Source organism: Geomonas silvestris (genome assembly GCF_014193515.1).
In the GTDB taxonomy this organism is placed as follows: domain Bacteria; phylum Desulfobacterota; class Desulfuromonadia; order Geobacterales; family Geobacteraceae; genus Geomonas; species Geomonas silvestris.
In genome coordinates this window covers 57,672-115,342 of record NZ_BLXX01000008.1, presented here as the reverse complement: position 1 = coordinate 115,342, position 57,671 = coordinate 57,672, and the positions used below count along the sequence as shown (strand labels likewise).

Here is a 57,671-nt window from a genome sequence, read left to right as displayed (position 1 = left end):
CCCTGAACTCGAACGCCTTGGTTATGAACTTGTTGTGCTCCATCTGGTGCAGTTTCTCTTCCGGGTATTTGTGCTTTTTCAGAAGCTCCTCTTCCGCGGTGAAGTGAACTCTCGCGTAGTTGAAGAGGTTCGTGATGGTGTCTTCGATGAGGGCGGCATCTTTGCCGTCACGCACGGCATCCTCCAGCCCCTGAAGGAGTTCGATCAGCTTGAGGTGTTGCTCGTCGATCGGCTCGATGCCGACGCTCAGTTCGGGATTCCATTCGATTTGTGCCATGGTCTCGGTCTCCTTATGACGTGGCTCGCAATGCGGTGTCACGAAAGGTGCGTTAGGAACTGCTGGCCAGCCGCAAGTTTATCACGTGTCTGGAAATCTACCTGACGATGCTCGGCCCGGTGACCAAAAAAAAGACCGGCGCCGATCTCCCAGATCAGGTCACCAGTCTCTTCGGGGGAATCTCTCTTTTCTTGAGGGTTTTCCGCTGCCGATAGCTACCCCTGGCGCAGCAATTCCAGGAGCTCGTCGGCGCCTACCTTGCCGCTCAGGTCGCTCTCCTCTAAAAGGCTGTCGGCCAGACCGCGTTTGTGCTGGTGCAGGCCAACGATCTTCTCTTCGATGGTCCCCTTGACCACCAGGCGGTAGATGGTTACCGGGCGCTGCTGCCCGATCCGGTGCGCCCGGTCCGAGGCTTGGTCTTCGACAGCCGGGTTCCACCAGGGATCCATGTGGATCACGTAATCGGCCGCGGTGAGGTTGAGGCCGACCCCACCGGCCTTCAGGCTGATCAGGAAGAGTTCGCCTTCGCCGGCCTGGAAGGCGTCGACCCGCTCCTTGCGCTCGCGCGGCGGGGTGCTGCCGTCCAGGTACTGGTAGGGGATCCCGGCCCGGTCCAGGTGTTCACGGATGATGGCCAGGTGCCCGACGAACTGGCTGAAAACCAGCGCCTTGTGCCGGTTCTCCAAAAGCTCCTCGACGATCTCGGTAAAGGCCGCGAGCTTGCTGCTGGGGACCGGGCTCTCCGGCAGCACCAGCCGCGGATTGCAGCAGGCTCGCCGCAGCCGCATGATCTCCGCCAGTATCTTCATGTGGAGCTCTGCCTTCCCCTCCACCTTGCCGACCCCGGCCAGGTTCTCCAGCGCGCTGCGCCGCAGGGCCTCGTAGAAGGCGGCCTCCTCTTCGCTCTGCTCCACCTTGATGGTGATCTCGGTGCGCGAGGGGAGCTCCTCCAGCACCTGGTTCTTGGTGCGGCGCAGGATGAAGGGCTGGATCAGCTTCTTGAGCCGCCCACGGGCCTTCTTCTCCTCGCCCTTCTCGATGGGGGCGGCGTACTTCACGTTGAACTGTTTGAGCGAGCCGAGCAGCCCCGGGTTTATGAAGCGGAACACGTTCCACAGCTCGCCCAGGTGATTTTCGATGGGGGTGCCGGTGGCGACCATCTTGAAGGCGCCGCTAAGCCCCATGGCGGCCTGGCTCCGCTTGGTGGCGAGGTTCTTGATCGCCTGTGCCTCGTCGAGCACGATTCCCTGCCAGTTAACCGCCGCCATGAGTTCGGCTTCCTGCTGCAAGAGGCCGTAGCTTGCGATCACCAGGTCGAAGGGCTTCAAACTTTGCAAGGTCTTGGCGCGGTCGCCGGGGCCGAACATGATGACGTTGAGGGTGGGGGCGAACCGGGCGGTCTCGCTCTCCCAGTTCAGGCAGACCGAGGTGGGGGCGACCACCAGCGACGGCCCCCGGTTCGCCATGCTGAGGAGCTGCGCCAGGGTCTGCACCGTCTTGCCGAGCCCCATGTCGTCGGCCAGGCAGGCGCCGACCCCCCAGTGGGCCAGGCGGTTCAGCCAGCGGAAACCCTCCTCCTGGTAGCCGCGCAACTCAGCCCGCAGCGTGCTCGGAAGCACCGGCTCGAAGTTCTGCGCGGTGCGCAGCCGCTTCAGCTGCTCCGTCCAGTGCTGGTCGGTCTGGCACTCCCCGGCCTCTTGGGCCAAGTCCTCGAAGATACCCGCGGCCAGGGGATGGAAGCGGAACCCCTTACCGTGCGGCTCGGCGTAGCTGGAGAGCTCCTCCAGGCGCTTTTTGAGCTCCGTCGAGAGCGCCAGGTACTCGTTTTCCCCCACGGCGACGAAGCGGCCGCTGGAATCCTTCATGAGCTTCACGAGTTCCTGGAGATCGAGGGTGAGCCCCTCGTTCACCGTGAGCGTCCCTTCCAGCTCGAACCAGTCTTTCGCCTGCCTGATGTTCACCTTGGTCTGCCGGATCCCGACCTGCTGGCGCACCTTGAACCGTGCCCCCTCGGGCCAGGCGACCCGGATGCCGTCGCCCAGTTCCTGCAACTGGACCAGGAGCTCCAGGGCCGTTTCCGGGGCCGGCAGGAGCCACAGGCCGTCTTCCTCCTCGCGCTCGGCCAAGACCGGCAGCGCGGCGAGCGCCTCGGCGGATTTGCGCAACTCCAGGCGCAGGTCGCGGCGCGCCTGCACCCGTTTGCCCTCGAGGACCGCCATGATGGTCTCGCCGCCGATTCCCGGCTTGAGGTACGGCCCGGCGTCGCCGAAGGGGCGCACCAACTGTTCGAGCTTCACACCCTCCTGGTAGGGGAGCAGGTGGAAGCACGGTGTCGGATCCCCGCTTAAAAGTTCCGCCTCGCCGGCACCGATGTCCGAGTGCACCGTGAGGATGCCGGAGAGCGACTTGATCGCCTCGAGCGTCTTGTCGCGGGCGTGGGCCGGGATCTTGAGCCCGCTCCCCACGATAGTAGCGATCTTTCGGTGCTCGTCACGTATCTGGAACACCTTGATCCGAGTAGGACTCTCCTTTTGCAGGTAAGTGCGCTGGTCCGGCTCGAAAGGGGGGGAGAGGGACATCAGGAGGTGGTCGCCTTCGTTTAAAAGCTGCAACTCGGGCTCACCCGCGACGAATTCCACCCGCACGGTTGCGGCCGCGTCGAGATAGACCTGGGGGTGACCGGCCAGAAGGGGGAGGGCGCGGTCCAGGTCGAGACGGTACACCTCGCGGCCGTAGTACCCCGACTCGCGCTCCTTCTTGATGCAGCGGCAGATGCGCAGGTCCTGCTCGCTTAAGAAGTCGAGCTCGGGATTTTCTCCGGCGAGCCTGCGCAGTGAGACGTTTTTCCCGGCACTCCACTTGCCGGCGGCCGAGAGCTTCTGTTCGCGCGGCTGCAGCTCAACGTAGCGCCCCTGATCCAGGAAGTGCCAGATAAGACGCGAGGTGGAACGCTCCGCAACGCTCGCCTGCTCCTCGGGGCGGTTCAGGGAACTGAGCGCCTTGAGGGCGTTCTCCCAGAACTCGGTGCGCTTGATCAATTCAATGAGGGGAGTTCGACCCTCCGTGCGGTAGCGCTGCCGTAGCGCTTCGGCTTGGGCCGAGGCGTGGCCGCTGGCGCGGGCGGAGAACTCGAACTCGTCGGCAAGCCATTGGTACCCCGCCTCCCGCGCCGGCTGCGCCAGGTCGGCAACCAGTCTGGCCTGCACCTCGCTCACCGCGCAGCCGCTCCAGGAAAGCGTCAGTGCCGCGAAGAGCCCGACGAACGGGGAGTTGGAAAGCCGCGGAATCAGCGTTTGCAGGATCGCCCCGGCGCCGCGCGAACCGCTGCGCTCCTCGATGACCAGGCTGAGCATCCGGTAGATGTCCTGGTGGGGCCAGTCGCGCTTGGCGATCACCCACGAGCAGAACTCGTCGGCGCGGGTGAGCAGGGGCTGCTCTCCGGCGGCGATCAGGGCAACTACGTAGAACGGTCCCGAGAGGTCGCTGAAGAAGGTCTTGCGCTTGCCGGTCTCCTTGCGTAACAGGGAGAGCGCTTCCTCGAAGCCGGCCAGCGCCTGATCTACTGCGTTTCTGGTGAGCGCCTCCCAGGCCACGACGGCCACCTCGCGCGAGGTCGCCCAGGCCTGGGCCGCGTACCTTGCCTGCTCTGGTTGGCCGCGCAGCAAGAGTTCCTGGCAGTAGGTGTCGTGGAGGATCTGCGGGAGTTCCCCCTGGGCTACCCGCTGTTCCAGGACTTCGAACGCCTCGCGCACCGGGAGGAAGGTGGCCAGGGCATAGCTTAAGATCTCGGCGAGGGCGGGGTCGGAGAGCTGGCGGGGGAGGGTGGCGAACCACTCGGCATCGAAGGGGAAGCTGCAGACGAGAACGAAGGGGTGGCAGGTGAGGGTTTCGTAGGGGAACTGGCGCTCGAAACGGGCCAGCTTGTCGAAGACGAATTTGGCATCCTGGCGGTAAAACCCGATCCGGATGTCGCGCAGGGCGTGCTGGGGGACCCGGTAGTAGCTGCTCCCCCACTCGCTTACCATGGGGATCTCGATCTGCACTGCCAGGACCATCCCCTCGAAGCTCCCGCTGCGCACGGCGCTCAGGGTTGCCTGGTGGGCGATCTGCCGGTTGCAGCGCACCCCGTCGCGCGCGACCTCGACGAGCTGCGCCTGGCTCAGGCGCCCCAACAGCTCGGCGAGGTTTACGGCGTTCAGCTTCCCGTCGCCCGGCAGCCTCAGGCTGAAGCGCCGGGCGAGGTTCAACAGGACGTTCTTGGAGACCGGCGCGTAGGCGACCGAGAGGAGCTGCACCAGGGTGCGCTCGGCGGGCTCCAGGGCGGCAAGGCTCGCCAGCAGCTCTTTCGAAGGGGTGAAGGGGGAGGGCACGTGCGCTCTCCTTTAGTCGCGGTAGCGGCGCACCAGGTCCTGGTACGCGTCGATGCGGCGGTCGCGCAGGAAAGGCCAGATGCGGCGCACGTCCTCGCTGCGCCGGCGGTCCACCTCGACCACGAGGAGCTCCTCTTCCTGCCCGGCGTGTGCCAGGAACTCACCCTGCGGCCCGGCCACGAAGCTCGAGCCCCAGAACTGGATCCCGGCACCCACGCCGCTTGGGTCTGCCTCGAAGCCGACGCGGTTCACCGACAGGACGGGGATGCCGTTGGCGACCGCGTGGGCGCGCTGGATGGTGATCCAGGCGTCCTGCTGGCGCTTTTTCTCCGCGTCGCTGTCGCGCGGGTCCCAGCCGATGGCGGTCGGGTAGATGAGGAGCTCGGCACCGGCCAGGGCCATCAGGCGCGCGGCCTCCGGGTACCACTGGTCCCAGCAGACCAGCACGCCGAGTTTCCCCAGCGAGGTCTGCACCGGCTCGAAGCCCAAGTCCCCCGGGGTGAAGTAGAACTTCTCGTAGAAGGCGGGGTCGTCCGGGATGTGCATCTTGCGGTACGTGCCGGCGATGCTGCCGTCGCGGTCCAGGACCACCGCGGTGTTGTGGTACAGGCCGGGGGCGCGGCGCTCGAAGAGCGAGGTCACCAGCACGATGCCGAGTTCGCGGGCCAGCGCTCCGAAGAGTTCGGTAGAGGGGCCGGGGATACTCTCGGCCATCTCGAAACAGTCGGTGTCTTCGGTCTGGCAGAAGTAGCTGCCGGTGTGCAGCTCCTGGAGCGTCACCAGCTGCGCCCCCTGGGCCGCGGCCTCGCGGATCGCGGCGACGGTTGCCGCTATGGTCTCGTCGCGGTTTTGGCGCAGGCTCTGCTGTACCAGGGCGACCTTTAACTTGTTCATTAAATCCTCCGTGCTAACTGCCGGCTTTTGCGCTCGTTGCCGCACCTGGCCGGTGTAAGGGGCATGAGGCCCGTGCAGATGTTTCGAAGTGGACCCGCCTACCTGTCGGTTATCCGAAAAAATCGGGGAACCCGCCCAACCGGGTCCCCTCTCCCCCTGCGGGAGAGGGCCAGGGTGAGGGGGAAGGTGCCACGTTATTGCCGATGCCAGCTTAACCACCCCCCGGCCCCCTCCCGTCAAGGGAGGGGGGGATGTGGTCTCGGGAAAACCCGATAAGCCTACCGGTTCAGGGTCCCCTTGGGGAGCTGCATGGTGATGCAGTGCAGGGAGCCGTGCTGCAGGATGAGCGGCAGGCAGTCGATCCCCACGATCTCGCGCCCGGGAAAGGCTCGGCCGATGGCCTCAAGCGCCGCCTGGTCGTTCGGGTCCTGGTAGGTCGGCACCAGTACCGCGCCGTTTACCACCAGGAAGTTCGCGTAGGTGGCCGGGAGCCGGGTACCTTCCTCGTCGAAGCGCGCTCCGGGCCAGGGGAGGGGGATCATCCGGTACGGTTTGCCATCCCTGGTGCGGAAGGCCGCGATCTCGGCCTCCATCGCCTTGAGTGCATGGTAGTGCTCGTCGTCGGGATCGTCGCAGCCGACGTAGGCGATGGTGTCGTCCGGGCAGAGGCGCGCCAGGGTATCCACGTGGGAATCGGTGTCGTCGCCGGCCAGGTAGCCGTTGGCAAGCCAGAGGAACCGGTCGCTGCCGAACAGGCCGTGCAACTCCTGCTCCAGCTCCTCGCGGGTCAGGTGCGGGTTGCGGTTGTCGTTCAACAGGCACTCTTCGGTGGTCAGGATGGTCCCCGCGCCGTTGCTTTCGATGCTCCCCCCCTCGAGGATAAGCCCGACGGTCTCCAGCGGTGCCTTCCAGACCGAGTGGAACTGCAACTTCTTGTTGATCCGGTTGTCGAGGTCGGAGGGGAACTTGAGCCCCCAGCCGTTGAAGCCGAAGTTGAGCAGCCGAAGGGCGCTCCCCTCCTCGACGCTGATCGGGCCGAAGTCCCGGGCCCAGGTGTCGTTGGTCTCCACCTGGCAGACCCGCACCCGCTCCAGCCGGGCACCAGCTGCTTCCAAGAGTCCGCGTACCCGCTCGGGGTCCGGGGCGGCTATGACCGCCTGCTCGAAGCGGCTGATCTCTTTTACGATCTCGACAAATACCGGCTCCACCAGCTCCAGGTAGGGCTGCCAGTCGCTCTCCTCATGGGGCCAGGCCAAAAGCACCCCGTCCTGGGGTTCCCACTCCGCCGGCAATCGACGTTCACTAGTCACACTTCTCTCCTGCAGCTAAAGATTGGTCGAGCGGGCCGCGGGCGCGCACCTGCGGCTCCCGCATAGCGGCGCAAAATCAGGTGCTTTTTCGCTCTGGCGCGCTGGCCTGCTCAAAGGAGAAAGAGTTAGCATATCGAGCCTTGGCAATGCAAGCTAAAAGGGGGGCGCTAAGCGCTGTCGCGGGGGCAATTTCCCTGAAAAAACTCTAAAGTGCGGGCAGACGCTGCCGATAAAAAACAGCATGTGGTCTATTTCATGAGGTGGGTGTGTGCCGGGCGCGACGGTGCCGGCGCCGGGATATCCAGAAGGAGGGAGCGCGATGGACGAGGAACTTAAGGAAATCGAAGCGTTAACCAACGAACTGCTCAGAGTGCTGGAAGGTTTCTGGTCCGAATGCCAGGCGGGAGCGCTGAACAAGGCGAGATTCCTCTCGGAGCGCAAGGGATCGCTCGACTACTGAATACCGCGTGCCGTTACCACCTGGCAGGCTCCCCCCCGGCAGCGCCGAAATGGCATTGATTCCCTCGCCCGTTTCTGTATGATGGCCCACTACCCGAAACGTTATCGACAGGAGTGGCACATGGCATTTCCCGACGCTGTCCATCTCCCCTTCAACGGCGAGATCATCAAGAAGCGCTTCACCCAACGCAAACCCGGCGAGCTCGACGAGACTGCCGCCGGCTTTTGGGTCTTTTTGCAGGGGGATGCGCTGATCCTCGCCGATGGCGCCCTGTACCGGGGCGACCTCCCCGCCACCTTCACCATGCAGGGGACACCGCTGCTCTTCGGAGAGTGGGACGGCGAGCCGGTCCGCCTCATGACGGTGGCGCCCGACCAGCTGCTCACCCCTGAATTCCAGGCGGTCCCCTCCGCCGATCTTCCCTACGGCCTGATGACCCTCTACGGACTGGCGCGCCAGATCCTCTACTGGGAGCGCATGAGCCGGCACTGCTCCAAGTGCGGCGCCAGCATGAAGCGGATCCGGCTTACCTGGGGCAAGCGCTGCACCGGCTGCGGCCACGAGCACTTCCCCCACATCCACCCCTGCGTCATCGTGCTGATCCGGCGCGGCGAGAAGTTCCTCTTGGCGCGCAAGCCGGAATGGCCCCAGGGACGCTACAGCCTGGTGGCCGGGTTCCTGGACTTCGGTGAGTCGCTCGAGGAGTGCGTGGACCGCGAGGTGTTCGAGGAGACCGGGCTCAAGGTCGCCAACCTCCGCTACGTGGGGAGCCAGAACTGGCCCTTCCCGAGCCAGATGATGGCGGGGTTCGTCGCCGATTACGCCTCCGGGGAGATCACGGTGGACGGCGACGAACTGGAAGACGCCCAGTGGTTTAGCCCCGACCGGATGCCCGACTCCCTGCCGCCCGAGCGCAGCATCGCCCGCTGGATCATCGATCGCTTCGCGCTGGGGTGTGGCGAGCCCGCGGCGCCGCCGGCCCCGGCCAGCGCGCTCTGCGAGCCGGGTGGGCTCTGCGGATCGGCTCCCCTCTGAAGAAACTTACAAAATATCTCTAAAGTTCTCGTCGCCTCTACCGATAGCTTGATTAACACCCAGAGAAATCACCTCGAAATCTCCAGGGTCTCCTTTTTGGGGACGGTTCGCGCCGTCCCTCTTTTTATTTCCTTCATCCGGGTATGTTTTTACCTGTCAAGTAGCTTGGCACCTGAGCCGCCTCACGCACGTCCCTTCCCTTAGAAAGGTCCTTCCGGGAATGCCGGGGGCGCTCAGAGCTCCCTTCCACGAAGCGCTGCGGCTGACCTCACGTTCCCCACTTTGCAAAAGGGGGGGCAGGGGGGATTCGCCTTTTCTTCCACGTGTGAGATCGACCGGGGCGCTCCCGCAGATGCTGTACCGGAATTGCCGACAGGGGGTTGTTGTAATGGGGGCGGCTTTTTGGTAGCATAGGCGGTTCGTTGACGAGGTGACCCTTGGCAGACCTGACGCCTAATAGAAAGAGCAGCGCCCTTTTGCGGCATCTTTTGGAGATGCCCGCCTCGGCCGTGTATGCCCTGGCCGCCAAGGGGCAGCTCTTCAACGGGTTCGAACTCTGCAAGCAGCACCCCATCACCCGGCTCGCCTGGAGCGAGGACGGCGCCGTTCTCAACCTCTCCTTCACCGTCCAAAACGACTTCAACGTCACCTTCTCGCTTGAGCAGGGGGAGCTTTCCGGTTCCTGCGACTGCGGGGTCTGGAGCCCGGAAGGGCGCTGCCCCCACCTGGTCGCTTCTCTGGCCACCCTGAAAAAAGCGGTCTCCCCCGCCTCGTTTCCCATGCTGCAACTCCCCCCGAAGTACCTGGACGGCATCCGCCGCGAGCTGACCCAGGTGGCACCTGCCGCCGAGGCCACCGGCGTGAAGGCCGACCTGAGCGCCCCCTTCGCCCTGGTGCTGGAGAGGCATGACGGGGAGGTGCAGCAGCACCTGTTCCAGGAGGGGGAACCGGTAACCCTCGCGGAGAGCGGACTCCCCGCGTCGCTGAAAGACTTCCTGCGCCTGTTGAACTCTCCGGCCCTGGGGGGGCGCTCCCACGAGGAGTTCGTGAACCGCTTCCAGGGGCGTTACCCGATCTGCTTCTCGGACGACCGGGGGCTCGTCCCCATGCGCATGGACAGCTCCACCCTCCGTTCGGTGCTGGTGCACCTCGACCTGCGCCGCGGCGAACTGCGCGGCTCGCAGAGCCTCGACGACGGCACGCTCTTCGACGACGACTCCTTCGTATCCGAACACTACTACTTCGACCTGCGTCAGGCCCGGATCCAGAAACTGGCCGAGGCCGGGCACGAGCGCTACTACCAGAGGCTTGCCGGGGATCTCGCGGCCCTGCCGGAGAGTTCGCTCAACGAGGACCGCCAAGGGTTTCTCGCCCTGGCGGAGGACTTCAACCGGTTGCAGTTCACCCTGAAAGATGTGGAACTCGCGGCCTTTTTGAAACGGGCGGTCTTGAGCCGCGACGGGGCACGCTGCCAGTTGCGCACCATCCACCCCTCGTACCGCCTGAACATCGAGGAGTTGGGCGACACGGTGCACCTGGTTACCGAGGGGGTTGCCGAGGAGCTCAGGTTCCCGCTCTCCCGTGATCTCTTCTGGTTCTTCCCCGCCTCGGGAAGGCAGCACCACCCCCAGCCACTGCGCGCCAAGAAGCGCGTGGCTGCCATCCTCGACGCCTGCTTTAGCGCGCTTTCCGGCCACACCCGTACCGAGCGCGAGCGCATCGCGCGGCTTGCCCTGGACACCCCGGAATTCGCCAAGCGCGGGGTGCGCGCCGAGGCGCGCCAGATCGTGAACGGCTTCTGGGAGATGGCCGGCGAGCCGCGCACCCTCTTGCAGTTGGGCGAGGGGGGGTGGCTGGGCCTTGCCGTCGACGGGGTGCGCCAGGCCCAGCTGCTCGAGATCCCTTACCGGCTCTTCGGCGCCGAGATATTCACCCCCGCGACCGAACCCGGAGAGATGTACCTGGACCGCAAGACCTTCCTGAAGGGGCTCACCAGGCTGCGCGAGGCGTGCGTGGCGGGCGGCTTCGGCCTCGCCATCGGCGGCGAGGAGCTGGAGACGGTATCCTGGTCCTTCACCCTGGACGCGACCCGCAGCTCCATCGACTGGTTCGAGCTGCGCCCCGAGATCCGCTTCGAGGGGGAACTGGTCGACGAGCGGGAGTTCCAGGAGGCGGTCAAGGGGGGCGGCCTGTTCCGTAAGGGGAACCAGATGGTGCTGCTGGACGAGGAGAGCAGCCGCGCCCTCTCGCTCTTTGCCGGCCACGCCAAGCGCGAGGTGGTGCGGGTTCCCAGGCTGCAGATCCTGGACTGGATCGTGCTCAGGCGCAGCGGGGTGCGGGTCCTCTTGGCCCCCGAGGAAGAGCGGATCATCGACAGCCTGCTCAACTTCCAGAGCATCGAGCGGAGCCAGATCCCCGCGGGGCTCAAGGCGACCCTGCGCAACTACCAGGTGGAAGGGTACAGCTGGCTCGCCTTTCTCTACCGGCACCGCTTCGGCGCCTGCCTCGCCGACGACATGGGGCTCGGGAAGACCATCCAGGCGATCGCCCTTTTGGCCGGGCTCAAGGAGGGGATCATCCCGTCCGATCTCCCCCAAGAACAGCCGCACCTGGTGGTGGTTCCCCCCAGCCTCATCTTCAACTGGGAGAGCGAGATCGCCCGGTTCTATCCCGGTTTCAAGGTCGGGGTGTACCGGGGGCAGGGGAGGAAGGCCGAGTTCGCCGGGTTCGATCTGGTGCTGACCAGCTACGGGGTGATCCAGCGCGACATCGAGCAGCTCTCCCGGCTCAACTTCCACGTCATCGTCTTCGACGAGGCGCAGGCGGTCAAGAACATCCACGCCGACACCACCGGGGCGGTGCGCCGGCTCAAGGGGCGCTTCAAGGTGAGCCTCACCGGGACGCCGGTGGAGAACCACCTGGGCGAGTACTACTCGGTGATGGACCTGGCGCTCCCCGGGCTTTTGGGGAACTACGAGCTGTTCCGCCGCGGCATGGGGCGCGAGGGGAGCGCCTTTTTGGACCTCCTGGTGCGGCGCACCCGCCCCTTCATCCTCAGGCGGACCAAGGACATGATCGCCGCCGAGCTCCCCCCCAAGGTGGAGACCGACCTCTACCTCGAGATGAGTCCGCGCCAGAAAGCGCTCTACGCGCGCACCGTGGCCCAGGTGAAGGCGACCGTCGCCGAGGCCTACGCCTCCAAGGCGCCGGGGCAGGCCCGGATCATCGCCCTCACCGCCATCTTAAAGCTGCGCCAGATCTGCCTCTCCTCCCGGCTCATGCTGACCGAGGCGCACGACGCCTCCCCGAAGATCGAGTTTCTGGTCGAGCAGGTGCAGGAGCTCTTCGCCGAGGGGCACAGCGTCCTGGTCTTCTCGCAGTTCACCTCCTTCCTCGACCTGGTGCAGGAGGCGCTCAACGGCGAGCGGATCTTGAACTTCCGGCTGGACGGCTCCACCCCGGTGTCGCGCAGAAAGGCGCTGGTAGAGAGCTTCCAGGACTCCGCCGAGCCGGCGGTCTTCCTGCTCAGCCTGAAGGCAGGGGGGCGTGGGCTCAATCTGACCCGTGCCTCCTACGTCTTCCACCTGGACCCCTGGTGGAACCCGGCGGTCGAGAACCAGGCCTCGGACCGGGCCCACCGCATCGGCCAGCAGCGCCAGGTCACCATCACCCGGCTTTTGATGCGCCACAGCATCGAGGAGAAGATGATGGAGCTCAAAAAGCGCAAGCTGAAGTTGTACCGGGCCCTGCTGGAAGACGCCGAGAGCGACGCCGGCCAGTCGCTGGGAAGGGAAGACTTCGAGTTCCTGCTGGGGAATTAAAGACAATTTACGATTGACACTTGATAATGCGACACCATTGTCCGCCGAGGAGTCGCATCGGCGGTCTTTCTCTCCGCCTTCATCCCTTTTATGTCCTTTAAGTCCCTAAAGTCTCTAAAGTCCTTTACGTCCTGTACCTTTTTCGATTTTCTAAAAAGCTGGTGTGGTGTAGTCGGGTGGGAACTTTCAGGTAGGCTGGTTCAGGCGCTGGGCTGGGTGAAGTAGCGGCAGAAGGAGAGGGTGTTGCGCCCGTCTTCGGTGCGGTAGCTCACCTCGTCCATGATGGTCTCGATGATGAAGAGCCCCATGCCGTTCTCGGGGAGGGAACCGATGTCCTCTGGGTCGAATTCCAGGGTGCGCGGGGCGAAATCGATGATCGCGGTGCCGAAGTCGCTCACCTCGAAGCTGATCCGGTCCGGGTGCAGGGTGATGGCGGCTTCGACCTTGAACCCGTCCTGGCGCCGGTAGGCATGGGTGATCGCGTTGTTGACCGCTTCCACGACGCAGACTTCCATCTCGCCGTAGGCCTCTTCGGTCAAGGGGGAGCAGGCGCACACGCCGCGCACCGCGTGACCGATCAGGGCGACATCGCTCAATTTGCTGTCGATGCTCAGGTGGAGGGTCTTGCTTGAGGGGGCGGGGTGGCCGGATTTCGAGAGGGCGCGTGTCGCGCCGGAGGCCGTGCTTTTTGCTGCCGCTGCTGCCGTCACTGTCATCGTTCCGCCTGCTCTACCCAGGACTGGGCCACTGAAAGCTGCTTCAAGAACTCGGCCGCGAACAGGAACTCGCCCTGCGGCGCCGCCACGTTGATGCTCTCCTCGTTGCGCTGGATGGAAAAGGCGTACCCCTTCTTGCCGTTTCGCTCGTACCCCTCGACGAACAGTTTGGTCACCGTCTCACCCTCGCCGCCGTCGAACTTGTGGGTCAGCCCCTCTTTCCCCGGCGCGGCGTGCACCGCCAGGATCTTGCGCTGCAGCTCGAAGGCCTCCCACGGTTCCACCACGAAGCGGATCTGGTGACTGCCGCTCGCCAACCGGAAAAAACGGAGCGCGATGCGTCCCTCGTCGGCCTTTCCCGCCTGGCGCTTCTCGGTCGCCGAGATCTCGACTCCGCTCTCCTTGGCGTAGATGGTGAACCTGGGAATTCTCACGTGACCTCCCGGAAAAAATACGCTCAACTGTAGCGCCCAACTCCTCGCTTGTCAACGCGGCGCCGCGCCTAGAGCTCGACCGCGAGCCGGCGCTCCAGGCGGATCTCCGCGTGGCTCACCGCCGCCCGGTAGGCGAGGAGTTCCACCCCGGAACGTGCCGCCTCGCGCAGGAGCTTCCCGTAGGTCGGGTCGATGTGGTCGGCCGGTGACAGCGAGTCGCCGTCGGCGCGCTGCACCACGAAGAGGTTCACCGCGCGGTGCCCCTGGCGCACCATCCCCATCAGTTCTCTCAGGTGCTTCTGCCCCCGGGCGCTCACCGCATCGGGAAAAAGCGCGCGCCCCTTGTCCACCAGGGTCACGTTCTTCACCTCGACGTAGCAGTACCCCGTGGGGCCCGTGAGAAACAGGTCGATGCGGCTCCCCTCGCCGTAAGGGACCTCCCCCCGGATGGTCTGGTAGCCGGCGAGTTCCGAGATGGTCCCGTTTTCGATCGCCTCGCGGGCCAAAAGGTTGGGGAGCTGGGTGTTGATGCCGATCCAGATGCCGTCCGCCTCGACGAGCTCCCAGCTGTGCCGGTATTTCCGGGCGGTGTTGGGGCTCAAGGAGAGGGCGACCCGGCTTCCGGGAATCGCGCACCCCATCATGCTCCCGGTATTCGGGGTGTGGGCGGTGACGATGCTGCCGTCCTCCAGCTCGACGTCGGCCAGGAACCGATGGTAGCGGCGTATCAGGGTGCCGGAGACAAGCGGCTGCGGTAATTTCATGAATCCTCCAGGTGCTGTTTCGCACTGCCGCATCCCCAACCGGAACCGCCGCACGCGGGCGCCCATGAAATCACAGAGTTAAGGTCCTTGTCCAGACAAAACTGGCGGTCGGCACCGGGGCGGCGTTTCCCATGAAAATCATTGAAGTGCCTGTCAAATCTGCTAAAATGGGTGGCTGTTGCCGGCATGGCTGGTACGTGAGGGGGGAGATGCATGGCAAAGGGACAGTGGATGCACCAGGAACACCTCGAGGCGGTGCAGCGCTTCGGCAAGTCGATCGGCAAGCGCGCCGGCTTTCACTGCGAATGGTGCGCGGGAAACGACGGGCTGAAGCTCTGGGAGTACCGCCCCGATGACGAACCCGCCGAGGAGAATCTCGCCCTTTTGTGCGACGCCTGCCGCGCCCTGGCCGACTCCCGCGAGGCCGACACCCACCGGCTGAGGGCGATCCGCAACGCGCTTTGGAGCGACGTCCCCGCGGTGGCCGAAGGTGCCGCACTGGTGCTGGCGCGCTGCAAGGAACCCTGGGCCCGCGAGGCGATTGAGGAAAGCTTCATCGACGAGAAGCTCAAGGAGCGCCTGATCCCCTGACCCGACCCGGACCGCCCACACCTTCCCGGCCGCCACGGCGTTTCCCGTGCGGCTTTTGACCCCTTTTGCAGCAATCCGCAGCGAACCGGTACCTTTACTTGGTCCTTTCCCTGTTTACTGTTTGACTCCGGATGCGTCCCTATGGTAGAAAAAATAGTTTCTTAATGTGATTTTAGCGTCTGGAGCGGGGGTTATGGTACCAGGTATCAAAAAGGGCATTTTGCTCGCAGGTGGCGCCGGAAGCAGGCTCTACCCGCTGACCATGGTGGCGAGCAAGCAGTTGCAGCCGGTGTACGACAAGCCGATGATCTACTACCCGCTGGCGACCCTCATGATGGCCGGCATCGCCGACATCCTGATCATCTCCACCCCTCAGGACACGCCGCGCTTCCAGGCCCTTCTGGGCGACGGCTCCCGCTGGGGGATCAAGCTGAGCTACGCGGTGCAGCCCGAACCCAAGGGGATCGCCCAGGCCTTCGTGATCGGCGAACAGTTCCTGTCCGGTGAGCCGGTCTGCCTGATCCTCGGGGACAACATCTTCTACGGCAAGATGGAACTCGACCGCCTGATCGCCCAGTTCGAGCAGGGCGCCAAGATCTTCGGCTACTACGTCCAGGACCCCGAGCGCTACGGCGTGGTCGACTTCGACAACGACGGCAAGGTGCTGAGCATCGAGGAAAAACCCGCCCAACCGAAGTCGAACTACGCGGTTCCCGGGCTCTACCTCTACGACGGCAAGGTGGTGGAGATCTCCAAGGCGCTCAAACCTTCGCCGCGCGGCGAGCTGGAGATCACCGACGTGAACCTCGAGTACCTCAGGCGCGGCGAGCTGTCGGTCCAGAAACTCGGGCGCGGCATCGCCTGGCTCGACACCGGCACCCACCAAAGCCTTCTGGAGGCCTCCCACTTCATCGGGACCCTGGAAGCACGGCAGGGGCTCAAGATCGCCTGCCTCGAGGAGATCGCCCTGCGCATGGGATACCTGGATTGCGCGCGCATGGCCGCCGTTATCGCCGACACCCCGAAATCATCCTACCGTGACTACCTGCAGCGGGTCTACAACGAGACCCAGCTCTGCGGGGGAGGTATCCGTTCATGAGCAAGACCGTAAGCTACCAGAAAGGGCGCATCCACGATGTGGTGACCCGCCCCCTGACCAAGTTTCTCGACGAGCGCGGCTGGCTCTCCGAGCTGTTCCGCTCGGACGAACTCGACCCGGCGCTCATGCCGACCATGGCCTACGTCTCGATGACCCAGCCCGGCGTGGCGCGCGGCCCTCACGAGCACGTCGACCAGACCGACTACTTCTGCTTCATCGGGCCGGCGAACTTCAAGGTGTACCTCTGGGATGCCCGCAAGGACTCCCCGACCTACGGCGTGAAGCAGATCTTTTTCGCCGGTGTCGATGCGCCGACCATGCTCATCGTGCCGCCGGGGGTGGTGCACGCCTACAAGAACGTAAGCCACGAAAACGGCATCGTCTTCAACGGCCCCAACCGGCTCTACGCGGGGCCCGGCAAACGGGAGAAGGTCGACGAGATCCGGCACGAGGACGAGGCGGATTCGCCGTTTCAGTTGGAGTAGGGGCGCGCCCACGGACCGGAACCGGTAATGCAAGGATATTTTCATAGGGGGCTCGGCGGCCCCCTAAGCCATTTTTGAGACCGAATGAAAGAGCTGCTACTGCGCTACAAACGCTTCCTGATCACCGCCACCTTCCTGGTGACCGCCTTTTTGATCTACGCACTCAACCTGCGCTACAAGGAACACGCCAACCCGGTGGAGCGCTCGGTGATGGCACTGACCGCCCCGTTTGCCAATGCGCTGGCCGGCGCCGACAACTTCGTGGAAGGGATCTGGCGCGACTACATCGACCTGGTCGAGGTGCGCCAGGAAAACATCGCCCTGAGAAAGAGCGTGAAACGCCTCAACGAGCGGATCCTTGCGGGGAACGAGGCGGTGGTGGCCAACGCCCGGCTGCAGGCCCTTTTGAACCTGAAGGAGACCCAGGAGACGCCGTCGGTGGCGGTTTCGGTGATCGGCGAGGACTCCTCGGCCTGGTTCAAGACCCTGGTGGTCGATCGCGGCAGCGCCGACGGCCTTGCCGAGGGGATGCCGGTACTGGCGGCGGGTGGCGCCGTGGGGCGCCTGGTAAAGGTGGCGCCGCACAGCTCAAGGGTGCTCCTTCTGACCGACCACGCCTCGGCCATCGCCGCCATGGTGCAGCGCTCCCGGGCCCGCGGCGTGGTGCGCGGCATGGGGGGCGGCCGCTGCTCAATGGAGTTCACGGTCAAAGATGAAGATGTTAAAGTGGGGGATGCGGTCATCTGCTCCGGCATCGGCGGGGTGTTCCCGAAAGGGGTGCCGATCGGCGAGGTGACCATGGTGAAGAAGGGGGAGTACGGCGTGTTTCAGACCATCGAGGTGCGCCCCACGGTGAACATCGGCAGGCTCGAGGAGATGCTGGTGCTCCTTAAACAACCTCATGAATAGACCCCACGGACGGTAGAAACTGATGCGTTACCTAAAGATAGTCGGCCTGGTCCTGGCCGCAGTGTTGCTGCAGATGACCCTTTTGCCGCGCTACCTGCAGGACCCTTTCCAACCAAACCTGATCATCATCCTGGTGGTGTACCTGGGGCTTAAGCTGCAGCACCGTTTCGCGGCGCTGGCGGCCTTCTCCCTGGGACTGCTGCAGGACAGCTTCTCCGGCATCTACCTCGGGCTGCACGCCTTCAGCTACCTCTGCCTCTACACGCTCCTGTCGCAGGTCGCGGACCGGCTCTACACGGACAACCGGGCGCTTTTGGTCCTGGTGGTCTTCCTGGGGACCTTCTTCTGCGCGCTTTTGAACCTGGTGATGCTGATGATCTTCTCGGTCTCCAAGGGTGTCTACGCGACGCTCTTGCCGGTCCTGGTCCCGCAGGCACTGGTGAACGCGCTCGCCGCCTCGCTCTTCTTCATGTTCAAGCGCGGCGCGGTCGAGGAGGCGCGATGAAGGCACACAGCGGCATCATCCCCGACGGTGACGGCTCCCGGCGCATCATCTGGATCTCCTTTGGCGCCTTCGCCATGTTCTTCCTGCTGTTGTCCCGGCTCTGGTACCTGCAGGTAGTCGACACCGAGAACCTCTTGGACCAGTCCGAGAACAACCGGCTGCGCTTCGTCCCGGTGGCGGCCCCGCGCGGCGCCATCCTGGACCGAAACGGCAAGGTGCTGGTCTCCAATACCCCCTCCTTCTCGGTTGCCGTGATCCCCAAGGACGTCAAAGACCGCGAGCAGCTGGTCTCCAGCCTCGCCCGGCTTTTGAAGCTCGATCCCAAGGAGATCCAGGACAAGTGGAACAAGGGGCAGGGGAGGGCGAAGTACTACCCGCTGGTGGTGGCCTCCAACATAAGCCGCGACCAGATGGAGTTCCTCGAGGAGAACCGGCTCTCCCTGTCCGGCGTCAACATCGAGATGAAGCCGGTGCGCGCCTACCCCAACGGCGAGCTCGCTTCGCACCTTCTGGGGTACCTGGGTGAGGTCTCCGAGGAGGAGCTGGGGAACGAGCGCTACAAGGACTATAACGCCGGGGATTACACCGGTAAAAGCGGCATCGAGAAGAGCTGGGAGAACTTCCTGCACGGCACCGACGGCGGGCGCCAGATCGAGGTCGACGCGCGCGGCCGCTTCCTGCGCACCGTCGAGGAGACCGCCTCCACGGTCGGCAACTCGGTCATGCTCACCATCGACCTCGATATGCAGAAGGTCGCCGAGCAGGCCTTCGGGGACAAGGCGGGCGCCGCGGTCGCCATGGACGTCAACACCGGCGAGGTGCTCGCCTTTGCCAGCAATCCCGGTTTCGACCCGGCGCTCTTCACCGGGCGGCTCCCCGCCGACAAGTGGAAGGAGTACCTCGAGGACAAGCGCCACCCGCTGGAGAACAAGGCACTCAAGGGGATGTATCCGCCGGGCTCGACCTTCAAGATCATCACCGCCATCGCCGGGATCGAGGAGGGGCTCATCGACGCCCACAGCTCGGTCGACTGCCCTGGGTACTACAAGTTCGGCAACGCCACCTTCAAGTGCTGGGATAAAAAAGGACACGGCCACGTCGAGCTGAGAAAGGCGCTCCGGGAGTCTTGCGACGTCTACTTCTACAAGCTCGCCGAAAGGCTCGGGGTGAACCGGATCGCCGCCTACGCCAAGAAGTTCGGGCTGGGTGCCCCGATGGGGATCGGGCTGGACAACGAGAAGGGTGGGGTGATCCCGACCGAGGAGTGGAAGAAGAAGCGCTTCGGCACCAAGTGGTTCTCCGGGGAGACGCTCTCGGTGGGGATCGGCCAGGGGTACGTGCTGACCACCCCGGTGCAGCTCGCCTCGATGATCGCCACCGTCGCCAACGACGGGGTGATCTACCAGCCGCACCTGGTGAAGCGCATCGTCGACCTGGACGGCAAACCGATCAAGGAGTTCCCGCCGCAGCAGGTGGGGCGCGCCGCCATCAAGCCTTCCACCTTCAAGCTGATCAAGGAGGGGCTCTTCGCGGTGGTCAACGAGCCGCACGGGACCGGGGGGATGGCGCGGCTTTCCGAGGTGAAGGTGGCCGGCAAGACCGGTTCCTCCCAGGTCGTCAAGATGCGCGACAGCAAGGGGGAGGTCCCCTACCAGTTCCGCGATCACGCGCTCTTCGTGGCCTTCGCCCCGCTCGAGAAACCCGAGATCGCTGTTGCGGTCATCGTGGAGCACGGCGAGCACGGCGGTTCAGCCGCGGCCCCGATCGCAGGGAGGCTCCTGCGCGCCTACTTCGAGGGGAAGGGCGTCATCAAGAAGCCGGTGCCCAAGCAGGAGCCCAAGGACGAAAAGGGTGGCGCGCCGGGCTCAGGCACCCCGACCGCTCCCGCAGCGGCACCCGCTGCCGACACCGACACCGAATAACCGGCAAGGCCCGCGCCTCCTGGCCGGGTTCCCGATAACACCGCGGTACCGCTGAGTACCGGATTCCTGGGGATTTCATGTTTGACCGCAGGCTCTTTACCAACTTCGACTGGACCCTTCTGGCCCTGGTGCTGCTCATTACCGGGTTCGGGGTGATCAACATCTACAGCGCCTCCTCGTCCTACCGGGAGATCGGCACCCCCTATTTCCTGAAGCAGATCTACTGGACCGTGGCCGGCATCATGCTCTGTCTCACGGTCTGCAGCATCGACTACCACATGCTGGAGGACTTCGCCTACTGGCTCTACGGTGCCGTGCTCATTTTGCTGGTCCTGGTGCTGGTGATCGGCAAGACCTCCATGGGTGCCACCCGCTGGATCCACCTGGGCTTTTTCACCGTCCAGCCTTCCGAGCCGATGAAGATCGTCATCATCATGACCTTCGCCCGGTTCTTCAGCCGGTACCCGGTCTTCCAGGGGCTCACCCTGAAGGATCTCCTCTACCCGCTGGCACTGCTGGGTGCACCGGCGCTGCTCATCATGAAACAGCCCGACCTGGGGACCGCGATCCTGGTCTCGCTCATCGCCGGCACCATGCTCCTCTTCGTCGGGGTGCGCTGGTCCGCGCTCGCCACGCTCGCCGCTGCCGCGATCCCCACCATTTTCCTGGGGTGGCGCTTCGCCCTGCACGACTACCAGAAAAAGAGGATCTACAACTTCCTGAACCCGGACCTCGATCCGCAGGGGAGCGGCTACCACATCATCCAGAGCAAGATCGCGGTGGGGTCGGGGGGCACCTTCGGCAAGGGGTTCATGCACGGCACCCAGTCACAGCTGCGCTTTCTTCCCGAGCAGCATACCGACTTCGCCTTCTCGGTCTTCGCCGAGGAGTGGGGCTTTGTCGGCTGCCTGGTCATGCTCACCCTCTACCTCTTCCTGATCTTCTGGGGGCTGGGGATCGCCAAGCGCTGTAACGACCGTTTCGGCTCGCTGATGGCTGTCGGCGTCTCCGCCATGCTCTTCTGGCACATCGTCATCAACATGGGGATGGTGATCGGCCTCTTCCCGGTGGTCGGGGTACCGCTCCCCTTCTTCTCCTACGGCGGGACCTCCATGGTCACCTCCATGGTCGGCGTCGGGATCCTGCTCAACATCAGCATGCGGCGCTTCATGTTCTAGCCGTCCGGCGCAGGGGCAGGGTGCAGCTCTCCCTCGTCCCCGTACCACCCTTTCATCCCCAAAGGACCACCCGATGCGCATCGCCCTCGTCGAGCCCTACTGCACCGGTTCACACGCCGCCTGGCTCCACGAGTACGCCAGCCACAGCCGCCACCAGGTGGAGCTTTTCACGCTGCCGGGGCGCAACTGGAAGTGGCGCATGCACGGCGGCGCCGTGACCCTGGCGAACCGCTTCCTCGCGTCCGGTTCGCGTCCGGACCTCATCCTGGCGACGGACATGCTCGACCTGGGAACCTTTCTGGGGCTCACCCGCAGGGTTACGGGCAACTGCCCCAGCGCCATCTATTTCCACGAAAACCAGCTCACCTATCCCTGGTCCCCGGGGGACCCCGATCCCGGCAGCAAGCGCGACCTGCACTACGCCTTCCTCAACTACACGAGCGCCCTTGCGGCCGATGCCGTACTGTTCAACTCGCGCTACCACCGCGACAGTTTTCTGGGGGCGCTCCCCGGTTTCCTGCGCGCCTTTCCGGACCATAACGAGCCGCAGTCGGTGCAGGAACTGACCCTGAAAAGCCGGGTGCTGCCGCTGGGACTCGACCTCGGTAAGCTGGACCGACACCGCCCGGAACCATCCGGATCAGGAGTGCCGCTCATCTTGTGGAATCACCGTTGGGAGTACGACAAGAACCCCGAGGAGTTCTTTGCGGCGCTGTACCTGCTGGCCGAAGAGGGGCACGATTTCCAGGTGGCGGTCTTGGGAGAGTCGTTTGGCCGCGCCCCGGCGATCTTCGAGGAAGCTCGCAAGCGCCTGGGTCACCGGGTGGTCCAGTGGGGCTACCTGGAGAGCTTCGCGCAGTACGCGCACTGGCTGTGGCGCACGGATATCCTGCCGGTAACCTCCCGCCAGGAGTTCTTCGGAGCGAGCGTCGTGCAGGCGATGTACTGCGGCTGTCAGGCGCTGCTCCCTGAGCGATTGGCCTACCCTGAGCACGTTCCTCCTGCCGCGCGCTCCCAGGTGGTTTACGGGCTACAGGAGAACCTCGCGGATCGCTTGCGCGACCTGCTGGTTAACGGCACAGCGGCACCGGCTGGGCCCGCGGATTTCGTGTCACGCTACGACTGGAGCAGGCTGGCTCTTGTGTATGATTCCTTCCTCGAAGCACTCGCCACAAACCCTCGTCTGATCCCCGAAGTTCCCACCTGGTAGCCTCTTTTAGCTCTGCAGGCCTGCTTCGCTCCGTGCCGAGGGGCGAAAGGAGAGCGAGCAGCGTAGTGGTTCAATGATTTTTTTGGAGAATTGACGATATTTTTGGAGAATGTCGAAATCTTCTGGAGAATTAAGAATTTTCCTGGGGAAATTTAAAATTTGGTTGGAAAATTTCTCATTTCTCGAGAAATTTGACAAATTTTTTTGAAAACGAAGAAATCTCCCGGAGATTTGTTCATTTTCCAGGAAAATTGCAAATTTTAAAAAAAGTTTTGAAATTCTCCATGAGAATTTACAAATTCGCTGAAGCTTCGCCGCAACGGTGGGTGGAGAGATGCTTGTCTCAAGGGGAACGCATTCACCTTGGCCGCAAAGGAAGGCGCGCAGGGGAACAAAATAGCCTCGGGGATGTGCAAAACTGGGGTGATGAGGAGATGTCTGTTTGAAGGTAAGGTGGTAGGGTAGAGGTAAGGTGGTAGAGGAGGGGCGCCCGAAGGCGCCCCTTTTCCCGGTTAGGCTGCCGCCTGCTCGTTGATGGTGATGATTTCGTTGTACTTCTCCAGCCAGATCGTGCCGCACGAGGTGCACTCGAGCAGGTCTTTGGCGTAACCGTCGGAGTGCATGTCGATCTCGATACCTTTCTTGCTGTTACATTTCGGGCAATGCATGGTTTTTTCTCCTGTCACAGGGGTAATGGTAGGTTAAATATATAGAACAGGAATTGCACGTGCAAGTGTAATTTTTGCCGAAAAGTGACATAAAACAGCTGTTTACATGATTCGCTCTGCAGTCGATTTGAGCTTATATTTTATAACACGAAGGCTAAAACCGGATTTGTGACGCATTGGTCTGAGTGTAAGTAATTGTAATTCAAAACGTTGTCCGGAATAAAACGTAAGTATGTTTATTCTGATGACAAAACCGGGTGAGAAGAAGTCAAAACGCAACGCCGCAAAATTTTTTTTTGTCTGATCAAACCGAAACATTGGTTTGAATTCCTGTTTACCGAATGGTATCTTCACCAAGAGAAGGTAAGAGACTGTTCATCGGAATTTCCGGGACGTTAGATCCATTCGGGACGCGCTCACCAACCGGTCCGAGCCGCGTGATTTATTGCCGAGACAGTTCTCCCGCTACGGGTCCACCAATTTTGAGAGATGTTTGGTTTTGTCTCCACCTGCGGTGAGCCCGGCTGTAAATCACCTTTGGACAAGGTGGCGAGGAGCTTTCTGTTCTACATTGAGCGACTCGCTGGGAGTTTTTGCCATGAAAGAGGCCATGTTCTACGAAAGACTCGACGCCGGCAGGGTTCGCTGCGGATTGTGCCGTTTCCATTGTCTCATCGATCCGGGGAAGCGCGGGCATTGCCTGGTGCGTGAGAACCGGGATGGCACCCTCTGCTCCCTGGTGTACGGCCGGGCGGTCGCCGAACAGGTCGACCCGATCGAGAAAAAACCGCTTTTCCACCTGCTTCCCGGCAGCCGCACCTATTCGGTAGCCACCGTCGGGTGCAACTTTCGCTGCCAGCATTGCCAAAACTTCAGCATCTCGCAGCCGGAACCTACCCGGATTGAGAATTCCGGGAGTTACCTGCCCCCGGATGCTATCGTGGAAAGGGCGCTCAGCGCCGGGGGCGGCTCGATAGCCTATACCTACACCGAGCCGACCATCTTCTTTGAATATGCCTACGAAACAGCCAAGTTGGCGCATGCCGCCGGCTTGAAAAACATCTTCGTGACCAACGGCTACATCACCAATGAGGCGCTCGCCACCATCGCACCCTATCTGGACGCTGCCAACATCGACCTCAAGGGATTCACCAGGGAGTTCTACCGCGACGTGGTCGGAGCCGACCTCGACCAGGTGCTGGAGTGCATCCGCGAGTACCATCGGTTGGGCATCTGGTTGGAAATCACCACCCTCATCATCCCGCACCACAACGATTCCGAGGCGCAGTTGCGGGGCATTGCCGAGTTCATCGTAAATGAAATCGGACCGCAGACCCCTTGGCACGTCAGCCAGTTCTACCCGACCTTCCAACTAACCGATGAGCCGCGTACACCGGTGGGCACCCTGCGTGCCGCCAGGCGGATTGGCCAGGAGGCCGGGCTGCGCTACGTGTACGAAGGGAATGTCCCGGGCGAGGGGGGCGAGAACACGGTGTGCCCGTCCTGCGGCGGTCTGCTGATCAGGCGCTACGGATACCTCATCGAGAAAAACCTGCTACAGCGCGGCAAGTGCCCGGGCTGCGGCTCGCAGATCGAGGGGATCTGGGAGTGAGGGTGTAAACAGGTTGCCCCGCATCTCGACTTCATGGTATAGATTCCAGCTGACTTGCAATAAAATCCTGCCTTAAAGAGGTCGTCTTGAAGGTCTCTCTTGTGCGTCGCTTCTGGGTGACGTTTTCTGTCTGGGTAATCGGCTGTTATGCCTCGGGCCTCAACCGCTTCGCCGTGAAGGGAGTGGAGCAGATCCCTTCCAGCGGTGGGGTCCTGATCGCCTCCAACCACATCTCCGCCTACGATACCGTCTTTCTCCCCTGGGCCGTAATTCGGCACCACCCGCTGCAGATGCTCTGGGCCCCCGCCAAGGAGGAGCTCTTCCGTAACTGGTTTACCGGTACCCTGTACGGCTCCTGGGGCGCCTTTCCGGTAAAGCGCGGCCGCGACGTGCGCGCCGGCAAGCACATAAACGACCTGCTGCTCGATCAGAAGGTGATGCTCTTTCCCGAAGGGACCCGGCACAAGGACGGCGTGCTGGGGAAGGGGAACCGTGGTGTCGGCAAGATCATCTACGATACCAAACCGGTGGTGATCCCCACCGCGCTTGCCGGCATCAACAGGTGGCGGTTCCCGAGCCTGGGAGCCGAAGGATGCGTGAGCTTCGGGGCGCCGCTTAACTTCGAGGACCTCTTTGCGCTGCCGGACTGTAAAGAGACCCACCAACTGATTGTGGACCGGGTGATGCACGCCATTGCGGCTATGCTTCCCAACGAAGGGAGGATTGCCTCATGATGGTAGAGATCTTTTGCGACGGGGCCTGCAGCGGCAATCCCGGTGTTGGGGGGTACGGCAGCATCCTGCGCTGCGGCGGCAAGGAGAAGGAGCTCTCCGGGGCCGATGGGGCCACCACCAACAACCGGATGGAGATGAGCGCTGCCATTGCGGGCCTTGAGGCGCTGAACCGCCCGTGCGAGGTAGTGCTGACTACGGACTCCCAGTACCTGGTCAAGGGGATGACCGAATGGCTCCCGGGATGGCAGAAACGGGGCTGGGTGAACAGCAAAAAGGAGCCGGTGGTAAACCGCGACCTCTGGGAGCGCCTGGTGGAGCTGACCAAGGTGCACAAGGTGCGCTGGGTCTGGGTGCGCGGCCACAACGGCCACCCGGAGAACGAGCGCTGCGACGAGCTGGCGCGGGCCGCCATTGTAAATTTTCGCAACGGTTAGGGGGGACGTAGTGGATTACTTCATCGTCACCGCGACCGAGGAGGAGATCAAGCGGGAGCGCAACAAGGCGCGCGAGCTGCGCAAGAGCCAGTGGTGGAAGAACAGGGTCGCCAAGGGGATCTGCCACTACTGCCGCGGCAGTTTCCCGCCCGACGAACTCTCCATGGATCACATCGTCCCGGTCATCCGCGGCGGGACCAGTAGCCGCGGCAACGTGGTCCCCTGCTGCAAGGAATGCAACAACCGCAAGAAACACATGCTTCCCATCGAATGGGAAGAGTACCTGACCGCCCACGGCGGCACGGAGGAGAGCTAGATGCGCTTCTCCCGGAGAACCTGACCGGTGCTGAACGATATCAAGGCTGTAATCTACGACTGCGACGGCGTCCTCTTCGATTCTTTCGAGGCGAATCTCAACTTCTACGTACAGGTGATGGACCATTTCGGGATGCCCCCCCTGGACCGCAACGACCGCGAGACCATGCGGGTACTGCATACCTACTCCAACAAGGACGTGCTCGCCTACCTGTTCCAGGGTGACCCGCGTCTGGCCGAGGTGCGCCAGTTCTCCGCCTCACTCGACTACCGCAAGCTCTTCCCGCTCATGGTGGTGGAGGAGGGGCTGCGCGAAACGCTTACCGCCCTCAAGGGGCGCGTGGAACTTGCCGTCTGCACCAACCGGGCAAGCTCGATGGACCTGCTCCTCGAGTCGTTCGGCCTTACCGGCTTTTTCAGCTGTGTAATGACGGCCGCCAAGGTCGCCAACCCCAAGCCGCATCCGGAGCCGCTTTTCAAGGTGCTGGACCACTACGGCATCTCCGCCCGGCAGGCGCTCTTCGTTGGCGACTCCGAGGTGGACCGCCAAGCAGCCGAGGCGGCCGGGGTCCCCTTCGTTGCCTACCGGGGGGAGATGAAAGCCCTGGCCCGGATCGATCGTCATCCCGAGCTTTTGTCCCTTTTTTAAAAGGAGTACTTCAGTTTTTCCGGCGCCTGCCGGTCTCGTGCCTTAAATAGGGATTGAAATCGCTTCATAAGATGCCCTATTATCACAGACTGTAATAGCTCTGCCGCTTCGGGACCCGGCTGGTACCAGTCGATGCGGGAGATGTACCGAGTGCGGCTCTTTTGTGCAAGGGGGATGGCATGCAGGTTAATTCGGAAGAGGCTGTAAAGCTGTACGGTCGCGCCGTCGCTGCCCTGGATGCCGGCGAGACCTCATCGGCACTCGCCTTTTTAGAGCGGGCGCTGAAGATCTCCGACAACGCCTGCTGGTACTCGTACCTCGGCTACTGCATCGCCAAGGAACGGGGGCAGGTGAGGAAAGGGGCCGAACTGTGCGGCACCGCACTTCAGCAGGAACCTGAAAATCCCGCTCACTTTCTCAATCTCGCCAAGATCCACCTGGTTGCCGGCAAGAAGGATGAAGCCCTGCAGGCGCTGCGTGAAGGGATGTCCTGCGGGGGGAATTCCGAGATCGCTACCCTGCTGGAAAAGATCGGCACCCGCAAACCCCCGGTATTCTCCTTCCTGTCCCGCGATCACGCCCTGAACCGGGTGGCCGGTCTGGTGTTCGACCGCCTGAAGCTGCGCTGACTCTCCTTCCCCCTGAACCCGTTTCCCACCATCGGTCACATGAGTTTGCCCCCGCTGTTGCACCTTCCCCCCGGTTCCCCTTTCTGTCACCTCCTATCCGTAAAGCCAAACCGCTGAGATCCTTGCAATACCCTCGAGCCCCATTCCGTACCCTTGTCAGGCAATATAAAGTAAATATAATTAAAGCATTTCCGAGAGGGGAGGGGGAACATGACGGATCATTTCCGGGTTCAGGGTGCTTTCAGCTGGTTCGAGTTGACTACCACCGATGTTCATGCTGCGGAAGCCTTTTACAGCAGGCTCTTTGGCTGGAACACCGAACCCTGGGTCGGTGAGGGGGCCTACACGCTTATCAAGGTGGACGGCAAGGACGTGGGAGGCATGGTGGAAAACAGCGACCCGCAAGATCCGAGGCTGGGGTGGGGGATCTACGTCACGGTTACCGACGTGGATGAGACTGCTGCGCGGGTTCCCGAGTACGGCGGCACCGTGCTGGTTGAGCCGACGAACATCCCCAAGATCGGGCGTTACTGTGTGATCCGGGACCCGCTGGGGCACACGATAACCGCAATTACCTACAGCCGCAGCTAACAGGGCGGCATCAAGTAGAAACGAAAAAGGCGCGACCCTCGGGTACGCGCCTTTTCTGTTCTTGCGGGAATTTCAGGGAACGCCATCCACATGAGTCCCCTCTCTCCCTACGGGAGGGACAGGGTGAGGGGGAAGGTGCCACATCATTGCCGATGGCAGCTTCACCCACCCCCCAGCCCCCTCCCGTCAAGGGAGGGGGTGGTGTAGTTCCGGTTGTAGCTCGTGCGTTGACGTATCAAATCCCCAGGATCTGTGACATGCCGTGCAGATCGTCCTGCGGCCTTTTTTCGCTTACCACCACGGTCTCCAAGAGGGTTGGCACGATCGCGTTGCAGCAGAGCCCGACCATCTTCCCCTTGTCGCCCGAGAGCAGCAACTCGACCGCCGCATGCCCGAAACGGCTTCCCAGCAGCCGGTCGAAGACCGAGGGCGCACCGCCGCGCTGGTAGTGCCCGAGGACCGTGACCCGGGTCTCGAAGCCGATCGCGTCCTTGATGGTGTCGGCGATGTTCTGGGCCCGGCCGGCACCTTCGGCGAGGATGATGATGGCGTTACTGCGACCCTCCTCGTAGCGCTGGCGCAGCTGGTTGCACAGGTCGGTTATGTCGCACTCGATTTCCGGCACGATGGCGTATTCGGCGCCGGTTGCGATTGCCGCGGTGCCTGCCAGATAGCCTGAGTTTCTCCCCATCACCTCGATGACGAAGGCGCGGTCGTGGGAGCTTGCCGTGTCCTTGATGCAGTCGACGGCGTAGATGATGTTGTTGAGCGCGGTGTCCACCCCAAGTGCCATGTCGGTGAAGGCGATATCGTTGTCGATACTGGCCGGAATCCCCACCACCGGGACGCCCATGCGGTGCAGGGCAAGCGCACCGTTTAGGGAGCCGTCGCCGCCGATGACCACCAGTCCGTCGACCCCCAACTCTTCTAGGTGGCGCACCGCCTTTTCCCGTCCTAGGACCGTCCTGAACTCTTCGCTGCGCGCGGACTGCAGAAAGGTGCCGCCGCGGTGCAGAATCCCCGCAACGTCCTTGGTCCCCATTTCCAGGTACTCGCCCTTCAAAAGGCCGACGTACCCTTTACGGAACCCGACGACCTGCACCCCGTGGCTTAGTGCGGTGCGGGTGGCACTCCTTATGGCGGCGTTCATCCCCGAACAGTCGCCGCCGCTCGTGATTATCCCGATCTTCTTCATGTCTGCTCCGGATATGGTCTAGGAACACCAATACGGCGCTCCCGTGGGTCATTCCCTTTCAGGGCCAGATTGAATATATCATGGAGTCCTTGCTTTACAACAGCCCCGGGCAGGAAGTGTGGCTGAAATGTCCAATGATTCAAGATAATTAGAGAGCTGTAAGGTTAGCGGAGGAGGTCAGGACAGCTATCATGAAGGTCATCGTGGCGATCCTGAAAATTATTGCCGCCTTGATGAAATTCAGGATGGCGACCATGAGCTTCATCACGACGATGATAAAGCTCATGACGACGATGATGAGGCTCATCTCGACGGCGGAGGAAATCATCCTGCCGGCCCGGAGCTAGTTGCCTGGGTTTCCGAAGCTGAAGATGACGGCACCTCGTGCTAGCTACCCGACGGTGCGTCTGATTTTGTGCTGAAAAAGAAAAAGGGGCGGACATGAGTCGCCCCTTCGGGGGAAGCGTGAATGCTGCCGGGGAGGGGGGCAGCGGGTCAGCGCCCGGACCTTTCCTTCTCGGACTTGAGCCACTCCATGCGCTCCTTGATGCTCTTCTCGTAGCCGCTGGGCTTCGGCTCGTAGAAACGCCGCCCCTGCAACTGGTCGGGGAGGTAATCCTGCGCGGCCTTGCCGTCGTCGTAGTCGTGAGGGTAGAGATACCCTTGCCCGTACCCCAAGTTCTTCATGAGCTTGGTGGGGGCGTTCCTGATCTGCATCGGAACGGGGAGGGCGCCGCTTTTTCTCACCTCGGAGAGTGCCTGATTGATCCCCAGGTACGAGGCGTTCGATTTTGGTGCGGTGGCGAGGTAGGTGACCGCCTGTCCCAGGATGATGCGCCCTTCCGGCATGCCGACCAACTGAAAGGCCTGCAGGGCCGACACCGCCATCTGCAGCCCGCGCGGGTCGGCGTTACCGACGTCCTCGGAGGCGAAAATCACCATGCGGCGCAGGATGAAGATAGGGTCTTCTCCTGACTCGATCATGCGCGCCAGCCAGTACAGCGCGGCATCGGGGTCGGAGCCGCGCATCGACTTTATGAAGGCGGAGATCACGTTGTAGTGCTCCTCGCCCCCCTTGTCGTAGAGCAGCGCCTTCTTCTGCACGGCTTCCTGCACGGTTTCCGCGCTGATAACCCCTTCCAGGGCCAGGCGCGAGGCGGTCTCGAGGGTGTTGAGCGCCACGCGGGCGTCGCCGCCGGCCAAGGCCGCCACCTGCTGCAGGGCCTCCGGTGTCGCGCTCAGCTGCAGCTCGCCCAGGCCGCGCTCGGTGTCGGTCAAAGCCTGCTCCAGGATCTGCACCACCACCTCGTCGGCCAAGGGGTTGAGAACCAGCACCTTGCAGCGCGACAGCAGCGGCGCGATCACCTCGAAGGAGGGGTTCTCCGTGGTGGCGCCTATCATGGTGAAGGTGCCGCGCTCCACGTAGGGGAGGAAGGCGTCCTGCTGCGACTTGTTGAAGCGGTGGATCTCGTCGACGAAGAGGATGGTCCTTTTGCCGCGGTACTTGAGGGTGTCCTCGGCTTCCTTCACCACCTCCCGGATCTCCTTGATCCCGGACATAATGGCGGAGAAGAAGATGAAGTGGCTCTCGGTGGCATTGGCGATGACGCGACCGAGGGTGGTCTTGCCGGAGCCCGGCGGGCCCCAGAAGATGAGCGAGGTGAGGCGGTCGGTTTCGATGAGGCGGCGCAGCATCTTCCCCGGGCCGAGCAGGTGCTCCTGTCCCAGGTACTCGGCAAGCGAGCGCGGGCGCATGCGCTCCGCCAGGGGGGCGACTTCGGTGTGGACGGCGCTGAAGAGATCGGTCATCAGTGCCTCTGCAACTCGACGGCACCCGGGCGGATGTCCAGCGGCTTGATGCCCCAGATCTCCCGGGCGTACTCTTCGATGGTCCGGTCGCTGGAGAATTTACCCATGCCGGCGCTGTTCAGGATGGCGCGGCGCGTCCACTCGTCCTGGTTCAGGAAGAGCTCGCTTACCTGCTCCTGGCACTTCACGTACGAGGCGTAGTCGGCCAAAAGCATGTAGTGGTCGCCAAGGTTCAAGAGGGAATCGGTGATGGGGTGGAACAGGTCGGGGGCTCCAGGTGAGAAGAAGCCGGAAGATATCATGTCCAAAACGCGTCTAAGCTCCAGGTTGCTGTTGTAGTATTCCTTTGGGTTGTAGCCGCGGTTTTTCAGCTCGGCCACCTCGGCCGCGGTGAGCCCGAAGATGAAGATGTTGTCCCGGCCGACCTCTTCCATGATCTCGATGTTGGCGCCGTCCAGGGTGCCGATGGTGAGCGCGCCGTTCAAGGCGAACTTCATGTTGCCGGTGCCGGATGCCTCGGTCCCGGCAGTGGAGATCTGCTCGGAGAGATCCGAAGCCGGGAAGATCTTCTCGGCGAGCGACACCCCGTAGTTGGCCAGGAAGACCACCTTGATCCGGCCGGCCACGTCCGGGTCGCGGTTCACCACCTCGGCGACCGCGGTGATGAGCCGGATGATCAGCTTGGCGATGGAGTAGGAGGGGGCGGCCTTGCCGGCGAAGATGAAGGTGCGCGGCACCACGCGGGCCTGCGGGTTGTCCTTGATACGGTTGAAGAGCGTGATGATGTGCAGGACGTTCAAGAGCTGGCGCTTGTACTCGTGGATCCTTTTCACCTGTACGTCGAACATCGAGTCCGGATCGACCACGAGGCCGCTGTGCTTCAGGATATAGGTGCAGAGCGCTTCCTTGTTGGCGCGCTTCACCTGTTTCCAGCGCTCCTTGAATTCCGGGTCGCCGGCTACCGCGCGCAGCTTCTCCAGCTCGAAAAGGTCGCGGGTCCAGGCGTCGCCGATGTACTCGTCGATCAGCCCGGAGAGCTGCGGGTTGGACATCTTGAGCCAGCGCCTTTGGGTGATGCCGTTGGTCTTGTTGTTGAAGCGCTCCGGGTACATCTCGTAGAAATCGCGAAATAGCTCGTTTTTCAGGATCTCGGAGTGCAGGGCCGCCACGCCGTTCACCGAGTGGCTCCCGACGATCGCCAGGTGCGCCATGCGGATCTTGCGCTCCCAGTGCTCCTCGACGATGGACATGCGCGCGACGCGTTCCGGGTCGTCCGGGAAGCGGGCCTGGATGTCCTTGATGAAGCGGTCGTTGATGTCGTAGATGATCTGCAGATGCCGCGGCAGGATCTGCTCGAAGAACCAGACCGGCCACTGCTCCAAGGCCTCGGGGAGGATGGTGTGGTTGGTGTAGCCGAAGACCTTCCGGGTGATCTCCCAGGCCTCGTCGAAGCTTAAGCTGTTCAGGTCGATGAGCACCCGTATCAGCTCCGGGATGGCGAGCGCGGGGTGCGTGTCGTTCAACTGGATGGCTACCTTGTCGGGGAGGAGCTTCAGGTCGTTGTGCTTCTTCTTGAAGCGGTACAGGACGTCGTGCACCGTTGCCGAGGCGAGGAAGTACTCCTGCTTGAAGCGCAGCTCCTTCCCCTCGATGACGTTGTCGGCGGGGTAGAGGACCTTCGAGATGGTCTCGGACTGCATCTTCTTTTCCACCGCGCGGATGTAGTTTCCCTCGTTGAAGAACTTGAGGTCGAACTCGCGGCTCGACTTGGCGCTCCAAAGCCTCAGGGTGTTGACCGAGTGGGTCTGGTAGCCGGGGATCGGGGTGTCGTAGGCCATGGCCATGACGTCTTCGGTGTCCACCCACTCGCGCACCAGCTGTCCCTGCGAATTGATGGTGGTGATGACCCGGCCGTAGAACTTGACGGTGTGCAGGTGCTCCTGGCGGTCCAGCTCCCAGGGGTTTCGGTAGCGCAGCCAGTTGTCGGGGATCTCGAGCTGGGCGCCGTCCACGATGTGCTGCCGGAAGATGCCGTACTCGTAGCGGATGCCGTAGCCGTAGGCGGGAATGGACATGGTGGCCATGGAATCGAGGAAGCAGGCGGCGAGGCGCCCCAGGCCGCCGTTGCCGAGACCAGCGTCCTGCTCCTCGGCGAGGATCGCCTCGAAATCGTACCCCAGCGAGGTGATCGCCTCTTTGAAGTCCTCGTACATCCCAAGGTTGATCAGGCTGTTGCCCAGGGCGCGCCCCATCAGGAACTCCATGGAGATGTAGTAGACCCTCTTGTCGTCGGAATTGTAGTAGGCCTGCTGGGTGTCCAGCCAGCGCTCCACCAGGTGGTCGCGGACCGCGTAGGCCAGGGCGTTGAAACCGTCGTACTTGGTCGCGGAGTACTTGTCCTTGCCCAGGGTGTATTCGAGGTGCTCCAGGAAGGATTTGATGATGGCCATTTCCTGGTCGAGCTGTTCGACGATCCCGTTGGATTCTTCTATGACCGGTTCATTCATTAGTCACCCTGTTCCCAGCCCGATTGCACCGGCTGGGACCCCTCCCCGCGAGGCCGCGCCAGATCTAGTTTCCATTGGACATGGTACAACTTATATGCTAGTAAATCCTAGATTACAATACAAGTAAAGGGGGTCTGATGAAAAAAATCGCCATCATAGCGAAAGTGCACGACCCCCGTTGCCTGGGCGTTGCCGAGGAACTGATCGACTGGCTGACCCAGCGCGAAATCGTCCCCCGGGTGGAGGAACACCTCTCCAAGCAGCTCAGGCATCCGGGGTTGGCCGAGAGCGCCGAGAGCTCCGAGGTGGCCACCGGCGCCGACCTGGTGGTGGTGCTCGGGGGCGACGGGACGCTCATCGCCGCCTGCCGCATGGTCGGCTCGCGCGAGGTCCCCATCCTGGGGGTCAACCTCGGGAGCCTCGGCTTTCTCACCGAGATCACGCTGGACGAGATGTATCCGGCCATGGAGCGCTGCCTCGCGGGCGACTTCGAGCTGAGCCAGCGCATGATGCTGTTGGCCCAGGTGCTGCGCGGCGGCGAGCAGATCGAGCGGCACCGCGTCTTGAACGACGTGGTCATCAACAAGGGGGCCCTGGCGCGCATCGTGGACATGGAGACCTCCGTGGACGGGCGTCATCTGACCACCTTCAAGGCCGACGGCCTGATCATTTCCACGCCGACCGGATCGACCGGCTACTCGCTCTCCGCCAACGGGCCGATCATCCACCCGGCGCTGAACTGCATCTCGATCACCCCTATCTGCCCGCACACCCTCACCAACCGCCCGCTGGTGGTGGGGGCCGACGCGAGCATCGCCATCCGCATCGACGCCCAGGAGGACGAGGCGGTGTTCCTGACCCTGGACGGCCAGGTCGGCGTGAAGCTTATCTGCGGCGACCAGGTGCACATCAAGAAGTCCGACCATGTGGCCCGCCTGGTCCAGTCGCGCAGCAAGGACTACTTCTCCGTGCTCCGGGCCAAGCTGAAGTGGGGGGAGCGCTAGTGCTGAGAGAACTGCAGATCAGCAATCTCGCCATCATCGACAAGCTGCACGTCGAGTTTCAGCCCGGGCTCAACATACTGACCGGCGAAACAGGTGCCGGCAAATCGATCATCATCGATGCGGTGAACCTGATCCTGGGGGGGCGGGCGAGCTCCGAGCTGATCCGCTCCGGTGCCGAGGAGGCCTCGGTGGAGGCGCTCTTCGACCTGACCGAGCGCCCCGAACTGGCGAAGAGCCTCGCGGCAAGCGGGATCGAGTGCGACGGGGAACTCCTGGTGCGCCGGGTGGTCTCCCGCGGCGGCAAGAACCGTGTCTTCATCTCCGGGGGGCTCGCGACCACCACCATGCTCGCCGAACTCTCCCGCGGCCTCATCAACATCTACGGCCAGCACGACTCCCAGACCCTTTTGAAGATCGACCAGCACCTGCGGCTTCTGGACGGCTTTGCCGGCTGCCTCAAGCTGCGCGAGGAGTTCCAGTCGCGCTTCGAGGCGTACCAGAAGGCGAGGGCGGAGCTCGAGGCGCTGGAACAGGGGGAGCGCGAGGCTGCGCGCCGCCTGGACCTGCTCTCCTTCCAGAACGAGGAGATCGCCTCAGCGAAGCTCTACGCCGGCGAGGAGGAAGAGCTCGCCGAGGAGCGCGGGCGCCTGGCGCACGGCGAGAAGCTCCTCGCTGCAAGCCAGCAGGCTTTCGACGCCCTCTACGGCGACGATGCAGCACTTCTTGGGAGGCTGCGCCGGGTGATCGGGAGCGTGTCCGAGGCGAGCGCCATTGACCGCAACCTGGCTCCTGTCTGCGAGAACCTCGAGGGGGCCTTCGCGCAACTGGAGGACGCCTCGCTCACCCTGCGCGACTACGCGGCAGGGGTGGAGGCGGACCCCGGGAGGCTCGAGCAGCTGGACGACCGGATCGACGCCATCAACAAGTTGAAGCGCAAGTACGGCGCGGACATCGCGGAGATCCTTTCCTACCAGGAGGGGATCGCAGCCGAGCTCGCCGGCCTCACCGGGCGGGAGCAGGCCCGCGACCACCTCAGCGCGGAGATCGAGGCCCTGAAGGACGAGCTGGCCCGGCTCGGGAAGCGTTTGAGCGAGGAGCGGCACAAGGGTGCGGCGGCCCTCAAGACGGGGATGGAGCGCGAGCTTGGCGAGCTCGCCATGAAGCACGCCGTGTTCGAGACCAGCTTCGAGGCGCTCACGGAGCCGCGCTCCTACGGTTTCGAGCGGGCCGAGTTCCTCTTCTCGCCCAACCCCGGCGAGCCGCCGAGGCCACTGGCCAAGGTAGCCTCCGGCGGCGAGCTCTCCAGGCTCATGCTGGCCTTGAAGCAGCTCCACCCCGAGAGCGAGGTGCCGACGCTCATCTTCGACGAGGTCGACACCGGCATCGGCGGCGCCACCTCGGCGCTGGTCGGGGTCAAACTGAAAAAAGTGGCAGGAGCGCAGCAGGTGCTCGCCATCACCCATCTCCCCCAGGTGGCGGCCTTCGCGGACCAGCACCTGCGGGTCGAAAAGGCGGTCACCGACGGCCGCACTTCCACCTGTGTCCAGCGCCTGGAAGGCGAGGGGAGGGTGGCAGAAGTAGCACGGATGTTGGGCGGGGCGAAGATAACCGAGAAGACCCTGGAGCACGCCCGGGAATTGATTCAGGAGGCAGCAACATGTTGAGAAAGGCAAAAATCAGCGACGTAAAAGACATCCAGAAACTGCTCACCAACTACGCGAGCCGCGGCGAGATGCTCTCCCGCTCGCTTTCCGAACTCTACGACGCGATACGGGATTTCTACATCTGGGAAGAGGACGGGCGGGTGCTCGGGGCCTCGGCCCTGCACATCGTCTGGGAGGACCTGGCCGAGGTGCGCTCGGTGGCGGTCGCCGAGGACGCCGGGCGCCGCGGCATCGGCAGCCAGGTGGTGGGCGCCTGTCTCGAGGAGGCCCGCGTAATCGGCCTCAAGCGCGTCTTCTGCCTGACCTACAAGCCGGACTTCTTCGCCAAGTTCGGCTTCAAGGTGGTGGACAAGTCGGAATTGCCGCACAAGGTGTGGGGCGACTGCATCAAGTGCGTGAAGTTCCCCGACTGCGACGAGATCGCCATGATCTTGGACCTGTAGCAGCGGACCTCCCCCCAAAAACATAGTGATCGGTCCGACCAGTCCGATCGGCCGGATCGGTCCGATCATCTGAAACCAACAAGAGGCACCATGACCGACCTCACCCCTTACGCCAACCAGGTAGCCGCGCTGCTCGAGGCACGCCATCCCGATGCCTTCGAGATCATGCTGACCCGCTCCCGCGACCTTGCAGTCGAGGCGCGCAACGGCCAGCTCGACACCTTCCGCTGCGCGGAACCCTTCGGCGTCGCGGTGCGGGTCAAGGTCGGGTCGGGGCTGGGGTTCTCCTTTTCCACCTCGTTCGATGAGGCCGCCCTGAAGCAGATGGTGGAGGGGGCGGTGGTGGGGGCCACCATGCAGACCCCCGACCCCTTCTGCGTGCTACCGGCGCCGCTGCCGGGGGGGTACCCGGTGCTCCCCCATTTGTACGATCCCGCCTTCTTTGCGACGCCGGACCAGGAAAAGGTGGAGCGCGCCCTCGAACTGGAACGCCGGGTGCTGGCGCAGGACCCGCGGGTGAAACGGGTACGCAAGTGCAGCTACAGCGAATCGGTCTACCAGGTGCTGATTCAGAACTCGCTCGGGGTCGCGGCGCAGTACCAGGGGACCCAGCTGAGCCTGAGCGCCTCGGCGGTTGCCGAAGCCGAGGGCGGCGCACAGATGGGGTGGGACTTCGCTTTCTCGCACCGCCTGGACGGCGTGGACCCGGAAAAGGTGGCGGCCGGCGCCGCCGGCAAGGCGGTCGCACTTTTGGGGGCACGCCCGTTTGCCACCATGCGCTGCCCGGTGGTGCTGGACCGGCACGTGGCCGCGCAGCTCCTCGAGGTACTCGCGGGTTCCTTCCTGGGTGAAAACGTGCACAAGGGGAAGTCGAGGCTGGCCGGGCGCACCGGCGAGCGGATCTTCTCGGAGCAGGTCAGCGTGCGCGACAACGGCCTGCTGGAAAACGGGATGGGGAGCGCCCCGTGCGACGGGGAAGGGGTGCCACAGCAGGATACCGCGCTGGTGACCTCAGGCATTTTGCAGGGCTTTCTCTACGACAGCTACTGGGGGATCCGCCTGGGGGCCGCTTCTACCGGCAACTCGGTGCGCGGCGGGGTCAAGGGCCCTCCGCGGCTTGCCGCGCACAACCTGCACCTTCAGCCGGGGAGGAGCACCCCGGAAGAGCTGCGCGCCGGAATTGGGCGCGGCGTCCTGATTACCGACGTGCTCGGCATGCATACCGCCAACGCCATCTCCGGCGATTTTTCGGTGGGGGCAACCGGATACTACCTGGAGGGTGGGGAACTCGTGCACCCCGTCAAGGGGATCGCCATCGCCGGCAACCTGTTCGAGCTCTTCAACAACGTGGAACTGGTGGCTGACGACCTGCGCTTCTTCGGTTCGGTCGGCTCGCCTTCGCTCAGGATCGGCGAGCTCGATGTGAGTGGCTCCTGAGGCCGGTCAAGCTCCTTAGGGCTGGTCCAGGATCTCGATGAGCCTGCGGGCGAAGGGGCTCACCACCGCGTAGTGCACCTCGACCCCGTCCCGGGTCCCTTCGATGATCCCCTTGTTCTTCAAAAGCGCCAGGTGCTGCGATACCGTGGCCTGCGGCAACCCCAGACACTCCCAGATGTGCTTCACGTTGCACTCCTTGGTGCAGAGCCCCGCCACTATCTTGAGCCGGATCGGATGCCCGAGCACCTTGAGCATCTCCGCTTCCTTAGTGAAATCCTTCGTCTTGTCAAATGCCAAATCTCTTTCCTCCGCTTCAATGTGATCCTGGCGCCGGTGCGGGATCGGACCTCAGGGTGCGATTTTCCACCTTTTCGCCCGAACCCGCGGGGCCTTGCCCCGGAACGGGTCGCTGCCACCCCCCGTTGTTCTTGATTATCTATATGTAGTATGAAAGCTATCTTGTCAATGGAAAAGCTATCGCTGTGAGCGATAGATCTCTTTACTAAAATGACAGGCCGCCCAGTGCCCCGGCTCCTTCTCCTCCAGGGGAGGGGGATCGCTGGCGCAGACCGGCTTGGCGTAGGGACAACGGGTGTGGAACGGGCACCCCGACGGCGGTGCCAGCGGCGAGGGGAGCTCGCCACGGGCGATGACCCGGCGCTCCTTGCCCCCGTCGATCCGCGGGATCGCGCTCAAGAGCACCTCGGTGTAGGGGTGCAGGAGCCGGTCGAGCACCGCCTCGCGGCTGCCGGTCTCCACGATGCGCCCCAGGTACATGATGGCGACCCGGTCGCTTAGGTGTCTGAGCACCGACAGGTCGTGGGTGATGAACAAAAAGCCGAGGCCGAGCTCCGCCTTGAGATCCTGCAGGAGGTTGATGATCTGGGCCTGGATCGAGAGGTCCAGCGCCGAGACCGGCTCGTCGGCGATGATGAGCCGCGGCGCGACCGCGAGGGCGCGGGCGATGCCGATCCGCTGGCGCTGCCCGCCGGAGAACTCGTGGGGAAAACGCTGCAGGTGGTCCGGCGCAAGCCCCACCCGGGTCGCCAGGCTCGCCACCCGGTCGCGCCGCTCGGCGGGGGTGCCGATGCCGTGGATCGCCAGCGGCTCGCCGATGATCTCCGCCACCCGCATCCTCGGGTTGAGCGAGGAGAAGGGGTCCTGGAAGATCATCTGGACCTCCTTGCGAAAGCGCGCCGTCCCGGCGGCATCGAGGGAGGCGAGGTCCTTGCCGTCGAAGCTGATCGACCCGGAACTTGCGGGGATCAGTCCGGTGAGGAGTCGGGCCACGGTCGACTTGCCGCAGCCGGACTCGCCGGCGAGCCCCAGGGTCTCCCCCGGGTAGAGCTCGAGGTCGATCCCGGCCACCGCGGTAAGGATGCGCTTGGGCTCGAAGGGGCCTGCCTGCACCGGGAACTGTTTGACCAGGTTGTGCGCGCTCAAAAGGGGCTTCATGGTGCCATCAGGCAGCGGACCTGGTGTCCGGGGCCTGCCTCCTTCATGCCGGGTTGGTGGGTCGCGCAGCGTTCCTCGCAGATCGGGCAGCGCTCGCGGAAGGGACAGCCGGCGAATTCCTTTTTCAGGTCCGGCACGCTCCCCGCGATGGTCGCCAGACGTTCCCCGGGCTTCGCCTTCTCGGGGAGCGAGGCCAAAAGGCCGCGGGTGTAGGGGTGCAGCGGATTTGCGAAGAGCTCGGCGGTCGGGGCCATTTCCACGATCTGGCCGGCGTACATGATGGCGGTGCGGTGGGCCCGCTCGGCCACGATCCCCAGGTTGTGGGTGATCAGGATGAGCCCCATCCCGGTCTCCTCCTTGAGCCGGTCCAAAAGCTCGAGGATCTGGGCCTGGATGGTGACGTCGAGGGCGGTGGTCGGCTCGTCGGCGATGACCAGCTCCGGCCGGCAGGTGAGGGCCATGGCGATCATCACGCGCTGGCGCATCCCCCCGGAGAGCTGGTGCGGGTAGTCCTTGAGGCGCTCCCGGGGGGCCGGGATCCCGACCAACGAGAGCATGGTCACCGCCTCGGCCTCGGCCTTCTCCTTGGAGAGCCCGCGGTGGATGCGCAGCCCTTCGGCGATCTGGTTCCCGATGGTGAACACCGGGTTCAGGGAGGTCATGGGGTCCTGGAACACCATGGCGATCCGGTTGCCGCGCACGTTGCGCATCTGGTCCTCGGGGAGTTGCAAGAGGTCGACCCCCTTGAAGCGGATGCTCCCCGAGACGATGCGCCCCGGCGGAGGCACCAGGCGTATGATGGAGGCGGCGGTCATGCTCTTGCCGCACCCCGATTCGCCCACCAGTGCCAGGGTTTCCCCGGCCTCGAGGGTCAGGTCGACCCCTTCGACCGCCCTCAGCTCCCCCCCGGGGAGGTTGAAGCGGGTGCTCAGTCCCGATATTTCCAGTAGCGCTGCCACGAGTACTCCGATTGCGTTCTTTATAGGTGCGGGGGCCTTGAGGGGACCCGGCCGGCCCAACGTGAGCCGGCCCGTCGCCTGGGCGCGGGCCGGAGTGGACCTGCCATTTATAGCATGTATTGCCAAACGGGGCAATCGTTACGGGTTCTAAGGACTTAAGACGGTTCTCAGGCCTCTGCCGCCTCCAGGTCGCGGTGCGGCAGGAAGTTGGGGGTCATCAAGAGGTCGATGAAGATGGGGACCAGCTCGGGGTCGAACTGGGTCCCGGCGTTCTCGGAGAGCTCCTTGATGGCCACCTCGACCTCGAGGGCCTTGCGGTAGGGGCGGTCCGAGGTCATGGCGTCGAAGGAGTCGGCGATGGCCAGGATGCGCGACTCGAGGAGCAGGTCCTCGGCGGCCAGGTTGTTGGGGTACCCCAGCCCGTCGTAGCGCTCGTGGTGCTGCCCGATGCAGAGCCTTACGTCGTAGAGGAACTCGATCGGCTCGAGGATCTTCATGCCGATGGTCGGGTGCAACTGCAGTTCGGCCACGTCGGCCTTGGTCAGCTGCTCCTCCTTGTGCAAAAGCGACAGGTCGATGCCGATCTTGCCGATGTCGTGCAGGATGGCGGCGCGCTCGATCACCTTGAGGCGGTTTTGCGGCAGGTCAAGCCGGCGCGCCAGGGAGAGCGAAAGGCGGGTGACCCGCTCCGAGTGCCCCCGGGTGTAAGAGTCGCTCGCTTCGATGGCCGAGACCAGCGCCTGGATGGTGTTCAGGTAGGTCTTTTGCTGCTCGTCGTAGAGCTTCGCGTTCTTGATGGCGATGGAGGCCTGCGCGGCGATGGTGCTCAAAAGCTCCAGCTCTTCGTGGTTGTAGGTGGTGTTGTGCTGCTTGTTCACCACGGTGAGCGTGCCGATGATCTCGTCTTTTACCTGCAGGGGGGCGCAGATCAGGGTCTTTCTCTCGTAGCCCAGGGCCGAGTGCCGGTCGAACTCCGGCGTCTGCGCCATGTCCGCGATGAGCAGCGGCCGGCCGTTTCTGATCACCCAGGTGGAGACGCCGGACTCCTTCATCGGGATGCGCGCCTCCTGGTGCTCCGCGTCGTTGCCGGTGCCGAGCAGGTTGGTGACCTTGAGCTCCCCCGCCTCGGCATCGTAGAGGATGATGTAGCCGATCTGGGCCTGCAGGGTCTCCATGGTGGTCTGCACCACCAGATGGTACAGGCTCTCCACCTCGATGGTCGAGTTGATGGCGAGCCCCAGCTTGTACAGGGTGGAGAGCTTCGCCACCGCCTTCTCCAGGTTGGTGTTCTTGTCCTCGAGCTCCCCGGCCAGGTCGGCGATCTTGTAGTTCGCCTCCTCGATCTCCTCGATGCGCTCCTCGAGGGTGACGTTCAGGGTCTCGATCTCGCGGATCTGCTCCTCGAGCCGGCCGTTCATCAGGTGGGTTTCCCGGTGGTGGTTCAGCTTCTCCTGGGCGCGCGCCAGTTCGCGCTCGTGGGCCACAGTCGACTGCATGAGCATCTTCACCCGCTGCACCATGCGGTTGAAACTCTCCCCCAGGGTGCGCATCTCGTAGCTCGAGGAGAGCTCGATGCGCTGCTCGAAGTCGCCGCGCTCCACGTCCCTCATGAAGGAGATGAGTCTCTGGATCGGCTTGTCGACGTAGACGATGAGGAAGATGCCGATGGTGCAGAAGATGAGGCTTACCAAAAGGAGGCTCGAGTAGACCGCCGTGTCGCGTTCGTGGGTGATGTACTCCTTTAGGTAGTCGAGGGAGAGCCTGATCTCCAGAAAGCCGAGGGTGTCCTGCCCGGCGGCGTGGCACTTGAAACAGGCCGGGGCGTTGGTGATCCGGGCAAAGGAGACGAACGTGCCGTCATCGCCTGGGGCGCCGGTCCTGCGCCCGCCGGTCCCCTCCGGGCCGAAACCGGGGACCTGTTTCCCCACCTCGTCGTGCGAGGCGGAGACCAGGACCTTACCGTTGGCGTCCACGATGCGCAGGGACTTCACGAACTCCCGGGTCCTGATCCGGGCGAAGACGTTGCCGATCTCCTCCGAGTGTCCCGAGAGCATCGCGTTGCCGATGGAGCTCTTGATGGTCTCGATGAGCACCTGGGTGTTGCGGTTGGCGATCTCGTGCAGCATCTCCTTTTGATGGCTGAAGTTGAGAAAGGCTACCGTCCCGATGATCAGCATCATGATCAGGGTGACCAGGGTCAGAATTTTTATTTTCAGCGAGTTGAGCATAGTCCGTCCGTGGTAAAGAGTACGTGATATGGCCGCCGGCTCGCCGTGCAATGGCGGAGTGGCGCGGCGCCGGGCCCCGTGGTCCGGCCGGCGCCCAAACGGCGCGTTTTCCCGTGGTTCGGCGGCGGTGCGGGATTTGCGCGGCCCCCGGCTCCCTTCGGGGGGATGCGCAGTCGCGGGCCGCGATATTCTAATGAGAGCTCAAGCAATAGACTTGCCAATAATACACGGTTTTGCGCGAAGTTAGAATGATAAAATTATTGACTTTGCACGCTGTTCCATGGTTTATAGTTGAGGCTTTAAGGAAGGAAACTGGTGCACGCGGGATCGATGAACTGTTTCAGGTTGTTTCTCATACTGGTTTTGTGTCTGGTTGCCGCCGGAAGTTCAGCGGCGCTTAGGCCGGAGACCGTCAGGGTAGCACTCGTCAAGGGGGTCGAGACCCTGCGCATCGACGGCACCGGCATCCTTTTGACCGACAGCAAGGGGTACCCGCTCAGGCTGGAGATGCCGCTCGAGGTGAAGCGGAGTAGGGACGGCATCCTGGTGAACGGCAAAAGCCTTCCCGGGCTGATCGCTTCGGCGCCGGCACGGGTCACGGTGAACGGCAAGGGGTACCGCGGGCTCCTCGAGGTGACGCCGGGCGAGCGCGGCCTTTTGGTGGTAAACGAGCTCCCCCTGGAAGAGTACCTGGTGGGGCTCATCAACTGCGAGATCTCTTCGGCCTGGCCCATGGAGGCGATCAAGGCGCAGGCGGTGATCGCCCGCACCTACGCCGTCTACCAGAAACAGGCGCGTCGCGGCGCCCCCTACCAGCTGGAATCGACCGTGATGGACCAGGTCTACGAGGGGTGCGACCTCGAGGACAGCCGGGCGGCGCGCGGGGTGGCTGAGACCGCCGGCGAGCTTTTGACCTACGACGGGAAGGTGATCCAGGCCTTCTACCATTCCAACTGCGCCGGCCACACCGAGTCCTCGGAGCGGGTCTGGGGGCTTGCGATCCCCTACCTGCGCGGCGTCCCCTGCCAATACTGCCAACAGGCCAACCCGGTGCGCTGGGAGCTGAACCTCACCCTGAAAAAGGCCGAGGCGGCTCTGCGCGCGGCGGGGTACCAGGTCGCCGGACTGAGGGAGCTGCGGGTGAACGGGCGCAACGACAGCGGCCGGGTCCAGGAAGTGGCCGCCTACGCGGCGCGGGGCCGGGTCGCGGTCCCGGGCGTCGCCTTTCGCAAGGCGCTCGGGTACGGCGCAGTGAAGAGCACCAACTTCGAGATCAGAAGCTTCGGCGACGATATCCTGGTGAGCGGGGTAGGGAGCGGCCACGGTGTCGGCCTTTGCCAGTGGGGCGCCAAGCAGCGTGCCGGCGACGGATTCAACTACCGCGAAATCCTCTCCTACTACTACCCCGGCGTGACGCTCACGAAGGGGGACGCTCGCTAGTGCTGCTCTCCGATTTCGACTACCACCTCCCCCCCGAGCTCATCGCCCAGCATCCGGCCGAGCGCCGCGACGCTTCGCGGCTTTTGGCCGTCAGCCGCGCCAGCGGCGCCGTGAGCGAGCTTGGAATCGCCTCCATCGCCTCCCTGATCCGCCCGGGCGACCTTCTGGTCGTGAACGACACCCGGGTGATCCCGGCCCGGCTCTTCGGGCGCAAGGAGACCGGCGGCGCCGTGGAGATCTTCCTGGTGCGCCGGGTTCCTGGGGACGGGGAGGTCTGGAGCTGCCTGGTGAAGGCCTCCAAGAGCCCCGGAGCCGGCTGCCGCATCCTCATGGAAGAGGGGGTTAAGGCGAGCGTCCTCGAGCGCGGCGACGGCGAGTGGCGGGTCCGGTTCACCGGGACCGACGACTTCTGGGGGTGGCTCGACGCGGTGGGGCGCCTGCCGCTTCCCCCCTACATAAAGCGTGAGCCCAAGGGGGAGGACCGCGAGCGTTACCAGACCGTGTTCGCCCGGGAAAAGGGGGCCGTTGCCGCACCCACCGCGGGCCTGCACTTCACCCCCGAGCTTTTGGACCAGATCCGCGCCGCCGGTGCCGAGATCGAGCCGCTCACCCTGCACGTGGGGCTGGGGACCTTCATGCCGGTCCGGGTCGAGGACCTTTCCCAGCACACCATGCACCGCGAGTGGTACCGGATCCCCGAAAAGACCGCTGCGGCCATCCGGCGCTGTCGGGAGCGGGGCGGGCGGGTGATCGCCCTGGGGACCACGGCGCTCCGCGCGCTGGAGCATGCGGCGGCCTCGGGCGAACTCGAGGCGGGCGAGCGTGAAGCCGATATCTTCATCCTCCCCGGCTACCGGTTTCGGGTCGTCGATGCACTGATAACGAATTTTCATCTCCCCAAATCCACCCTGTTTATGTTAGTGTGCGCCTTTGCCGGCAAGGAGCGCATGCTGAACGCCTACCGCGAAGCGGTGGAGCGGCGCTTTCGCTTCTTCAGTTACGGCGACGCCATGTTCATCGGGTGAGGCGGGGGCGGGTTCCGCTTCGGGCCGCTCCGGGAAAACAGGCGGCTTTCGGCAGGTTTAGCGAAACGACGGGAGAGGGCAGGGCTTTAACCTGTCGGAATCGTCCTGTCTACAGCATTGACACGGTGTGAGCCGCCCGTTATATAGTGCGGCCCTGTGCCGCAAACCGGCAGCTGCGCCGACACCAACAACTACGTAGTACGGGAAGTGCGTTTGTCTGCTCTTACGTTTGAACTTATCGCGAAAGATCCGGGTTCCCAGGCCCGTTTAGGCTCTCTGACAACCACCCACGGCAAGATCGAGACCCCGATCTTCATGCCGGTCGGCACCCAGGCGACGGTGAAGGCGATGACCCCGGAGGAACTGGTCGAGGTAGGCTCCCAGATCATCCTGGCGAACACCTACCATCTCTACCTGCGCCCGGGGCACGACCTGGTGGCGCGGATGGGTGGGCTGCACCGCTTCATGCACTGGGACCGGCCGATCCTCACCGACTCGGGCGGGTTCCAGGTCTTCTCGCTGGGCGAGCTGCGCAAGATAAGCGAAGAGGGGGTGCAGTTCCGCTCCCACATCGACGGCTCGAAGCACTTCATCTCCCCGGAGGTCTCGGTGGCCATCCAGGAGGCCTTGGGCTCGGACATCGCCATGTGCTTCGACGAGTGCCCGCCGTACCCGGCCGAGTACGACTACGTGAAGAAGTCGCTCGAGCTCACCACCCGCTGGGCCAGGCGCTGCAAGGAGGCGCACCGGCGCCCCGACCAGGCGCTCTTCGGCATCGTCCAGGGGGGGATGCATCCGGAACTTCGGCGCGAGAGCGCCCGGCAGATCATCGACATCGGCTTCGACGGCTACGCCCTTGGTGGGCTCTCGGTTGGCGAGGAGCGCGAGATCATGTACGACATGATGCAGGCCTGCTCCGACATCCTCCCCGAGAACGGCCCGCGCTACATCATGGGGATCGGGGCGCCCGAGGACTTGATCGAAGGGGTGAACGCCGGCTTCGACATGTTCGACTGCGTGATGCCCACGCGAAACGCCCGTAACGGCGCGCTCTTCACCTCGACCGGGCGGATCAACATCAAGGCGGCGATCTACGCCGAGGACGAGGGGGCGATCGATGCGGCCTGCGACTGCTACGTCTGCCGCAACTACTCGAGGGCCTATTTGAGGCACCTCTACCGCAGCCAGGAGATCCTCGCCTCCCGGCTCAACACCTGGCACAACCTGCACTTCTACCTGAACCTGATGGGGGAGGTGAGGCGGGCCATCGCCCAAGGGCGCTTCGCCCAGTTTCGCAAGGAGTTCTACGCGAAACGCGCGATGGCGGAGCCGGTATTCGGGTAGGGGCAGGGACCCGTCGCTATCTCGTAGAAGCACGTCTCACCTTTCCCCCTCCCTTGACGGGCGGGGGTAGGGGGGTGGGTGAAGGAGCCAGCGGCGGAACCGTCAGTGTTCAGCTTCCCCCTCACCCCGACCCTCCCCCGCCAGGGGGGAGGGAGGACTCACAGCTTAAAACGCACACCTGCAGCTGCAAGCCGGATCGCGACATATTTTTCAATGCACTAACGGGAAACCAAAACAGGAGGTAACAACATGTTTTCTTTGGCGTTTGCAGAAGGGGCCCCCGCAGCCGGTGCTGCCGGCGGTGGCATGATGGCCCAGTTCCAGGGGATGATCCCCCTCATCTTGATGTTCGCCATCTTTTACTTCCTGCTCATCCGTCCCCAGCAGAAGAAGGCGAAGGAGCACCGTACCCTGCTCGACGCCCTCAAAAAGGGAGACCAGGTAGTGACCGCAGGCGGCATGCACGGCAAGATCACCTCCATCGACGACCAGTCGGTGATGCTGGAGATCGCACCGGGCGTCAACGTCAAGTACAACAAGGGGTTCATCGCCTCGGTCAAGCAGGACTAGCATCGATTTTTTATCCCTGAAAAGGAGCTTCTCATGAGCAAGGGTTATACCTGGCGCATCACACTGATTGTACTGTTCATTGTCGCCTCGGCGGTTTACCTGACGCCGACGCTGGTTTCGTCGCTCCCCTCCTGGTGGGGCGGTGTGCTCCCCAAGGACAAGATCCACCTGGGTCTCGACCTGCAGGGGGGTACTCATCTGGTGATGGAGGTGGAGACCCAGAAGGCGGTGGAAGGCTCGCTGGACCTGATCGCCACCGATCTTGAGGACTCGCTCACCCAGAAGAACCTCCGCTTCAAGAAGATCGGGAAGCTGGGCGGCGACAAGGTGCAGCTTACCCTGTACGATCGCGGCTCCGCCGACGAGGTGGTCAAGCTGGTCAAGAAGAAGTACCCGGACCTCGAGACCCTGCCGCTGGTCGACGAGGGTGGCTTCGTGAACCTGCAGCTGAGGGTGAACGAGAAAGAGGCCCAGGTGCGCAAGGACCGCGCCGTTGCCCAGGCGCTGGAGACCATCCGCAACAGGATCGACCAGTTCGGCGTCTCCGAGCCGATCATCGCCCGCGAGGGGATCAACCACATCGTGGTGCAGCTCCCCGGCATCAAGGATCCCAAGCGCGCCATCGAGCTGATCGGCAAGACCGCCCGCCTCGAGTTCAAGCTCGTGGACGAGAACGTGAACGCCGCCACCGCGAGCCCCGGGAGCATCCCCGAGGACGACGAGCTCCTCTTCGAGAAGCGCACCGACCCGCAGACCGGCGCCGTCTCCGAGACCCCGCTCGTGGTGAAGAAGAAGGCGATGATCACCGGCGAGCTTCTGACCGACGCCCAGGTGCGCATCGACTCGCAGTACAACCAGCCCTACGTGGGGATCGAATTCAACTCGACCGGTGCCCGCCTCTTCGACCAGGTGACCGCCGCCAACGTGGGCAAGCGCTTCGCCATCGTCCTGGACAGCAACGTCTACTCCGCTCCGGTGATCCGCGAGAGGATCTCGGGCGGTTCCGCGCAGATCTCCGGCTCCTTCACCGAGAAGGACGCCTCCGACCTCGCCATCGTCCTGCGCGCCGGTTCGCTGCCGGCTCCGGTCAAGATCCTGCAGAACGTCACCGTCGGACCTTCCCTGGGTGCCGATTCCATCAAGAAGGGGCTCGTAGCCGGTCTCATCGGCGTGGTCCTGGTCGTAATCTTCATGGGGATCTACTACAAGATCTCCGGCATGGTCGCGAACCTCGGCATGGTCCTCAACATCGTCTACCTGATGGGTGCCCTGGCCGCCCTGGGCGCTACCCTTACGCTCCCCGGCATCGCCGCTATCGTCCTCTTGGTCGGTATGTCCGTCGACTCCAACGTGCTCATCTTCGAGAGGATCCGCGAAGAGCTGAGGCTCGGCAAGACGCCGCACGCGGCGCTCGACGCCGGCTACGACAAGGCGTTCTTGACCATCATGGACTCGCACGTGACGGCGCTCATCACCGCGGCCGTGCTGTTCCAGTTCGGCACCGGTCCGGTCAAGGGCTTCGCCGTTTCCTTGAGCCTTGGTATCATCATCAACCTGTTCACGTCGCTGTTGGCTACGAGGGTGCTCTTCGATGCCTTCCTTGATCGCGTCCACGTGAAGAGACTCAGCATTTAAGGAAGGGGGAGACAATGGAACTTCTGGGAAAAACCAACATAGATTTCATCGGGATGAGGAAGATCTCCTTCATCATCTCCGGCATCATATCCATCATCGGCATCATCGGGATCATCCAGATCAGCCGCGGCGTCGCCAACATGGGTATCGACTTCTCCGGCGGTACCTCGATGCAGCTCAAGTTCACCCAGCCGGTCACCACCCAGGCCGCCCGCGACGCCCTGGCCCGCGAGGGGATCAAGGAAGTCGACCTGCAGGAGATCACCGACGGCAACAAGCTCCTGATCAAGATGCGCAAGAGCTCCACCGGTGACGTGAAGGTTGCCGACCACGTCCAGGACGCCTTGAAAAAAGAGTTCGCCTCGAACCCCTTCGTGGTGGAGAGCTCCACCGAGATCGGCCCTTCCATCGGTGAGAAGCTGAAGAGCGACACTCTGATGGCGGTAGCGCTCTCGCTCCTGGGGATCGTGCTCTACATCGCCTGGCGCTTCGACTTCAAGTTCGGCGTGGGTGCCGTGCTCGCCACCTTGCACGACGTCCTGGCCATCATCGCGGTCTTCTACCTGATGCACAAGGAGGTGAACCTCCTTTTGGTCACCGCCGTCCTGACCATCGCCGGTTACTCGCTCACCGACACCGTCGTCGTCTTCGACCGCATCAGGGAAAACCTGCACAAGAGCCTGAAAGATCCGGTCATCCCGATCTTCAACCGCTCCATCAACGAGGTGCTCTCCCGTACCATCGTGACCTCGCTCACCACCTTCCTCGCCTCCTGCTCGCTGTTCGCCTTCGGCGGCGAGGTGATCCACGACTTCGCCTTCGCCCTGGTGGTCGGCGTGCTGGTCGGTACCTACTCCTCGATCTTCGTGGCGAGCCCGATCGTGGCTCTTTGGGAAAAAAATCCGGCTGAAGTTAAGGCATAAAGGAGGCCTCAAGTTGAACAAGGAGAACGTCCTCACCGTAGTGGTAGCACTGATCGTGGGTCTGCTGGGCGGATACCTGATCTTCAACATCGCTGGCAACAAGGACCTTCCTGCCAACGTCGCCGTGCCGCAGGGCGCCGGCACCCCGACCGACTACCAGCGGCGCATCGCCGAGGCCGAGAAGATCGTGGCGCGGGATCCGAAGAACGCCCAGGTCTGGGCCCAGCTCGGCAACGACTACTTCGATACCGACCAGGCCCAGAAGGCGATCAACGCCTACTCGAAGGTGCTGGAAATCGAGCCCAACAACGTGAACGTCCTCACCGATCAGGGGATCATGTACCGCAAGGTGGGGTGGTACGACAAGGCGATCGCCAACTTCGAGAAGGCACAGCAGAAGGACCCGAAGCACCTGCAGAGCCTCTACAACCTGGGGGTCGTCTACTTCCAGGACCTGAAGCAGCCGGAAAAGGCGCGGGAGATCTGGACCAAGTACCTCCAGTTCGACTCCACGAGCCCGACGGCCCAGCAGATCAAGGCCGACATGGCCGGCATGAAGTAGCAGGCTGAACCTTATGCAGTGACCAAAAGAACCCGCTCCGGCGGGTTCTTTTTTTGTGGCTGAACCTGGCACAACTGCCGCCCCAGCTCCGACAGCTTCCCTCCTTGCCCGATTTTTCCCTTAGGAACCCCGGCCCGAGGTGGTATTATTGCTCGGGGTCGGGGGCTTCCGATCCCGTGAACGACTGTACTTCCATGATTTCGAGGGCTTGATGCAACCTATCACCCAACGCACCTGGCGCGAGCGCGAGGCCGACCCCGCCGCACTTGAGGCGCTCTCCCGCGCGGGGTTCGCCCCACTTACCGCGCGCCTCATCGCCAACCGCGGTATCGGCGATCCCGACGCCGCCGGCAGCTATCTAAGCCCCACCCTCAATAACCTGCACGACCCCCAGCTCCTCAAAGGGGTGGCCGAGAGCGCCGAGCGCCTCGAGTCGGCCCTCGAGCGCGGCGAGCGGGTCTGCGTGCACGGCGACTACGACGTGGACGGCGTCACCTCGACCGCGCTGCTCATCTCCTTTTTCCGCAGCGTGGGGATCGACTGTTTCCACTACATCCCGAAGCGGCTCTCCGAGGGGTACGGCCTCTCCGAGCAGGGGGTGCGCGCCGCCTGCGACCGGGGGGCGCGGATCCTCATCACCGTTGATTGCGGCATCACGGCGCTGGCCGAGGCCGAGCTTTGCCGCGAGCTCGGGATCGACCTCATCGTAACCGACCACCACTCGCCGCCGGAGCGGCTCCCCGACGCCTTTGCCATCGTGAACCCGCTTTTGCCGGATTGCCGCTACCCCTTCAAGTCGCTGGCCGGGGTAGGGGTCGCCTTCCACCTGCTGATCGCCCTCAGGGCGCGGCTGCGTGCCGCCGGCCGCTTCGGCGCCGGCCAGCCCGACCTGCGCGACTACCTCGACCTGGTGGCTCTCGGCACCATCGCCGACGTGGTCCCGCTCCTCGGGGTGAACCGAATCCTGGCAAGCTACGGCCTGAAGCAGCTGGGGACCGCGAACCGCCCGGGGATCCAGGCGCTCAAAGAGGTCGCCGGGGTTACCGGCGAGGTGGGGTGCGGCGCGGTCGGCTTCCGGCTCGCACCGCGCATCAACGCGGCCGGGCGGCTCGAGGACGCCGCGCTCGGGCTGGAGCTTCTGCTCACCGAGGACCCTGTCCGGGCGCGCGAGATCGCGCGGGCGCTCGACGAGGCGAACGCAGAGCGCCAGGCCCTGGAGCGGGCCACCCTGGAGGAGGCGCGCAGCATGCTCGACGAGGGGGCCTGCCGGGGGAGAAAGAGCATCGTGCTCGGCTCGGAACTCTGGCACCCCGGGGTCATCGGCATCGTCGCCTCGCGCATCGCCGAGCTTTTCCACCGTCCGGTGATCCTGTTCGCCTTTGAGGACGGCACCGGGCGCGGTTCGGGGCGCAGCATCTCCCGGTTTCACCTTTTGGACGCCATCAAGAGCTGTGCGGGGCACCTGTTGCGCTACGGCGGCCACAGCCATGCCGCCGGGCTCTCCATCGCCCAGGAGGAGCTGGAGCGCTTCGCGCTTAAGTTCGACGAGGCCGCCTCGAGCGTGCTCGACGGTGACGCCCTGGTCCCCTGCATCTCCTACGATGCCGAGATCGGCGCCGGCGAGATCACCGAGTCGCTGGTCGAGGAACTGGAGCGGATGCGCCCCTTCGGCATGGCGAACCCTGAGCCGCTCTTCTTGGTGCGCGGTGCCGCGGTCTCTTCCAGCCGGGTGCTCAAGGGTGGGCACCTAAAGCTCCAGATCTCCCTCGGGGGGCGGAGTTTCGACGCCATCGGCTTTGGCCTTGCCGAAAAAGAGGTGACCGGGGGGCGGGTGGATCTTTTGTGTACGCCGGGGATCAACGTCTGGAACGGGAAGAGCTCGCTGCAGCTCACCGTCAAGGATCTGCGCCTGGAGGGTTGATTCGTGCAGAGAGGGGAGCGCTTCAACAGGGCGGACCGGGTCATCAAGATCGGTTTCTGGATCAACGCCTGGCTCATGGTGCTGAAACTGGCCGCCGGCCACTTCGGCCGTTCCGAGGCGGTCTTCGCCGACGGCGTGGAGAGCGCCTGCGACTTCGTCGGGATCGTGCTCACCCTCGTCGCGCTCAAGATGGGGCGCAAGCCCTTCGACGCCGACCACCCCTACGGCCACGGCAAGGTGGAGAGCCTGGCCGCGGTCTTTGTTGCGGTCATCATCTGCGCCACCGGCCTTTGGATCCTCTACGGCGCGGCGCACACCATCCTGGACGCCAGGTACCAGGATCCCCGGCTGATCGCGGTTATCGCCGCCGCCCTCACCATCGTCATCAAGGAGGCGCTCTACCGCTACTCCGTGCAGGTCGGCGGCGCGCTGGGGAGCCCGGCGCTTTTGGCCATCGCCAAGGACCATCGCAAGGATGCCCTCACCTCGATCGCCACCCTGGTCGGCGTGGGGGGGGCCTTCTTCGGGGTCGGGATCATGGACCCCATCGCCGCCGGGCTCACCTCGTTCTTCATCCTGCACATCGGCTTCCAGGGGTTCCGGATCTCGGCGCACGAACTGATGGACGGCCAGCCCGCGACCGAGGAGGTCGCCGAGATCGCGGCGCTCGCCGCGGCGACCGAGGGGGTGGACCGGGTGCACGAGATCAGGGCGCGCCGCTCTGGGCAGTTCCTCATCGTCGATTTGAAGCTCGACATGGATCCCGAGATGACCGTCAAGCGCTCCCACGACATCGCGACCCGCGTCAAGGAGCGCATCTTCGAGCGCTTCTCGAATGTGGGGGACGTGATGATCCATATCAACCCTTCCGACGAGCCCCACGAAGACCTAAACCGCCTTTAAGTTTACACATCTCTCTTGACAGAAGCTTCGGTTAGGTAGTATTAAGACCAATCGAGTTGGAATGAATTCTGTAATAAATCTGGAGGAGAGATGAAGAAGAGAGAGTGTCTCGCGCTGGGGCGTCTGTCCCTGTTAGTGGTTGCCCTGCTGCTCGTGGCTGCCACGTCCTTTGCGGCCAAGGTTGCCACCGTCGAAATACCGGTGAACACCGAGATGTACGCCACGGCTCCGGCACCGCTCGCCCCCGCCCAGTGTGCCCAGTGCCACAACGCCCAGTTCGGGAACCTGAAGGAGAAGGGGGGCAAGCACCGCTTCGCCTGCCAGGACTGCCACAAGTCCTTCCACGCCTACAACCCGAAGAAGGCCAACTACGACGAGCTGATGCCCAAGTGCGCTTCCTGCCACACGGACATCCACGGCCCGGCCAACAAGGACTGCTCCTCCTGCCACACCAACCCGCACACCCCGCGCGTCGTGGCGACCACCCCGCGCCTGACCAACTCCTGCGCCACCTGCCACGCGGAAGAGAAGCAAGAGATTGTCAAGTTCCCGAGCAAGCACGGCAGCTTCTCCTGCGACAAGTGCCACCACACCAAGCACGGCTACAAGCCGTCCTGCGCCGAGTGCCACAAGCCGCACTTCCAGGGCCAGGAGTACTCCACCTGCTTGAAGTGCCACCCGGTGCACCGTCCGAAGCAGGTGACCTACCAGAGCACCGAGCCGGCAGCCACCTGCGGTTCCTGCCACACCCAGATCTTCAACAAGTGGAAGGCGACCCCGAGCCGCCACGCCAAGGTGAACTGCGCCACCTGCCACAAGGACAAGCACGGCTACATCCCGCAGTGCACCGAGTGCCACAAGGCTCCGCATCCGAAGAACATCCTGGATCGCTTCCCGAAATGCCTCACCTGCCACCTCGACGTGCATGACCTTCCTGCGATGAAGAAGTAGGGCGTAAACGCCGAACCGGCACACCGGAAACACCAAGGGCGGTCCCGAAATGGGCCGCCCTTTTTTGTGCGCCGGCGCTGGTAAAACGCGCCGTAACCGGGAGTCACGGTGTTCAGGTCGCTTGGCCCAGCTTTTTCCGCTCGACGAGGTAGGCGCGGACCACCTGCAGGAGCTCCCAGCGGGTGACGAGTCCAAGCGTCACCAGGTAGATGGCGCCGGCCAGCAGTGCCTTACCGAGAAGCAAGGGGAGGTTTTCGGCGCTCGTCCCGGAGAAGGCGGCGAACACAAGGAGCACCGGGACGGCCGCCAGCAGGGATGGTTTGACCGCGTTCCAGAGTTCCGCCGGCACGATCTTCAGGTTGAGTTTGAGGAAGCGGTAGAAGGTGAAGTACTGGGAGAGGTAGGAAAGCGTCACCGACCAGGCCACCCCCTCGATGCCGAAGTGGACCAGCGCGGGGTAGATGGTGACAAGGCCGACCAGGCAGGCGATCAGGTTCGCCTTGAAGAGCACCCGGGTGGCTCCCAGGGCGACCATGACCTGGCCGACCGGCTCCAAGAGTCCGCGGATGACGCCGTAGACGCAGATGATGCGCAGGGCGGTCAGGGCCGGCAGCCACTTCCCGCTGCCGTGCCCCAGCACGAGGACCAGGAACTCCCGGGAGACCACGAACAGGACGCAGTTGGCGAGCACGATGGCGTATCCCGAGTACTCGACGGTCTTCAGGTACGAGTTCTTCAGCTCCTCGAGGTCGCTTTGCAGCTTCGCCATCAAGGGGAAGGTCACCCGCAAGACGATCGAGTACATGATGAGGCAGATCATGGAGCCCCAGGTGAAGGCGATGGTGAAGTAGCCCAGTTGTGCGGCGCCCTTGACCGAGCCGATGATGAAATTGGCGAGGTTTGCGATCAGGAAGGCGAAGAGCCCGGTGAGGAACAGGTAGCCGCCGAAGTTCACCAGTTCGTGGGCAATGGCGCGATTCATCCGGAAGCTCACCCGTACCGGCCTCAAGAGGCTCTGCACCAGGGCCCCCAGGAAGCTCGAGGCGAGGTAGGCCGCGATGATGCTCCAGTAGCCGAACCCTGAAAGCGCCATGACGATGGAGACGGCAGAGTTGACGAAATTGACGCCGGTCTCGGCCAGGGAGATCCTCTTGAAGTCCATGTCGCGGCTGAGCAGGGCATTGGGGAGGAAGTAGATGTTGTTGAAGAGAAAGGAGAGGGCGAGCATCTGCACGGCGCGCGACGCGTTTCCGTTGGGCATCAGGTACTCGACGGCGCTCGATGCCGAGATGGTGACCACGGCGATGAGGCTGCCGATCACGAACTTGAGGGTGAAGGCGGTATCGATGATCTCCTCGTCCAGCCGGTCGCGCTGGATGAGGGCGCTGCCGATGCCGATATCGGCGAACTTCTCCATGAAGGCGACGAACATGAAGGCGAAGCTCGCGATCCCGTAATCATGGGCGAGCAGGCACCTCCCCAAAACCACGCTGGAGACGGCGGAGAACAGGTAGGTGATCAGCTTCGCCGCGGTGGCGTACCCGATCCCCTTGACTGCCAGATGCTTGTCGGAAGTTTTCACGTTGTCGAGTCCGGGGGCGGTACCGCGTGGTCCGCGGGTTGGTGGCCGGTGGTCGGGTGAGCTGTAACAGGTTTCGATCCCGGATAAGGGTATATTAAAACTGACTAACGTCAACGGCCGGCAGCGTCCGGGACCGCTCCCCGGGCAGGCCCGCCTGGGAAAGGCAGCAGGGGCCCGGCGCATCTCATCTTTTTCCCTGGCGCACCTGCACTTGCTGCGCGCCAGCTTGAGGGCCACTACGCCGTCCGGCCTGTACCAGCCCTTGCCTTCTGCGGGATCGCCGGCATCCGGCACGGCTTCATGAGTTTTCTTCTCTTGCACTTTTAAGGGAAGTTCCGTTACACTACGGACGTTTGGCTGAGCGCCTGCTCAGGGCGCCTGCTCTGGGAAATCACGGTCCCGCAACCTTCCGAATCGCCACGGTCACCGTTATTGGTGATGCTAGTCACAGAAACTTCTTCATTTTTCCGGTATGGTGCCGATACTTACCCCAGTGTCTCGTTACTGGCTGTACCGTTAGCGGTTATTCTTTTTGCTGTTTTCTCCCCTCGTTCGAGGGTTCCGACCACTGTTTGCTCGCCCGATCTCATAGGTACTCTGTGCGCCTTACTTTTAGTTCGATACTCGTGTTGTGTCAGGTGCTGGTCGCCACCTGTTGTCTCGCCTCGGGAACTGCCACGGGGGCGCCACAGGTCGCCGCCCTGGATCGCACTTCGCCGGCTCACACCCTGAGCCACGGGCGGACCGAATCCGGCAGTGCCATCACCATCGACCACAGTGACGAGGCGGTCACGGTCACCATCGACGGCAGCAGGGCAGACGCCGAAGCCGAGGGTGACGCAGCAGGCCGCGCCTTGGATCCCCTCCATTTCGACAACTCCAGCCTCCCCGGTTCCGGCAAGGTGGGCGAGCCCTCCGCGACCGGCAGCCTCCCCTTCAGCATCGAGCGGCTTTTGGAACGCGCCATTTCCTACCGGCTCATCGACGGGGGGGTGGCGCTGGTCGGTAACCGCAGCGGCGTGCTCTCCAGCGTGGCACGGGGCAAGATCTCCGGCGCCCCCGGCGCACCCGCCATCGACGACCGCACCATCTTCGACCTGGCCTCGCTCACCAAGGTGATCGCCACCGCGCCGGCCGTGATGAAACTGTTGGACCAGGGGAAGGTCGCCCTTTCCGATCCGATCTCGCGCTGGTTCCCCGAGTTCGCCAACCCGGGGCACGAGGAACTCACCGTGCTGAGCCTGCTCACCCACACCTCCGGTCTCGACGACTTCGGGGTGAGCCCGGACCAGCCGATGGAGAGCGCCGTGCACAAGGCGGCGGCCCAGAAGTTCCGCGCCCGCCCGAACAGCCGGTTCCACTACGCCGACATCAACTTCATCCTGTTGGGCGAACTGGTGCACCGCGTTTCCGGCGAGCCGCTCAACCAGTTCTGCCAGGAGCAGATCTACGGACCGCTCAGTGCGGCCAACACCATGTTCCTCCCCCCGAAGTCCCTCGCGGCCAGCATCGCGCCGACCTCGGGCGGGGGCGCCGGCAACGTGCAGGACCCGAACGCTCGGCGCCTGGGCGGGGTGGCCGGCCACGCCGGTCTGTTCAGCACCGCCCTCGACCTCTCCCGTTTTGCCAGGATGATGCTGGGCGGGGGGATGCTTGACGAGCGCCGCGTCCTCTCCGAGCAGGTGGTAGCGCAGATGACCTCCCCGTACCTTGCCAACAACGGTTCCGTGTTGCGCGGCCTGGGTTGGGACATCAGCTCGCCGTATTCCGCGCCGCGCGGGAGCCTCTTTTCCCAGGGTTCCTTCGGTCACACCGGCTACAGCGGCTCCTCAATCTGGATCGATCCCAAGCAGGACCTGTTCGTGATCCTGCTGACCAACCGGATCGACTACCACAACACGCACGCCTTCAACCAACTGCGCCGTGATGTCTCTACGGTTGCCGCCGCCACCTATAGGGCAGGCGGTGGCGGCGCGCTCCAGTTGGCGAGCCTTACTACCGACGTCTTGCACGAGGTGACCCGCGCCATGCAGTCGGCGCCGCGCCTGGTGAAGATGGCTTCGTCCTCCGGCCGCGGGAAGTATTTCGGGCGCAGCAAGCGCGCCTGCAAGAGCGACCGGATCCTGGCCCGCAGCGGGCGACGCGGAGTGCGCAGCGCTGCCGTGAGCCGGGCCTCCCGCACCGCCAAGACGGCCGCCGCCCGCAGCGCCGCAGGGAAAACGGCCAACGCCGCCAAGAAGAAGAGATCCGGGCGTCGCGCCTGATACGATTCGTTCCGGTTGTTATACAATGCCATCCCAAGGCAGGTGCTCGTTGAGCACCTGCCTTTTTCTTTGTGCTTCCCCGCACCCGGGGATGCCGTCCAACTGGGTCCCCTCTCCCTTTGCTGGAGAGGGACAGGGAGGGGGGCTCGCCCACTCTTCCGTGCTGTGATAGGATGTCTCCTTGTGGATTCAAGCTTGGCTACCTTTAAAGGGTGGTGTTATGGGCAGGGAACTACTG

Annotated in this window: 51 protein-coding genes (2 of these 51 cut by a window edge); 35 read left to right on the top strand and 16 right to left on the bottom strand. The window is 63.6% G+C overall.

Annotated features, from left to right (window positions below; translation table 11 throughout):
• The 4 genes from GMST_RS13595 to GMST_RS13580 all read right to left on the bottom strand — a co-directional run.
• Positions 1-277, bottom strand: the 5' portion of a protein-coding gene (locus tag GMST_RS13595) for a bacteriohemerythrin (protein ID WP_183355224.1). 131 nt of this gene lie to the left of the window's left edge; the window shows 277 of its 408 coding nt (coding positions 1-277); it begins with the start codon at positions 275-277; its stop codon lies beyond the left edge, outside the window.
• 215 nt (positions 278-492) lie between these two features.
• Positions 493-4,647: a DEAD/DEAH box helicase gene (locus GMST_RS13590; RefSeq protein ID WP_183355223.1), complete on the bottom strand. Its 4,155-nt coding sequence runs from the start codon at positions 4,645-4,647 to the stop codon at positions 493-495.
• Between the two features lie 12 nt (positions 4,648-4,659).
• The gene (locus tag GMST_RS13585; protein WP_183355222.1) at positions 4,660-5,541 is read right to left on the bottom strand and encodes a carbon-nitrogen hydrolase; all 882 of its coding nucleotides are present in this window, start codon (positions 5,539-5,541) and stop codon (positions 4,660-4,662) included.
• A gap of 278 nt (positions 5,542-5,819) precedes the next feature.
• Complete coding sequence (locus tag GMST_RS13580; RefSeq protein WP_183355221.1) at positions 5,820-6,851, bottom strand: agmatine deiminase family protein; 1,032 nt, start codon at positions 6,849-6,851, stop codon at positions 5,820-5,822.
• Positions 6,852-7,170: 319 nt separating this feature from the next.
• Between GMST_RS13580 and GMST_RS13575 the strand changes: the two genes are divergently transcribed.
• The 3 genes from GMST_RS13575 (at position 7,171) to GMST_RS13565 (ending at position 12,167) form a co-directional block, all read left to right on the top strand.
• Positions 7,171-7,311: a hypothetical protein gene (locus GMST_RS13575; protein WP_183355220.1), complete on the top strand. Its 141-nt coding sequence runs from the start codon at positions 7,171-7,173 to the stop codon at positions 7,309-7,311.
• 120 nt (positions 7,312-7,431) lie between these two features.
• Positions 7,432-8,346, top strand: a complete 915-nt coding sequence (nudC, locus tag GMST_RS13570) for an NAD(+) diphosphatase (protein WP_183355219.1) — start codon at positions 7,432-7,434, stop codon at positions 8,344-8,346.
• Positions 8,347-8,783: 437 nt separating this feature from the next.
• Complete coding sequence (locus GMST_RS13565) at positions 8,784-12,167, top strand: DEAD/DEAH box helicase (protein ID WP_246399604.1); 3,384 nt, start codon at positions 8,784-8,786, stop codon at positions 12,165-12,167.
• A 200-nt stretch (positions 12,168-12,367) separates the two neighbouring features.
• Here GMST_RS13565 and GMST_RS13560 read toward each other — a convergent pair whose 3' ends face one another.
• From GMST_RS13560 to sfsA, 3 genes are all read right to left on the bottom strand, one after another.
• The gene (locus GMST_RS13560) at positions 12,368-12,883 is read right to left on the bottom strand and encodes an ATP-binding protein (protein WP_183355218.1); all 516 of its coding nucleotides are present in this window, start codon (positions 12,881-12,883) and stop codon (positions 12,368-12,370) included.
• A complete protein-coding gene (locus GMST_RS13555) occupies positions 12,880-13,317 on the bottom strand; it encodes a hypothetical protein (RefSeq protein ID WP_183355217.1) in 438 nt (145 codons plus the stop codon). Before GMST_RS13555 ends, GMST_RS13560 begins: the two co-directional genes overlap by 4 nt.
• Positions 13,318-13,385: 68 nt before the next feature.
• Entirely contained in the window at positions 13,386-14,081 is a 696-nt protein-coding gene (sfsA, locus tag GMST_RS13550; protein ID WP_183355216.1) for a DNA/RNA nuclease SfsA, read from the bottom strand.
• A 213-nt stretch (positions 14,082-14,294) separates the two neighbouring features.
• Here sfsA and GMST_RS13545 point away from each other — a divergent pair, with 213 nt between their 5' ends.
• The 8 genes from GMST_RS13545 (at position 14,295) to GMST_RS13510 (ending at position 21,980) form a co-directional block, all read left to right on the top strand.
• Positions 14,295-14,672 (top strand): hypothetical protein, encoded by a 378-nt coding sequence (locus tag GMST_RS13545; protein ID WP_183355215.1) that lies wholly within the window; start codon positions 14,295-14,297, stop codon positions 14,670-14,672.
• A gap of 193 nt (positions 14,673-14,865) precedes the next feature.
• Positions 14,866-15,771: a glucose-1-phosphate thymidylyltransferase RfbA gene (gene rfbA, locus GMST_RS13540; protein ID WP_183355214.1), complete on the top strand. Its 906-nt coding sequence runs from the start codon at positions 14,866-14,868 to the stop codon at positions 15,769-15,771.
• The gene (locus tag GMST_RS13535; protein ID WP_183355213.1) at positions 15,768-16,256 is read left to right on the top strand and encodes a dTDP-4-dehydrorhamnose 3,5-epimerase family protein; all 489 of its coding nucleotides are present in this window, start codon (positions 15,768-15,770) and stop codon (positions 16,254-16,256) included. The genes rfbA and GMST_RS13535 overlap by 4 nt, the downstream gene beginning before the upstream one ends.
• Positions 16,257-16,340: 84 nt before the next feature.
• Entirely contained in the window at positions 16,341-17,165 is an 825-nt protein-coding gene (gene mreC / locus GMST_RS13530) for a rod shape-determining protein MreC (RefSeq protein ID WP_183355212.1), read from the top strand.
• A gap of 19 nt (positions 17,166-17,184) precedes the next feature.
• Positions 17,185-17,670, top strand: a complete 486-nt coding sequence (mreD, locus tag GMST_RS13525) for a rod shape-determining protein MreD (RefSeq protein WP_183355316.1) — start codon at positions 17,185-17,187, stop codon at positions 17,668-17,670.
• Complete coding sequence (mrdA, locus tag GMST_RS13520) at positions 17,667-19,592, top strand: penicillin-binding protein 2 (RefSeq protein ID WP_183355211.1); 1,926 nt, start codon at positions 17,667-17,669, stop codon at positions 19,590-19,592. The genes mreD and mrdA overlap by 4 nt, the downstream gene beginning before the upstream one ends.
• 77 nt (positions 19,593-19,669) lie before the next feature.
• Positions 19,670-20,770 (top strand): rod shape-determining protein RodA, encoded by a 1,101-nt coding sequence (rodA, locus tag GMST_RS13515; protein ID WP_183355210.1) that lies wholly within the window; start codon positions 19,670-19,672, stop codon positions 20,768-20,770.
• A 73-nt stretch (positions 20,771-20,843) separates the two neighbouring features.
• The gene (locus GMST_RS13510) at positions 20,844-21,980 is read left to right on the top strand and encodes a tRNA-queuosine alpha-mannosyltransferase domain-containing protein (RefSeq protein ID WP_183355209.1); all 1,137 of its coding nucleotides are present in this window, start codon (positions 20,844-20,846) and stop codon (positions 21,978-21,980) included.
• 512 nt (positions 21,981-22,492) lie between these two features.
• Here GMST_RS13510 and GMST_RS13505 read toward each other — a convergent pair.
• The gene (locus GMST_RS13505) at positions 22,493-22,648 is read right to left on the bottom strand and encodes a TFIIB-type zinc ribbon-containing protein (protein ID WP_183355208.1); all 156 of its coding nucleotides are present in this window, start codon (positions 22,646-22,648) and stop codon (positions 22,493-22,495) included.
• A 598-nt stretch (positions 22,649-23,246) separates the two neighbouring features.
• Between GMST_RS13505 and amrS the strand changes: the two genes are divergently transcribed.
• The 7 genes from amrS to GMST_RS13470 all read left to right on the top strand — a co-directional run bounded on the left by amrS (position 23,247) and on the right by GMST_RS13470 (position 27,612).
• A complete protein-coding gene (gene amrS / locus GMST_RS13500; protein WP_183355207.1) occupies positions 23,247-24,260 on the top strand; it encodes an AmmeMemoRadiSam system radical SAM enzyme in 1,014 nt (337 codons plus the stop codon).
• An 86-nt stretch (positions 24,261-24,346) separates the two neighbouring features.
• The gene (locus GMST_RS13495) at positions 24,347-24,994 is read left to right on the top strand and encodes a lysophospholipid acyltransferase family protein (RefSeq protein ID WP_183355206.1); all 648 of its coding nucleotides are present in this window, start codon (positions 24,347-24,349) and stop codon (positions 24,992-24,994) included.
• Positions 24,991-25,428, top strand: a complete 438-nt coding sequence (gene rnhA / locus GMST_RS13490) for a ribonuclease HI (RefSeq protein WP_183355205.1) — start codon at positions 24,991-24,993, stop codon at positions 25,426-25,428. Before GMST_RS13495 ends, rnhA begins: the two co-directional genes overlap by 4 nt.
• 10 nt (positions 25,429-25,438) lie before the next feature.
• Positions 25,439-25,744 carry an HNH endonuclease gene (locus GMST_RS13485; RefSeq protein ID WP_183355204.1) on the top strand — a complete coding sequence of 102 codons (306 nt, stop codon included), beginning with the start codon at positions 25,439-25,441 and terminating at the stop codon, positions 25,742-25,744.
• 27 nt (positions 25,745-25,771) lie between these two features.
• A complete protein-coding gene (locus GMST_RS13480; RefSeq protein WP_183355203.1) occupies positions 25,772-26,392 on the top strand; it encodes an HAD family hydrolase in 621 nt (206 codons plus the stop codon).
• Between the two features lie 179 nt (positions 26,393-26,571).
• A complete protein-coding gene (locus GMST_RS13475) occupies positions 26,572-27,021 on the top strand; it encodes a tetratricopeptide repeat protein (RefSeq protein ID WP_183355202.1) in 450 nt (149 codons plus the stop codon).
• A gap of 210 nt (positions 27,022-27,231) precedes the next feature.
• Entirely contained in the window at positions 27,232-27,612 is a 381-nt protein-coding gene (locus GMST_RS13470) for a VOC family protein (protein WP_183355201.1), read from the top strand.
• A gap of 235 nt (positions 27,613-27,847) precedes the next feature.
• Here GMST_RS13470 and pfkA read toward each other — a convergent pair whose 3' ends face one another.
• A complete protein-coding gene (gene pfkA / locus GMST_RS13465) occupies positions 27,848-28,807 on the bottom strand; it encodes a 6-phosphofructokinase (RefSeq protein ID WP_183355200.1) in 960 nt (319 codons plus the stop codon).
• 191 nt (positions 28,808-28,998) lie between these two features.
• Here pfkA and GMST_RS13460 point away from each other — a divergent pair, with 191 nt between their 5' ends.
• Positions 28,999-29,154: a hypothetical protein gene (locus GMST_RS13460; protein WP_183355199.1), complete on the top strand. Its 156-nt coding sequence runs from the start codon at positions 28,999-29,001 to the stop codon at positions 29,152-29,154.
• A 148-nt stretch (positions 29,155-29,302) separates the two neighbouring features.
• Here GMST_RS13460 and GMST_RS13455 read toward each other — a convergent pair whose 3' ends face one another.
• Both GMST_RS13455 and GMST_RS13450 read right to left on the bottom strand, forming a co-directional pair.
• The gene (locus GMST_RS13455) at positions 29,303-30,616 is read right to left on the bottom strand and encodes a replication-associated recombination protein A (protein WP_183355198.1); all 1,314 of its coding nucleotides are present in this window, start codon (positions 30,614-30,616) and stop codon (positions 29,303-29,305) included.
• Entirely contained in the window at positions 30,616-33,123 is a 2,508-nt protein-coding gene (locus GMST_RS13450) for a glycogen/starch/alpha-glucan phosphorylase (protein ID WP_183355197.1), read from the bottom strand. The genes GMST_RS13455 and GMST_RS13450 overlap by 1 nt, the downstream gene beginning before the upstream one ends.
• 137 nt (positions 33,124-33,260) lie before the next feature.
• Here GMST_RS13450 and GMST_RS13445 point away from each other — a divergent pair, with 137 nt between their 5' ends.
• The 4 genes from GMST_RS13445 to GMST_RS13430 all read left to right on the top strand — a co-directional run bounded on the left by GMST_RS13445 (position 33,261) and on the right by GMST_RS13430 (position 37,671).
• The gene (locus tag GMST_RS13445; RefSeq protein WP_183355196.1) at positions 33,261-34,127 is read left to right on the top strand and encodes an NAD(+)/NADH kinase; all 867 of its coding nucleotides are present in this window, start codon (positions 33,261-33,263) and stop codon (positions 34,125-34,127) included.
• Complete coding sequence (recN, locus tag GMST_RS13440; protein WP_183355195.1) at positions 34,127-35,791, top strand: DNA repair protein RecN; 1,665 nt, start codon at positions 34,127-34,129, stop codon at positions 35,789-35,791. The genes GMST_RS13445 and recN overlap by 1 nt, the downstream gene beginning before the upstream one ends.
• Positions 35,785-36,234: an N-acetyltransferase gene (locus GMST_RS13435; RefSeq protein WP_183355194.1), complete on the top strand. Its 450-nt coding sequence runs from the start codon at positions 35,785-35,787 to the stop codon at positions 36,232-36,234. Before recN ends, GMST_RS13435 begins: the two co-directional genes overlap by 7 nt.
• Before the next feature lie 90 nt (positions 36,235-36,324).
• Positions 36,325-37,671: a TldD/PmbA family protein gene (locus GMST_RS13430; protein WP_183355193.1), complete on the top strand. Its 1,347-nt coding sequence runs from the start codon at positions 36,325-36,327 to the stop codon at positions 37,669-37,671.
• Positions 37,672-37,686: 15 nt separating this feature from the next.
• Here GMST_RS13430 and GMST_RS13425 read toward each other — a convergent pair whose 3' ends face one another.
• The 4 genes from GMST_RS13425 to GMST_RS13410 form a co-directional block, all read right to left on the bottom strand.
• Positions 37,687-37,968, bottom strand: coding sequence for an ArsR/SmtB family transcription factor (locus tag GMST_RS13425; protein WP_183355192.1), 282 nt, complete (start codon positions 37,966-37,968; stop codon positions 37,687-37,689).
• 177 nt (positions 37,969-38,145) lie between these two features.
• Positions 38,146-39,126: an ABC transporter ATP-binding protein gene (locus tag GMST_RS13420; RefSeq protein WP_183355191.1), complete on the bottom strand. Its 981-nt coding sequence runs from the start codon at positions 39,124-39,126 to the stop codon at positions 38,146-38,148.
• A complete protein-coding gene (locus GMST_RS13415) occupies positions 39,123-40,085 on the bottom strand; it encodes an ABC transporter ATP-binding protein (protein WP_183355190.1) in 963 nt (320 codons plus the stop codon). Before GMST_RS13415 ends, GMST_RS13420 begins: the two co-directional genes overlap by 4 nt.
• Before the next feature lie 167 nt (positions 40,086-40,252).
• The gene (locus tag GMST_RS13410) at positions 40,253-42,313 is read right to left on the bottom strand and encodes an HD domain-containing phosphohydrolase (RefSeq protein ID WP_183355189.1); all 2,061 of its coding nucleotides are present in this window, start codon (positions 42,311-42,313) and stop codon (positions 40,253-40,255) included.
• Positions 42,314-42,643: 330 nt separating this feature from the next.
• Between GMST_RS13410 and GMST_RS13405 the strand changes: the two genes are divergently transcribed.
• The 10 genes from GMST_RS13405 to GMST_RS13360 all read left to right on the top strand — a co-directional run bounded on the left by GMST_RS13405 (position 42,644) and on the right by GMST_RS13360 (position 53,587).
• Positions 42,644-43,753 carry a SpoIID/LytB domain-containing protein gene (locus GMST_RS13405; protein WP_183355188.1) on the top strand — a complete coding sequence of 370 codons (1,110 nt, stop codon included), beginning with the start codon at positions 42,644-42,646 and terminating at the stop codon, positions 43,751-43,753.
• On the top strand, positions 43,753-44,778 hold the full coding sequence (gene queA, locus GMST_RS13400) for a tRNA preQ1(34) S-adenosylmethionine ribosyltransferase-isomerase QueA (RefSeq protein ID WP_183355187.1): 1,026 nt from the start codon (positions 43,753-43,755) through the stop codon (positions 44,776-44,778). The genes GMST_RS13405 and queA overlap by 1 nt, the downstream gene beginning before the upstream one ends.
• Positions 44,779-44,991: 213 nt before the next feature.
• Positions 44,992-46,122: a tRNA guanosine(34) transglycosylase Tgt gene (gene tgt / locus GMST_RS13395; protein ID WP_183355186.1), complete on the top strand. Its 1,131-nt coding sequence runs from the start codon at positions 44,992-44,994 to the stop codon at positions 46,120-46,122.
• Positions 46,123-46,371: 249 nt separating this feature from the next.
• Positions 46,372-46,692 (top strand): preprotein translocase subunit YajC, encoded by a 321-nt coding sequence (yajC, locus tag GMST_RS13390; RefSeq protein WP_183355185.1) that lies wholly within the window; start codon positions 46,372-46,374, stop codon positions 46,690-46,692.
• Between the two features lie 33 nt (positions 46,693-46,725).
• Positions 46,726-48,327 (top strand): protein translocase subunit SecD, encoded by a 1,602-nt coding sequence (gene secD, locus GMST_RS13385; RefSeq protein WP_183355184.1) that lies wholly within the window; start codon positions 46,726-46,728, stop codon positions 48,325-48,327.
• A 14-nt stretch (positions 48,328-48,341) separates the two neighbouring features.
• The gene (gene secF, locus GMST_RS13380; protein WP_183355183.1) at positions 48,342-49,250 is read left to right on the top strand and encodes a protein translocase subunit SecF; all 909 of its coding nucleotides are present in this window, start codon (positions 48,342-48,344) and stop codon (positions 49,248-49,250) included.
• A 13-nt stretch (positions 49,251-49,263) separates the two neighbouring features.
• Positions 49,264-49,812 (top strand): tetratricopeptide repeat protein, encoded by a 549-nt coding sequence (locus GMST_RS13375; protein ID WP_183355182.1) that lies wholly within the window; start codon positions 49,264-49,266, stop codon positions 49,810-49,812.
• 211 nt (positions 49,813-50,023) lie between these two features.
• Positions 50,024-51,733 (top strand): single-stranded-DNA-specific exonuclease RecJ, encoded by a 1,710-nt coding sequence (gene recJ / locus GMST_RS13370; RefSeq protein ID WP_183355181.1) that lies wholly within the window; start codon positions 50,024-50,026, stop codon positions 51,731-51,733.
• 3 nt (positions 51,734-51,736) lie between these two features.
• Positions 51,737-52,636: a cation diffusion facilitator family transporter gene (locus tag GMST_RS13365; RefSeq protein WP_183355180.1), complete on the top strand. Its 900-nt coding sequence runs from the start codon at positions 51,737-51,739 to the stop codon at positions 52,634-52,636.
• Between the two features lie 90 nt (positions 52,637-52,726).
• Positions 52,727-53,587, top strand: a complete 861-nt coding sequence (locus GMST_RS13360; protein ID WP_183355179.1) for a cytochrome c3 family protein — start codon at positions 52,727-52,729, stop codon at positions 53,585-53,587.
• 112 nt (positions 53,588-53,699) lie between these two features.
• Here GMST_RS13360 and GMST_RS13355 read toward each other — a convergent pair whose 3' ends face one another.
• Entirely contained in the window at positions 53,700-55,169 is a 1,470-nt protein-coding gene (locus GMST_RS13355) for a lipopolysaccharide biosynthesis protein (RefSeq protein ID WP_183355178.1), read from the bottom strand.
• Between the two features lie 626 nt (positions 55,170-55,795).
• Between GMST_RS13355 and GMST_RS13350 the strand changes: the two genes are divergently transcribed.
• Together GMST_RS13350 and GMST_RS13345 are read left to right on the top strand one after the other, a co-directional pair.
• On the top strand, positions 55,796-57,433 hold the full coding sequence (locus GMST_RS13350) for a serine hydrolase domain-containing protein (RefSeq protein ID WP_246399594.1): 1,638 nt from the start codon (positions 55,796-55,798) through the stop codon (positions 57,431-57,433).
• Between the two features lie 220 nt (positions 57,434-57,653).
• A protein-coding gene (locus tag GMST_RS13345) for an amylo-alpha-1,6-glucosidase (protein WP_183355177.1) crosses the window boundary here: on the top strand, positions 57,654-57,671 show its 5' portion. 1,155 nt of this gene lie beyond the right edge of the window; 18 of the gene's 1,173 nt are visible here — the first part of the coding sequence; its start codon is at positions 57,654-57,656; the stop codon falls past the right edge of the window.

Bases quoted from the DNA above. Each gene is read 5' to 3' on its own strand.
- mrdA (WP_183355211.1), top strand. From the start codon at position 17,667: ATGAAGGCACACAGCGGCATCATCCCCGACGGTGACGGCTCCCGGCGC.
- GMST_RS13410 (WP_183355189.1), bottom strand. From the start codon at position 42,313: ATGCTCAACTCGCTGAAAATAAAAATTCTGACCCTGGTCACCCTGATC.
- GMST_RS13420 (WP_183355191.1), bottom strand. From the start codon at position 39,126: ATGAAGCCCCTTTTGAGCGCGCACAACCTGGTCAAACAGTTCCCGGTG.
- pfkA (WP_183355200.1), bottom strand. From the start codon at position 28,807: ATGAAGAAGATCGGGATAATCACGAGCGGCGGCGACTGTTCGGGGATG.
- GMST_RS13460 (WP_183355199.1), top strand. From the start codon at position 28,999: ATGAAGGTCATCGTGGCGATCCTGAAAATTATTGCCGCCTTGATGAAA.
- GMST_RS13505 (WP_183355208.1), bottom strand. From the start codon at position 22,648: ATGCATTGCCCGAAATGTAACAGCAAGAAAGGTATCGAGATCGACATG.
- sfsA (WP_183355216.1), bottom strand. From the start codon at position 14,081: ATGAAATTACCGCAGCCGCTTGTCTCCGGCACCCTGATACGCCGCTAC.
- GMST_RS13545 (WP_183355215.1), top strand. From the start codon at position 14,295: ATGGCAAAGGGACAGTGGATGCACCAGGAACACCTCGAGGCGGTGCAG.
- GMST_RS13535 (WP_183355213.1), top strand. From the start codon at position 15,768: ATGAGCAAGACCGTAAGCTACCAGAAAGGGCGCATCCACGATGTGGTG.
- GMST_RS13575 (WP_183355220.1), top strand. From the start codon at position 7,171: ATGGACGAGGAACTTAAGGAAATCGAAGCGTTAACCAACGAACTGCTC.
- GMST_RS13445 (WP_183355196.1), top strand. From the start codon at position 33,261: ATGAAAAAAATCGCCATCATAGCGAAAGTGCACGACCCCCGTTGCCTG.
- secF (WP_183355183.1), top strand. From the start codon at position 48,342: ATGGAACTTCTGGGAAAAACCAACATAGATTTCATCGGGATGAGGAAG.
- GMST_RS13455 (WP_183355198.1), bottom strand. From the start codon at position 30,616: ATGACCGATCTCTTCAGCGCCGTCCACACCGAAGTCGCCCCCCTGGCG.
- GMST_RS13435 (WP_183355194.1), top strand. From the start codon at position 35,785: ATGTTGAGAAAGGCAAAAATCAGCGACGTAAAAGACATCCAGAAACTG.
- nudC (WP_183355219.1), top strand. From the start codon at position 7,432: ATGGCATTTCCCGACGCTGTCCATCTCCCCTTCAACGGCGAGATCATC.
- secD (WP_183355184.1), top strand. From the start codon at position 46,726: ATGAGCAAGGGTTATACCTGGCGCATCACACTGATTGTACTGTTCATT.
- GMST_RS13560 (WP_183355218.1), bottom strand. From the start codon at position 12,883: ATGACAGTGACGGCAGCAGCGGCAGCAAAAAGCACGGCCTCCGGCGCG.
- recJ (WP_183355181.1), top strand. From the start codon at position 50,024: ATGCAACCTATCACCCAACGCACCTGGCGCGAGCGCGAGGCCGACCCC.
- GMST_RS13360 (WP_183355179.1), top strand. From the start codon at position 52,727: ATGAAGAAGAGAGAGTGTCTCGCGCTGGGGCGTCTGTCCCTGTTAGTG.
- rodA (WP_183355210.1), top strand. From the start codon at position 19,670: ATGTTTGACCGCAGGCTCTTTACCAACTTCGACTGGACCCTTCTGGCC.
- GMST_RS13405 (WP_183355188.1), top strand. From the start codon at position 42,644: ATGAACTGTTTCAGGTTGTTTCTCATACTGGTTTTGTGTCTGGTTGCC.
- GMST_RS13585 (WP_183355222.1), bottom strand. From the start codon at position 5,541: ATGAACAAGTTAAAGGTCGCCCTGGTACAGCAGAGCCTGCGCCAAAAC.
- GMST_RS13450 (WP_183355197.1), bottom strand. From the start codon at position 33,123: ATGAATGAACCGGTCATAGAAGAATCCAACGGGATCGTCGAACAGCTC.
- GMST_RS13430 (WP_183355193.1), top strand. From the start codon at position 36,325: ATGACCGACCTCACCCCTTACGCCAACCAGGTAGCCGCGCTGCTCGAG.
- rnhA (WP_183355205.1), top strand. From the start codon at position 24,991: ATGATGGTAGAGATCTTTTGCGACGGGGCCTGCAGCGGCAATCCCGGT.
- GMST_RS13475 (WP_183355202.1), top strand. From the start codon at position 26,572: ATGCAGGTTAATTCGGAAGAGGCTGTAAAGCTGTACGGTCGCGCCGTC.
- amrS (WP_183355207.1), top strand. From the start codon at position 23,247: ATGAAAGAGGCCATGTTCTACGAAAGACTCGACGCCGGCAGGGTTCGC.
- rfbA (WP_183355214.1), top strand. From the start codon at position 14,866: ATGGTACCAGGTATCAAAAAGGGCATTTTGCTCGCAGGTGGCGCCGGA.
- GMST_RS13510 (WP_183355209.1), top strand. From the start codon at position 20,844: ATGCGCATCGCCCTCGTCGAGCCCTACTGCACCGGTTCACACGCCGCC.
- yajC (WP_183355185.1), top strand. From the start codon at position 46,372: ATGTTTTCTTTGGCGTTTGCAGAAGGGGCCCCCGCAGCCGGTGCTGCC.
- GMST_RS13470 (WP_183355201.1), top strand. From the start codon at position 27,232: ATGACGGATCATTTCCGGGTTCAGGGTGCTTTCAGCTGGTTCGAGTTG.
- mreC (WP_183355212.1), top strand. From the start codon at position 16,341: ATGAAAGAGCTGCTACTGCGCTACAAACGCTTCCTGATCACCGCCACC.